The organism is Anoxybacillus sp. TBDG-1 (genome assembly GCF_054815885.1).
This window is the reverse complement of sequence record NZ_JBTZSY010000010.1, coordinates 1-56,923: the sequence shown is the minus strand read 5'-3', so window position 1 is coordinate 56,923 and position 56,923 is coordinate 1. Positions and strand designations below refer to the sequence as shown.

Here is a 56,923-nt window from a genome sequence, read left to right as displayed (position 1 = left end):
ACCCCATCTGCCCCAATGGCAAGTGCAGCTTTCGCACAAGGTAAAAGTAAATCGCGTCGTCCTGTTGAGTGTGTTACATCGACAAAAACAGGTAAATGCGTTTCCTTTTTCAAAATCGGTACGGCTGAAATATCAAGCGTGTTACGCGTCGCCTTTTCATATGTGCGAATGCCTCGTTCACATAAAATGATTTGCCCGTTGCCTTGCGACATAATGTACTCTGCCGCATGAATAAATTCTTCAATCGTTGCAGCTAATCCACGTTTTAACAATACCGGTTTATTTACTTGACCCGCCGCTTTTAACAACTCAAAGTTTTGCATATTGCGCGCTCCAATTTGAATGACGTCAATATAATCGAGCGCTGTTTCAATATCTGCTGGCGTTACAATTTCACTAATGACTGCTAAATCAAACTCATCTGCTACACGTTTTAAAATTTTCAATCCTTCTACGCCAAGTCCTTGGAAGTCATATGGTGAAGTACGTGGTTTGTAAGCTCCACCGCGTAACAATTTTAGCCCGTGTCGTTTGATCGCTTGCGCCACTTCTGCCACTTGTTCATAGCTTTCAACTGCACATGGTCCCATAACGAAATATTGATTACCGTCGCCGATTTTTTCTCCTTTTACATCGACAATCGTATTTTCTGGCTTTTTCTTTCTTGATACAAGCAATGCTTTTTTATGATCGTCTTCTTGTAAATCGAGCCCTGCTTTAAAAATTTCTTTAAAAATATGTTTTAACGTCGCCGTATCAAACGGACCATCATTATGTTCTAAAATCAAATCTAACATTTTTCTTTCACGAACAGGGTCATAGAAATACGTACCTTGGGCGTCTTTAATTTTCCCAATTTCTTGAACAACCCGACCGCGTTCATTAATTAACTTTAACAACTGTAAATTTAACTCATCAACCTTCGCTCTCAGCTCATCTAATCGTTCGTTACTCATACATCTCATCCTTTCTTTATATAAGCTAAAAAATATGGTACATTTCTATATAATTAGAGATTATTATAAACGAAGTGGATAAAGTTGTCACCCCTTTATTTATAAAACGCGTTTAAGCAATAAAGAATTTTTTAATTTTCGAAAAAGAAGGTGGGAAGCTTGATTTTTGCACTAGACATTGGTACGCGTTCAGTAGTTGGCATTATTTTAAAGGAAACAGACGGACAATATCAAGTTGAAGACATTGTCATAAAAGAGCATGAAGAACGGGCGATGCTTGATGGACAAATTCACGACGTACTTGCTGTTTCTAATGTCATTGTTGACATAAAAAAAACGTTAGAGGAGAGACACGGACCTCTGACACGTGTATGCGTCGCAGCCGCAGGACGTTCATTAAAAACAGAAAAAGGAAGAGCGAATATCTCCATTAAAGGGAAACCTTTGCTCACACATGAAGATGTGACATACCTAGAACTTGCTGCAGTTCAACAAGCCCAAATGACGTTGGCTGAACAATCATCTAACGAAAAAAGTCATCACTATTATTGCGTCGGCTATTCAGTGACGCGCTATGAAATTGATGGTGAGGAAATTGGTAACTTAATTGATCAACAAGGACACGAAGCAAGTGTTGAAGTGATCGCCACATTTTTACCGAAACTTGTCGTTGAATCACTTCTTGCGGCATTGCAACGCGCTCATTTAGAAATGGAGGCGCTAACACTTGAACCGATCGCCGCACTAAACGTTCTTATTCCTCCAACGATGCGCCGATTAAATGTTGCGCTTGTAGATATTGGTGCAGGAACGTCTGACATTGCGATTACAGATCTAGGTACAGTCATTGCCTACGGAATGGTACCGATAGCAGGGGACGAAATTACTGAAGCGCTTTCAGATGCATATTTACTTGATTTTCCTCTTGCTGAACAAGCGAAACGTGACTTGCATTCGAAAGAAACAGTAACGATTACAGATATTCTCGGTTTTGAAACAAAAGTACCTCGCCAACAAATGATTGCAACGATTTCAGACGCGATTGATCGACTCGCTGATGCGATTAGCAAAGAAATTTTAAGATTAAATAATCATCAATCTCCAAAAGCAGTTATGCTTGTGGGGGGAGGGAGTTTGACACCTGAACTGCCAAAGCGGCTTGCCCAAAAACTCCATCTCCCTGAAAATCGTGTCGCTATTCGCGGCATTGATGCCATTCAAAAATTGCATATTGATCAAGAAGAAATGAAACATCGTCCGGAACTCGTCACCCCAATTGGCATTGCTATTGCTGCAAAGCAAACACCGATTCAATACGTAACAGTTGATGTAAACGGGCAATCCATTCGTTTATTTGATATGAAACAACTGACGATCGGTGATGCCTTACTAGCTGCAGGCATTCAATTACGTAAGCTATATGGGAAACCGGGTCTAGCTTGCGTCGTCACGTTAAATGGACAGACGATTACAATTCCTGGGACACATGGAGAACCACCGACCATTTTAAAAAATGGTGAATTGGCAACATTTGATACACCAATTACAAACGGAGATCATATCGTTGTTGAAAAAGGACAAGACGGCAAACAAGCGACAATTCAACTTTGTGACTTACTAGAGTCGTTGCCGATAAAACAAGTGACGATTAACGGACAACTGTACACTATTGAGCCGCTCGTCTTCCGAAATGGCGAACATGTTTCTCTCGATGAGGTTTTATATGACCGCGACGACATTGTCGTTCGTATGCCAGAAACGATTGAACAACTTTTGCACGCAACAAAAAACGACGATCTGCTCAAACAACTCGAACCGTTTACGATCACGTTAAATGGAAAAACAATAACATTTCCTGAATGGTGCGGAACAATGTATCGAAACGGAATTGAGTGCCAGCGTTATACAACATTTGAAGACGGCGATCATATTATTGTTCATGAAAAAAAGCAGCGAACAATTGCTGAAATTGCTGAAACAAAACAGCTAACACTTCATTACTCGATCCCGATTATATTTAACGGCGAAACGTTAACATTAACAAAACAAATTGGTGCTTTTTATCGTAATGGCAAACAGCTGCGTGAGAGCGATTTCGTTCAACATGGAGATGAGCTTCAATTTAGCGAACAAAAAATTGAGCCGTTCATTTTTCAAGATATATTCCAATACGTCCAAGTTGATATTCCTCATGGGGCATCGACAACGTTTACGTTGCTCAAAAACGGTGAACCGACAACATTTTATGAACGGCTTGCACCAGGAGATCGACTAGAAATTATTTGGCATAAGAAAGAGCAACTATGAACGAGCCATAGTTGCTCTTTCTTTTATTTTAAGTTTTCTGGATTTAACGGTTCTAATTCTGGGAGGACAAAACGGCCATCTTTACGAATAAGCACACCATCAAAATAAATTTCACCGCCGCCGTATTCTGGACGCTGAATCATAACCATATCCCAATGAATGTTTGAATGGTTGCCGTTGTATGCTTCGTCATAACATTGTCCCGGTGTAAAATGGAAACTGCCATCGATTTTTTCATCAAACAAAATATCTTGCATCGGATGTTGGATATATGGGTTTACCCCGATCGCAAATTCACCAATGTAGCGCGCACCTTCATCTGTATCAAAAATTTGATTAATGCGCTCTGTATCGTTTGCTGTTGCTTCAATAATTTTTCCATCTTTAAACGTTAATTTCACGTTTTCAAACGTAAATCCTTGATAAGGTGAAGGTGTATTAAATGTAATAGTACCATTAACCGAATCGCGAACAGGAGCCGTATACACTTCCCCATCTGGAATGTTCATTTGCCCCGAACATTTTACTGCAGGAATATCTTTAATGGAGAACGTTAAATCTGTCCCTGGTCCTGTAATGCGTACTTGATCAGTTTTATTCATTAATTCAACGAGCGCGTCCATCGCTTTATCCATTTTTCCGTAGTCTAAGTTACATACGTTGAAATAAAAATCTTCAAACGCCTCTGTGCTCATTTTCGCAAGCTGCGCCATAGATGGATTCGGATAGCGAAGGACGACCCATTTTGTTTTCGGCACGCGAATGTCACGATGCACTTTTTGCATAATCGTTTTTCCGTGAATTTTCATTTTGTCCGCTGGCACATCAGCAAACTCGTTAATATTATCTCCAGCACGTAATCCGATGTAAGCATCCATTTGTTCCATGACATTTGCTTCAAATTCAGCCATCATGTTAAACTGCTCTTCTTGCGCACCAAGTAGAAGCGCACGATCAACTTGATGATCTTTTAATGAAACAAACGGATACGCTCCTACATCATACGCTTCACGTACAAGTGCAATGACGAGCTCCCGTTGCAAACCGAAGTTTTCGATTAATACTTTTTCTCCTTTTTGCAGACGAAGCGAGTAATGAATTAAGTTTTTCGCCAACTTTTCAATGCGCGGATCTTTCATTTATATTCCTCCATTCCATCGTATGTACATGTATATTGTAACCGATCTACAAAAAATTTGGAGTTTTTTGCAGGAATTTTTCTCTTTTTGTCGAATCAAACACAGGATAAATGGAAAGGAGTTTTTTACAATGAACATTGTTTTGTATGGCAGCATTGCACTCATCGCGATCGCCTTTCTTATTTTAGTCATTTATGTCGTCCAAACATTAAAAACGCTTCAAACAACGTTGCAACATGTTGCAAAAACTGTTGAAGAAGTTGAAAAACAAATGCATGAAATCGGAACAGAAACGGCACAATTACTACATAAGACGAACGCGCTCGCAGATGACGTGCATAAAAAAGCGGAAAGCTTACAAAGTGTATTTGATGCAGTCAAACAAGTAGGCGTTACCGTTCAAACATTTAGCGATTCGATTTCAAAAACGCTAGCAACAAACGAAAAAAAAATTACGCAAGCGATTCAATGGGGACAAACACTCATTGAAATATGGTCAAAATGGAAAGAGAAACGAAAATAAGGAGGTATTTATATGTCAAAAAATAGTTCTTTTCTACTTGGTGCAATCATTGGAGGAATTGCTGGGGCAGCAGCAACATTATTTTTATCGAGCGAACGCGGAAAGCAACTATTAAACGAATCAACTGAGCTATTAAATGAATCAACAATTCGTGGCAAACAAATACTAAATAACTTATCCGAAATAAAAAACACAAAAGTAACCGAAGAAAGAAATGGATCAAATGGTGTGGAGCTAAAGAATGAGCAAGAGGAGCAAAAACCACTCTCGTCCATCCCGATTCCTCTTCCTTCATCAGATGTTGAACAGTTGTTAAAAGAAACTGAACAAGCTGTTCATGATGCTGAAAAACGTTTAAATAAAGGAACTGATGCACATGGAGAAAATTGAGACAATAGATCAATTTGAGCAAATCTGTTTGTCACATCGACCATTTTTATTGATGAAACATAGTCTAACATGCCCAATTAGCCATCAGGCGTGGGTGGAGTTCGAACGTTTTACAAAAGATTTTCCGCACATTCATACGTATTATTTACATGTGCAACACGCTCGCCCGTTGTCACAACATATCGCAGCAGTGTTTCAAGTGAAGCATGAATCTCCTCAAGTATTATGGGTAACTGATAAAGAGGTGGCGTGGCATGCTTCGCATCGGAACGTCACATATGACCAAATGAAAAAAGCAACTATGAGCGAGTCATAGTTGCTTTTTATACATGAACGGATTGTTCGTATCTCTGTTGAAATTTTTGAATATCGCCTGCTCCCATAAAAATAAGCACAGCGTGTTCATGCTGTTTTAAAATATCCACTTGCTCCTCATATAAAAGCTTTGCACCATTAATTTTAGCGCGTAAATCTTCAATCGATAGTTTCCCTTGATGCTCCCGAGCAGATCCGAAAATATCGCACAAATATACCACATCAGCTAATAATAAACTTTGTGCAAATTCATGTAAAAACGTTTGTGTGCGTGTATATGTGTGCGGCTGAAAAATCGCAACTATTTGACGGTCTGGGTATTTTTGTCTTGCCGCCTCAATCGTTGCGCGTATTTCTGTAGGGTGATGCGCATAATCATCAATAAGCACTTGTGAACCAAACAGCTTTTCATGAAAGCGACGTTTTACCCCAGGAAACGTTTTTAATCGCTCTTGAATAATACTTACATCAATTCCTTCATAATGACAAAGCGCAATCACAGCGAGCGCGTTAAGCACGTTATGATCGCCATACCTCGGAATATGGAAAGATGCAAAAAATGTGTGGCGCACAAATACGTCAAACGATGTCCCTTCCGGTGTTTTCACAATATTTCGTGCTTGGAAGTCGTTGTCTTCACCAAAGCCGTAAAAGACAACAGGAACTTTAGCTTGAATTTTTTGTAAATACTCATCATCTCCACAGGCGATAATTCCTTTTTTCACTTGCCACGCCATTTGTTGAAATGCTGAAAACACATCTTCAATATTGGCAAAATAATCGGGGTGATCAAAATCAATATTTGTCATAATCGCATAATCAGGTGAATACGCTAGAAAATGCCGACGATATTCGCAAGCTTCAAATACAAAATACTTGCTCCCTTCTCGCCCCTTTCCAGAACCATCACCGATCAAATATGATGTCGGTTCTGCTCCTTGCATAACGTGAGCAAGCAACCCAGTTGTTGATGTTTTTCCATGAGCACCTGTCACAGCGATGCTCGTAAATTTTTGCAAAAACTCACCTAAAAACTGATGGTAACGAATGACAGGTACACCAAGCTCGCGAGCTACCACAATTTCTTCGTGTGTATCAGGAAAGGCGTTCCCAGCAATCACAACCATATTTTTCTGAATATTTTGAGCGCTAAATGGAAAAATACATATCCCCCGTTCTTCCAACGCTTCTTGCGTGAAAAATCGCTTATCGTAGTCTGACCCTTGCACGACACATTTCATATCATGTAATACTTGTGCAAGTGCGCTCATTCCAGTTCCTTTAATGCCGACAAAATGGTAAATAGTCATAAAAAAACCTCCACCAACTATCGTTGATCTATATCACAGTATATGATACACATTCCGTTTTGCTCTTTTCATCTTATGTAACAAACTTCATTATACCATCGTTTGCTCACGATGATAAGAAAAACTGATAGAAGGACGTTCTTCTATCAGTTTTTCCGTGTTACTGAGGTGTATACTCTACTTTTTCAAGACGTGGATTCGGACGATAACGTCGACCTGCTTTCGCTTGATGCTTTCCATTTAACAATACATTGTCTCCCGTAAAACCAATATGCACTTTTAACAAACTACTTCCTACACCATACATATCAACCGGCACACCTTGTTTTTCAAACTCGATAATACGCTGCTCATTAAATCCGCCACTTACAACGATTTTTACATGTTCAAATCCTTCACGATCAAGCGCTTCACGCAAAGCGAAAATCAGTGGCGGGGTGACGCCACGCGGATCAAATGTGCCAAGCACTTCTGGATGGCGAATAAAATATTGATCAATCATCGTCCGAGACGTATCGACCCGAACGGCTTTTAACTTGTCGCCAAATTCGTGCGCTACTTTAAGTGCATCTGTAATACAATCATTATTGTAGTCAACAAGCACAATTAAATCGTCATCTGGATATTTCGCATGATATGCTTTCGCTGCCGCAACTACATCGCCATCAAATAATTGAATGAGGGCATGAGGCATCGTCCCCATGCCTTGTTTTCCCCACCATTCGTTCATCGCATGTGTCGCTTGAGCAGTCGAGCCACCAATAAAGGCTGCGTATCCATCACCAGCTTGCATCATAAAATGGTCATCACGATCTCCCATGAAAATAATCGGCTTTTGCACACCAGATAATGCCGCTGCTTTAACGACGTTATACACGTTTGTTGCTACAGATGTCCGGCGAGCTAAAATCCCGTCAATAATGCCTTCTAAATACCCGAAATTTTGATATGGTCCTGTAATAGTGAGCACCGTCTCAAACGGGCTAATTTTATCGCCGTCTTTCAATGAATAAATTTCTAATTTTTCTGGCTCATCAGCAAACGTATGCAATAGGGCAATAACCTCGTCCGTTCCACATAAAACAGCATGTTCTTTTTGAAAAAATTGCATCGTAACGATATTATTCGGACGAAATTCCTTGACGATTTCACGCGTTTTTAAAAAATATACGGCTGAAAACCAGCCATCTCGCACACGCTCATCAAATTTAAACGTTTTATTTGTTAGTCGTTTAATTTTCCCTTGTAATTTCAACTCGATTTCCTTCATTTTGCTTTCCCCTTCAGCCAGCGTTTTCACGTATTTAGCATAGCATGTTTTCTATTTCACGACTACTCCATCTAAATTGTATCTTGTAGTTGCTCGAGATCTTGTTCATCAATTAACACATCGCGCGGCTTGCTCCCTTTCGGTGCCGATACGATACCACGTTGCTCCATCATCTCAATTAAGCGTGCCGCTCGGTTATAGCCGATACGAAAACGACGTTGTAAACTTGATGTTGAGGCACCGCCTTGTTGAACAACAAACTCACACGCCTCATAAAACAACTCATCATCTTCATCAGCCTGTACATGTTGTTGCAATAGCTCATCATGTTGAAATAAATAAGACGGTTCCATTTGGTGTCGTACATGGGCCACGACACGCTCTATTTCTTCATCCGATACAAAGTTGCCTTGTAAACGAACTGGTTTTGCTGTTCCATTTTCTAAAAATAACATATCGCCTCGTCCAAGTAATTTCTCCGCACCGTTTATATCAATAATTGTACGCGAGTCGATTTGCGACGATACAGAAAAGGCAATGCGCGTTGGGATATTCGCCTTAATTAAACCTGTAATGACATCAACAGATGGTCGTTGTGTAGCAACAAGCAAATGAATACCACATGCTCGCGCTTTTTGAGCAATACGGCAAATCGCTTCTTCCACATCAGCTGGGGCAACCATCATTAAATCTGCAAGCTCATCGATGACAATGACGATATACGGTAAATGTTGTTCCGATTTTTGAGCTTTTCGTATTAATTCGTTATAACGTACAATATCGCGCACACCGGTATGTGCAAATAACTCATATCGCCGTTCCATTTCAGACACAGCCCATTTTAATGCTGCCGTTGCCGCTTTTGCATCCGTAATAACCGGGCTAACTAAATGTGGAATATGATTGTATGGTGCAAGTTCAACCATTTTCGGATCGATCAATAATAACTTCACTTCGTGTGGTGCTGCTTTGTATAATAAGCTCACTAACATCGCATTCATACATACACTTTTTCCTGATCCAGTTGCCCCCGCAATCAACCCGTGTGGCATCTTTTTTAAATCAGTTACAATCGGTTTTCCTGAAATATCCAACCCTAAAGCAACGGTTAATGGGGAGTCCGATTGTTGAAACACCTCGCTTTGTAACACTTCACGAATAAAAACAGGGCGGCTTGATCGGTTAGGTACTTCAATTCCAATCGTGTTTTTTCCAGGAATAGGCGCTTCTATACGAATATCTACGGCCGCTAAATTTAATTTAATATCATCCGCTAAATTCGTAATTTTATTCACTTTCACTCCAAGTTCTGGTTGCACTTCAAAACGAGTAACCGTTGGACCTTGAGTCACGTGAACGACTGTTGCTCCAACATTAAAATTTTTGAACGTCTCGTTTAATCGCTCTGTTTGTTCTTTTAACCACGCTTCATCATCTTCATGACGTATACTTGGTGCATGCAACAACGATAATGATGGGAATACATATGATTGTTTCTGCTGTCGCTCTTTCCATTTTTCTCGATCTTGTTTTAACATCATGACGTTATATGGTACACCGCTTCGTTGTCGCGTTCTTTCCTCATGAACTTGTTCAATTGTTTCTTCCTCCTCATTTTGCTCGACGTGTTCTTCAGCAGCTTCCTTTTCATAAACCACTTCTTTCGCTTCATGAAGTGGCTCACTTACCGGCATATGCACATGTTCATTTGTTTCATCAACAACCTGTCCTTCTACTAACTCCTCTACTTGCGTATGCATACGTTCGTTTGTTTCGACTGTTTCAACGATCGGAAGTTCAAATTCAACAACCACATCATGTTCTTCATTTCGTTCGACACGCTCCATTCGCTTATAACCAAATACAGGCGATGGCACATCGGTCGGGCGAAACGCGCGTGATTCGTTTACTTTGCGCTCTATGCGCTCTGTTTTTCTCTCAAAGGAGACAGTTTGTGGCGATGACCGTTTTTGTTCATATGTTTCCCCTTTTCGTCTTCCCTTTGGTTCATCTGGAATTAACGGAAAGCGAAATTTTCCTCTCGGATACTCATAAACGACTTTTGCCTCAATTTCTTTATATTCGTTCGTCGGTACGGACTGTTGTTGTTTTTGAATCTTTTTTGACTCATGCTGTTCCCCGAATAAATAACGAAATAATGCCTTTAACCAACCCATTCAATCCTCACTCTTTCTTTTGTACATTCGGTCTTATTTTACCACAAAAAAAGCTGACTGCCGCATGGAAGTCAGCTGAAAAATGGTTGACCTACTTCGTACTCATCATGTAAAACAAGAATGCCTTTTTCTTGCGGAGCGTTTGGCAAGTTTAGTTCACGTGCAGAACAAATCATTCCGTAAGATTTCACGCCACGAAGCTCTGCTTCCTGAATGACAAGACCGCTTGGCATGACCGCTCCGACTTTAGCAACCACGACCTTTTGTCCCGCTTCTACGTTGGGAGCCCCACATACAATTTGTAACGTTTCCGTACCAATATCTACTTGGCAAACGCTTAATTTATGAGCATTCGGATGCTTTTCTTTTTCTTTCACGTAACCGACAACAAACTTTGGTGACAAATCAGCAGCTACTTGCTCATCTACACCATTTTTTTGCAATATGTCGTTAATTATCGCAATGACTTGTTCGGTTAGTTCAACAACCCCATTTCCTTCAAATGAGCCATATGTAGATGCATGAAAAATATTGTAGCCAACGGTTTCACCTGTCTGTTCATTAAAAATGCGCACAACGTCGCCTTTTTTCTCAAAAGCGCGCGCTTGTGGATCAACAGCTTTTAATGTAATAAGCAACGTATCGCCAATGCCTTCACGGTTGTAAAATACGTTCATTGTTTCTCATCCTTTCGACGATTTTTTCCGAGAATAAAGATTGGTTGCAGCTGCCCATCTTCGTATGAAAACGAAAGAGCAGTAATCGGCACTCTGCCGCTTGCAAAAAAACTCATTGTCAGCTGTGCAAGTACATCATAGCCGATTTCGTTCTCAATGTCAGCAATAATGAGCACATCTTGATGAGGAACAGCAAGTAACATCGTTCCTTTTATTTTTTCAGCAAACTTTTTTAAAAAAGCATCATTTAGTATGCGACTTGCATCATATCCGTCATTTGTGTTTATAAAATAAAACGTATTGCCAGCGACACGGTCTTCTTTCACCGTTGTCGGCAATGAACGAACATTAAAACGTGCAATCTCTTTTAATTTTTGCACATCCCAGCGCTCCGATTCAACTAAACGTTCATCGATGAGGCGATACGTTGTTCCTAAATCAAGCGCATAATAAATGCGCGTTTCTGCTGTATGTTCGTCATAAATAAACATCGCCCCTTCATTCGTTTTTGTCGGAAATGAAGCAGAGCGAATGACCGGATATATATGTTTTTCTTTTCCTTGTAGCCGTGAATCGTCGTGCAATGCCGTTAACGTTTGCTCGACATAATAAATCACTTCGTCAATGGCACGCTCTTTTTCAAGCCCCCATTTTGCAATAATAGGGGGCAAGGAGATGGTCACTCCTTTTTTCGTTTCGCGATGCTCAATGCGAAGCGTATCCTTTTTTCGATTCCATTGAAAATCCCATGGATAATGAGATAACCGCTGTTGGATATGCTCGCTCATTTGTTTACTATTCATCACGCTCACCTAAGCTTTGAATGAACGCGACAATTTCTTCTTTCGTTTTCCGATCTTTGCTGACAAATCGGCCTCGTTCTTGCCCGTTTTCATACGCAATAAAGCTTGGAATGCCGAATACGTTATGCGCTGTAAACAAATCAAGCAATTGATCGCGATCAACCGCATAAAACGTATAATCCGAAAACTGTTCTTCGATTTCTGGTAAAATCGGCTTGATAACTTGACAATCTGGACACCAATCAGCCGTAAACATCATAATGACTTTCCCATGTTGAATTACTTCGTTATATTGCTCCATACGTTCGATTGTTTTCATCTATCTATCCATCCTTTCTTTTGATGTTCATACTGCCCTTTTAACATATGAACGATATGTGTATACATCGTTGTTCGATCGATTGCTCCATTCGTCAAAATGCCGATCGCCCCTTCATTTGAACGAACGTCGTAGCGATTCGCGTATCCATCCATCACTTCAGCTAATTCTTTTCCCATTTTTAATTGTTCACCTATTTCATTAGGAAGTGGAATGCGCGCCCCTCCGGCAACAACAACAGCTCCACCCCGATCAACGAGCGCCCCCCAATTGCATAACCAAATCATCCCATCTTGTGCAACAAATACACCGCCTTCTAATCCAATCCCGATATCAGCTTGTTGATGAGAAACTGCTAATGTCGCTCGTTCAATAGCTCCTTGCAACGTTTCTTCATCAGAAAACGGCTGTTTTGATACACTCGGTTGTACATCGCTCGCCATGATCGTATGGTGAGCCTCATGAAATACAGCTTTCACTGCTTTTACTTTCGTATTGTTTTTCGTTCCAACAGCGATTTTCATTCACCTATCTCCTTAAGCATTATGGCGAATAGCATCTACTGTCGCAAGGTCACATTGTTTCACAAGAGCGACTAATAGCTGTTTTGCTGCTTCGTAATCGTCAATATGAATGATCGATGCATGCGTATGAATGTAACGCGCACAAATGCCAATGACAGCTGAAGGAACACCGCTATTTGCGATATGTACTCTTCCTGCATCTGTTCCGCCACCTGGAGAAATAAAATATTGGTATGGAATACGGTTCGTCTCCGCTGTATCTAAAATAAATTCGCGCATGCCGCGATGAGTAATCATTGTGGCGTCATAAATACGGACAAGCGCCCCTTTGCCAAGATGCCCAAACTCTTTTTCATCGCCTGTCATATCGTTTGCTGCACTTGCATCTAAAGCAAAGAAAATATCTGGCTTAATCATCGTTGCTGCCGTTTGTGCACCGCGCAATCCGACTTCTTCTTGAACTGTCGCTCCAGAATATAATACATTTGGCAATGTTTCATCTTTTAACTCTTTTAATAACTCAATGGCTAAACCGCAACCGTAACGATTGTCCCACGCTTTCGCCATAATTTTTTTCTCATTTGCTAACGGTGTAAATGGACAAATCGGCACAATTTGTTGCCCAGGACGAATGCCCATACGCTCAGCATCATTACGATCGTCTGCCCCAACATCAATGAGCATATTGTTTATATCCATTGGCTTTTTCCGCTGTTCTTCATCGAGCAAATGCGGTGGAATCGAACCAATCACACCGATAATTGGACCGTGATCCGTTATAATTTGCACACGTTGAGCTAACAATACTTGATTCCACCACCCGCCAAGTGGTTGAAAACGAATCATTCCTTGCTCAGTAATAGCAGTGACCATAAAACCAACTTCGTCCATATGTCCAGCAACCATTACGATCGGTCCATTTTCCGTTCCTCGCTTCACTCCAAAAATGCTTCCGAGCCGATCTTGCACAATTTCATCGGCATATTTTTGTAACTGCTCACGCATAAAAGCGCGCACCGCATGCTCATTTCCCGGCGCTCCTGGCAATTCGGTTAACGTTTGAAACAATTGCAAATCCATCGCTGTTTCCCCTTTCTTTTTTCGCTATTTGTCATTGTAGCGAATTTTACATGTAGTTTCCACTCGTACAATTCGGTATACTAAAAGAAAAAGTGGAGGAATGCATATGCGCATCAAAACATTTCTTACCGGTATCGTTGTCGGTGCAACGGCTGCGTACATATGGAATGAGTGGCAACATAAGCGTTTGATTTCATCTGAACAAGCGCTTCAAAAGGCAAAAGAAGCTTTTCAACAAACTGGTGCAATTACAGGATCATGGATTCAAACGACCGTTGAAACGATCGAAAAAAATGGACTGCGTTATAACGTCTATCGAGGGGGAATTACTCGCCCAACAGGTGCATATGAATGTTTTATTGATGCAAAAACAGGAACGATTATTGATGCACGAAAATTGTAAAACCCAAGCGTCTTTGCTTGGGTTTTTATTGACGTTTAAGCGCTTCGACAATTTGAAACTGATCATTCCAACGAACCGCACGATAATATGCATCGTGATAAAATGTAAACCATGCATTGTTTTCCATTCCATAGGCAAGCCATTTTTGTTTAGCAAAAATAGATGTCATCGGATAATCATCATACGCCATGACCCAAAGAGGATTTTGATGGGCGTGTGTCGGCATTAAATCGCCGAGATGAACGACTGTTTCCCCTTCAGATGTGATAATAATGATCGCATGTCCATCGCTATGACCGCCTGTATGAATCATCGTTACCCCTGGAACAACTTCCAATTGTTCCGCAAACGTATCAACTTGATCAACAATCGCTTCCCAGTTTTCTTTCCAATACGTGTTGCGCGAGCGGATGTTTGGTTCTTTCATCTCCGCCCACTCTACTGCCGACGTAATAACGCGCGCACGTGAAAACGTTGGAACGAGCGTATCCCCTTCCCATTTCGTCAAACCGCTCGCATGATCGAAATGCAAATGCGTCATTAATACAAAATCAATGTCTTCGGGTGTCAAAGAAAGAAGCGCCAACTGCTCTTCTAATGAGGATTCTTCTGTTACACCAAAGTTCCGTTTTTGCTTTTCATTTAGTTTTCCCCGCCCGATGCCAGATTCAATTAATATATTTTTTCCATCCATTTGCAATAAAATCGGATCGGTGCGGAGTGGGATTTGATTTTGTTCGTTGCATGGGTATTTTTTTAACCAAAGTGGCTTTGGTACGACACCGAACATTGCTCCACCGTCTAAATGTGTAATTCCTCCATTTAACCACGTCATTGTTGCTTGACCGATCGTTAATTTCTCCATTTTTTTCTCCCCCTTGTCCTCTTTCATTACTCATTTTAACATTACAAAAATATTCAGAAAAGAAAAAAACCTATGCCTAATTATGACATAGGTTTCCGATACTTTACTTCACAACGGTAAATCGGGTTACCTTTTTCTGAAAATTTTTGTTCATATTCTGTCATGACATTTCCTTCAAAATTACTTCGATGAAGATCAAGGCTGACATATTGAAGAACTAAACCATATTGCGAGAAGCTGACAAGAGAATATTCAAACAATCCACGGTTATCCGTTTTAAAATGAATTTCCCCCTCATCAACTAAAATGTTTTCGTATAACTCTAAAAACGTGCGATACGTTAGACGACGTTTTTCATGTCGCTTTTTTGGCCACGGATCAGAGAAGTTCAAATAAATACGTTCAACCTCTCCTTTTGCAAAAATATTTTCTAAATCTTTTGCATTGACATTTAATAAGCACAAATTTGGCAAATCATTTTCAATTAACTTGTCAAGCGCGCATACGATGACGCTCTCATACAATTCGATTCCAATATAGTTAATATTCGGGTTCATTTTTGCCATTTCTGTAATAAAACGACCTTTTCCTGTACCAATTTCGATATGAATCGGATGATTGTTTGAAAACAATTCACGCCAACGCCCTTTGTATTGTTCAGGTTGCTGAATAATGTATTGTGGATATGCTGCAATTTTTTCTTTCGCCCAAGGCTTATTTCTTAAACGCACATTTCATCCTCCGTTTCTTTGCATATAAAAAGATAAAAATGGCCATATTAATAAGCGAATAGGGGGATGAACATGGCCATTAATCATGAGCATCAATTAACCGTATTAAAAGATATTTTATCGGAACACCAACTTGATCGTTCAGGAACGGTAGCAGAATGTGAACAAATTGAGCGGCTCGCTAAATCGCTAATAGCGAACGATGCTGTCCATTCTGAACTGAAACAAACATTGTCCCATATTTACACGTACAGTCAAAACGGCAAAAATGCAACCGATCTTTCTTCACATATCAATCAACACGAACAGCAACTTGCTGATTGGATGGATCAATTAACGTAGCACATGTTCAAGGAAATGCAACAGTCGTTGCATTTCCTTTTCATTGTTCCGCTCTTTATGCCATGCGATCAACATAACCGTTTGGGCAACAGTATACCATTTCATACGTAACTGCAATGGTTCATCGAAATCCATACCATATTCTTCTAACCAACTCACCCACTGTTCTCGTGGAATGTAAGCATATAATAACATTCCGATATCAATCGCAGGATCTGCAATCATTGCACTATCCCAGTCAATTAAATACAGTTGATTATCTTCTGTTAACAGCCAATTATTATGATTCATATCGCAATGGCAAACGACATAATCCGTACAGTACACATCGTCTACGTGTCGCTCTAAAAATGAAAATGCGTCCCGAACAGTCGAGTGCGCTTTTAACTCAACATATTCATTCTTCTTGACTTCCTCTAGCAAACGATGAGGTGCCAAAGGCTTTTTACCGAGGCGCTCCATCATCCCCAACAATTCTTTCGAACGATGAATTTTTCGAAGCAACTGAGCAACTCGTTTGCTAGTCATATCATGCGGCTTTAATTCACGCGCTTGTAAAAATTGTTGGGCAGTTATAACATCTCCGTTTTCCATTCGTTTCGTCCATACTAATTTTGGAACGATTCCTTCTGCTGATAAAACTGCTAAAAATGGAGAAGAGTTGCGCTTCAAAAACAACTTCTTCCCATCATGCTCCGCAATATATGCATCCCCTGTCGCACCACCTGCCGGGGAAATTTCCCACTCCTTACCTAGTAACTGTTCCAAGTGAGCTCACCTTTCGACTTAGTCAAAATAAAAATTGCAATTGTCATCTTACTAGATTTTATCTTTCCCATCGTTTCCCCGTCAACATTGAATTAATACCCACGTACCAATTCCATTTATTTCAATGTTCCGTTCACTTATTTTTCCTATATCTTCTTCATTCGAGCTAAATATAACTTCCCATCTTCCTTCAAAAAGGGGTAATGTCGTCTTTTTCTCCTCGTTATGATGCACAACAACAATTTGCTCCCATGAACCGTACGCACCAACGTCAACTAGTTGATAAGCAATAACAGATGGATGTGTATCATAAAATTTTATGTGACGCCGAACTTGATCGGCAGTAAAAAAACGAAACGCGCCATGTTTTTTACGAAGCGCAATGAGAGCCATCACTTCTCGAATATCTTCTTCCCATGCACCTTTCCGCTCCCAATCGATTCGATTCACTTCATCGGGAGCGTTATAGCTATTTTCAATCCCTTGTTTCGTTCGATAAAACTCTTGACCGCTATGCAAAAACGGGATACCTTGGGATAATAAAACGATCGCTGTAGCTAGCTTTTGACGTTTTCGACGAATATATTCGCTCTCACGCACGTTAGAAATCATCATTTTATCCCATAATGTATGGTTATCGTGACATTCGACGTAATTGACACTTTGCCTCGGAGAAAAAAAGAGATGAATGCTTCCACGAATCACTTCCATTACTGCTTCTTTATATGAGCAATCCCCTAACGCAAATCCTCGATCGTGCACTTGGAATGTGCTACCTTTAACATAGTCACGAAATCGATCATTAAAATAAGCAATGCGTGGCGTATGTTTTGCGTTTGCAATCGTTGTCTTTTTTTCTTGAGGTAATGGAGTAGCTAACTCCCAACCTTCACCAAGAACAAGAACGGTCGGATCAATTGCATCGATGGCACGGCGAACGTCATTCATTGTATCGATATCTAAAATGCCCATTAAATCGAAACGAAATCCATCGACACCGTATTCACTTAGCCAATATGTCACTGAATCAATGATAAATTTTCTTACCATTCTTCTCTCAGATGCTAAATCATTTCCGACCCCTGTTCCGTTTGACGGGTAACCGTTTGATTCATATCGAAAATAATAACCCGGGACGAGATGTTCAAACGATGATGTTTCACGAATATATACGTGATTATATACAACGTCTAAAATGACGCGAATACCTTCTTGTTGAAATGCTCGAATAGCCTGTTTTAGCTCCATGATACGCAAATATGGATCAGTCGGATCAGTTGCATAGCTTCCTTCTGGTGCATTGTAATGTACCGTATTGTATCCCCAGTTGTATTCAAGTGGCTCGAGCTCATTGACTCCTTCAAAATCTTGCACTGGCATGAGTTGAACATGTGTAACACCGAGCTGTTTAATATAAGAAAGACCTGTTAGTGTTCCACTTGGACCTATTGTTCCTCGCTCCGTCAAACCTATATACTTCCCTTTTTGTTTTACTCCACTTCTTGGATGAATCGTAAAATCACGCACATGCATTTCATAAATAATCGCATCTGTCATGGAAATAAACGGAGGCATGTGTGGCTTAGGAATATTTGTCTTTGTCAGATCAACAACAACACCGTATGTGCCATTTGCTGAGACCGCTTTTGCATAAGGATCAACTGCCTCACGCCAAACAAAATTGATATATGTCTTATACGTATACAAAAAATATTCCATATTTTCATATACTGTATATGTCCATATCCCTTTTTGTTCTCGTATCATCACATGGATCGTTTCTTCTTTCGTCTTTGGATGAATAAGTTTTAATAACACCTTTGTTGCCGTCGGAGCCCACACTTTAAACGTCGTTTTTTCCGGTTTGTACGTTGCACCGAGATCGTTTCCATCATACGCATATAAATCATCGAACGCTTTTGTTCGCATCACTGCTCCTACTTGTAAAGGAGCTTGCCATCCTTCTTCCGTATAAACGACATATCGTTTTTCTAATTGGACAATAAAAGGAACGAGGCATTCATATTTTGTAAATAAGCGTTGTCTCTCAGTAGAACGAATGGTTAAGCGATATGCTGTTTGCTCTTTATCACATAAAAAAAATATCGGTGCACGTTCGTGAACAACGTTGTTCGGTACTAAAATAGTAATTAACATCAACTCATCTAAATAGGCTTCAAACGGGTGTTGTTTTGTCATCATTATCGGTCACCAACTTCCACTTTTGAAGTCAATCATTTTTATTGTAAAATGGATTAAGATAAGGGGGGGAAAAATGATGCATTCATGCATCTCATGTAGCGTTCCATTTCCACTTTTACAATCCGGTTACTTGCTTATTATGCAGGAAAAACAAGAAAAGTATTTATGTTATTCGTATGATTCATTGCAACAATTAGCGACGTATGTAGAAACAATCGTTCCAAAAGAAAAAACATTAGCAACGTTATGCAAAAACCCTAATTCACCGGGAGCGTTCGTTCCACTTCATGAGTTAAGCATGCGAATTAAACATGAAGATGTTGTCCAATGCATAACAAACGAACCGCTGGTGAGTTATTTACAACCGATTATTCATACAAAAACAGGTGACATTTTCGGCTATGAATGTTTACTACGATCACAACGCTTTTCTCCTAAACAACTTTTTTCTGTCGCACAACAAACAGGTTTGCATACATTTTTAGATCGGCGAGCACGTGAAGAAGCGATTCGAGCACGTACAAAAATAAAAAAAGGAATAAAAAGTTTCATTAACTTTTTACCATCAACGATTTACAATCCCGAATTTTGTCTTCGCCACACATTTTCCATTGTCGAACAATATGAGGTAGCACCTGAAGATCTTGTCTTTGAAGTTGTCGAGACCGAAAAAATCATTGATATTGAACATTTAAAGAACGTATTTGCCACATATAAACGATCAGGAATGAAAGTAGCCTTAGACGATGTCGGTGCCGGCTTTTCAACAATCGATATGCTTACGCTATTACAACCTGATTATGTAAAAATTGATCGCCACTATATTCAAAATTGCGACGAAGAAAAAGAGAAGCAAGCGTTTTTAAAAGAAGTAACTCGAATTGCCCAGACGCTTGGTATTCACGTACTTGCTGAAGGAGTTGAACGAAAAGAAGAATTGGACTACTGTCGGGAAATTGGCATTCCGTTTGCCCAAGGCTACTATATCGGCAAACCGAGCCCAAATCCGCTATAAAAGAGGCTGACCTCTACTCATCAGCCTCTTCAACTTCTTCAATGACGAGCGGATCGTAATAGCGTGTATCACAATACGTCAACAATGATTGAGCTGCCTTTATTTGCATATGCTTTAGCGGCATTGTCAACTGTCTGAGTGACATAAACCATGCATCATAATGACGGCGATCGATGATGTCAAGATCGCTCGGTGCGTAACGATAATCAATATATCCTTCTCGATTCATCAACACTTTTTTAATCGGCATATCGACGGAAAATTGTTTATAAATCGTTTGAACAACTTTTTCTGTTCGGTGAAGCGAAATCATTGGGTTAACGATTTTCCGCTCCACATCATCAACAATCTCCGTCCAAAACCGTTCAGCCGAACCAACGATAATGTTATTTTTTCGTTCTTCCGTAAACGCAATGCACCACGTTGTCGTTGGACTAATTAAAATCGTGTTTAGCTCGACAGGGGCTTTTTTCAATAAAAACACAGGCTTATACATACATAAGTATGTATCAGGAAAACGTTGCAAAAAATATTTTAAATATACATCATAATAATATTTCGGATCAATAATGGACTCTTCCGTTAACGTTGAACTTGCCCAACGAATTTGCAGTTGAAACAGCTTTTCTAAAAATAATATTTTTAATTCTTCAAGCGTTTTCGGTTCGGACGTAATGGAAAACATAAAGTCTCCCTCTTCTTCCGACTGTTCATTTTCGTCCGTCACATCTTTTACTTTTTTTCTTGCCCATATTTGCTTAATTTTATCAAAAAGAGACGGCTCTTCCTCAAGCCATTTCCATGATTCATATGAATGTGGTTCTACCCTTAAAGCCAGTTGCCCTGTCTCCCATGCATGCTTCATTCGTTCCCATTGCTTCTTCTTTAAGCGAATGAACTCGCTTGGATAATGATAAATATCTAGCTCGTAGCGCGAAATATAATCTTGAAGCTTGATAAGCTGTCCCACGCCTTAACCTCCAGCAATCTATTGTTACTTTCATTCTACAACAAAAGCAACAACGGGCAAAGAAGGGAAGCAAAAATCGCACTTAACGTCATCGCTACCGAGCTAATCGCTGCTTCTTTTTTACCCATCTCAAGCGCCTTTGCAGTACCAATGCCATGTGAAGCCGCCCCAAGTCCGATTCCGATCCCTAAAGCTGTATTCAGGCGTAAGCGTTGAAAAATCGTTGGTCCAAACATCGCACCAAAAATTCCTGCAATCATGACATATACAGCAGCAAGGGTTGGTATGCCACCAATGAGCGCTGCAATATCCATTGCAACAGGGGAAGTAACCGATTTCGGAATAATTGAAAGAACAACCTGTTCAGGTAAATGAAAAAGACGTGCCAATAATAAGCCGCTTCCCATTCCAATGATCGTACCGAAAAATGTGCTACATAATAACGGCCATAAAAACTGTTTGAGCGTATGACGATGTTGATAAAGCGGCAAAGCTAACGCGACAACTGCGGGACCTAGCAAATGAACGAGCCATTTTCCTCCGACCATATATTGTTCATATGATAGATGAAAAAGCGATAATGTGATGATAATAACGACTGTGCTCGTTGCAATTGGCACAAGCAACGGAAAATAAAAGCGAGCATACAATTTGCGCATCGCTATATAAACGACAATTGTCCACAAGAGCATACTAGCGCCAATCATGCCCTTTCACCTCACGCACTCGCTTTTGCTCACGTGTTTGTGCCCATTGACCGATGAAACCAGCAAACAACATGACGAACATTGTGCTCACGATAACAACGAAAATGGACCATATCCCTTTTCCTAAAAAAAGTTCGACATAATCCATGACACCAACAGTTGCCGGGATAAACAACAGTGTTAAATGAGACAAAAGCATGTTGGCACCACAAGAGATCCACTCTTCCTTCACTATTCCAGTCATTAACAATAAAAATAGCAACAACATCCCTATCATACTTCCTGGAATAGGAATGTGTAGCAGTTGCTGAATAAATGAACCGACAACATACAGTACATACAACGCTCCGACTTGAATGACCGTAACCCCCATCTTTTCTCCCCCCCTCTTGTCGATTATGAAAGAGGAAAGCGCATAAGCGGCTTATATTTCGGTGTTTCATTTACATGCGTTTCATATAACACGACGTCATGCACAAAAAAGTGAACGTCTTCCCCTTCCATTTTTCGTGGATATGTTTCAAGTGAAAATGGAAACGATCCGTTCCATTTTTTCGCAAGCGTAATATGTGGTGTAAACGGTCGTGCATCAAGAGAAAAACCAATCTTCTCGCAAACATCATACACATCTTGACGAAGAGAAAACAAACGGGGCTCTTCTTTTACGCCATACCATAAAATACGCGAGCCAAACGAATAAACTTCACTCAGTTGCAACGAAAATGCCTTATGTTTTCGAACCGCTTTTGGCATACGCTCTGCAATTTGTTTTCGCTCTTCTTCCGTTGCCCTCCCTAAAAACGCAAGTGTGATGTGATAATCTTCTTCGTGAACGAACAAACGAAATGGCATTTTCCATTCAGACATAAAATGATGTAGCCGCTTTTTCACTTCGCTTGGTAAAGGAATTGCTAAAAAATAGTGCATTTATCGTCCCACCTTTTAATTTTCTAAATTTTATCAAATTTCAAATACTTTATGCAATGTCTTTTTTGATTGCCAAGCAAAAATGACCATTCCCCCAAATGTCAATAATCCAAAAAATAAATATACATGCTCAATCGTCCAACGCTCTAAAATATACCCTCCTACAAATGTACAAAACCAACTCCCAAGCCCATTTCCAACCGTGGCATAAAGCGATACAGCCGTCGTACGCACGTGCGCGGGGGTAATGTCACGAACATATTGGAGGGCAGCTGGAATAAACAAACCGACGGACGCCCCTTGTACAATTGTCGTTGCATATACAATAGCGAGCGGTGGTTCAAAAAAGTAAAATGTCCACCGTGCACAAGACAAAGCTGTCGCAACTAATAACACACTCATCATCCCGAACTTTCGGACGACACCGTCAGCAAATTTCATAAACGGCGCTTCACTTCCTGCGGCTAATAAAAAGGCGAGTCCTACGCCTGCAAGCGTTCCACCTAAATCAGTAATCAAAATACCGAAATAAAAATTATTGGCATAAATCGGACCGAAAACGAGAAACGTCGTCAATAAAAATAAAAGAAACCTAGGAATGCGAATCAATTCTTTCATTCCTTCTCGAACGTTCACTTTTGCACTTGACTGCTCTCTTGGCAATTTCCATGCAAGTACACTCGAAATAATGAGCAAAGCAACGAAAATGTAAAAAATAAAATGAAGATGGAATAACTGAGCGACTTGCCCTGCAATTGGAACAGCAGCTGCAAATCCAAGTGCTCCCCACAAACGAATCGAACCATACCGCTCATTCGCTTTTTGCACATAATGAAGCGTAATACTGTCAGACAGTGGAACAATACCACTTTGCATGACTGCAAGTAATGCGGCAATGACAAGCAACGACATATAAGAATGAACGAGCGAATACATAAAACCAAAAAAAGCTGTTCCTAATAAAGATACGATTAACACTTGAACCGGTTTACGCGTATAATCGCTTACCATTCCCCAAATTGGTTGAATAAAAATCATAACGATCGGGCTAATCGACATAATCATCCCTATTTCTGTTCCTGACAATCCAACTTCATCTTTTAAATACACAGATAACAAAGGAAAAAGCGATCCAAAACTAAAAAACTGTAAAAAGTAAAATATACGAAAAATACGTGTATACACAAAAAATCCCCCATATCGATATAAAATGACGAAAAGTACCGTCATGATCGACGGCACTTTTCATTATAACATATTTTTGGAAATTGTCATTTTGCTAACTCATAAATGGCTTGGGCGTAAATGGCTGTTGCTTTAACCAAATCATCAATAAACATATACTCATCTTTTTGGTGTGCCACATCTGGGCGATTAGGAAATAGCGGGCCAAACGCTACCCCCGCTTGTAAAGAACGCGCATATGTCCCACCGCCAATCGCAAGCAACGATGCTCGTTCGCCCGTCTGTTCTTCATAAACACGTTGCAATGTTTTCACGAGCGGATGATCTTTTGCGACATAATGTGGTGAGGAGTTCGAAAAGTTATTTAATACGAACTGATGACGTTTAGCTACTTGCTCAATGATTTCTTTTGTGCGCGTAATATCGTTCGTGACAGGGTAACGTAAATTGATGCCCATCTTTCCGCCACGTTCGTTCGTATACGAAAGAACACCGACGTTGATCGTCAAATCACCTAGTTCCTCATTTGTATGCGCAACCCCTAAGTGCTGTCCGCGCGTATCTCCATAAAAGTATTGAGAAACAAAACGGATAAATTCGTTTGCTTGTGAATCAAGTGCTTCATTCGCCAAAAATTTTGCAAGCCATAGCCCTGCATTCACTCCGTTGTTCGGTTCCATGCCGTGAGCAGAAACACCTTGAAGATATAACTTCACCGTGTCGCCATCTACATGTACCTCACCTTCAAGGGTATGCGAACGTAAAAATGTGAGAAAACGATCCTTTATGTCGTTTCCGTTTTGCAAAACAGCTTCCGCAAAATCTGGAACCATATTGTATCGACGACCAGCTTGAAACGACAGAAGAACACAATCATGTGCTTGTTTATGGATTGGCTGTTGAATAAGATCAAAGTCGGCAATCCCTTTTTCAGCGTAAATAATCGGAAAGTCGGCATCTGGCGCAAAGCCAAGCGTCGGCATGGGTTCCGTTTGAAAATACTGTTCAACACATTGCCAATCGCTTTCCTCATCTGTTCCAATAATCATGCGTACGCGCTTAGATAGTGGCAGTCCAAGCTCTTTCACAATTTTCATCGCATAAAATGCGGCAATCGTCGGACCTTTATCATCTAAAGCACCACGTGCATAAATTTTCCCATCGACGATCGTTGCCCCAAACGGATCAAACGTCCAACCGTCACCTGCGGGAACAACATCGACATGACATAGTATTCCAACAATTTCTTCTCCATCACCCATTTCAATGTGTCCGGCTAATCCGTCAACATTTTTTACAACAAACCCTTCTTCTTTCCCACGTTTCAGCATGTAACAAAGTGCTTCATACACTTCTTTTCCTAGCGGTGCTTCTTTCGTCGCTGTCTGTTCATTACGTACGCTTGGAATGCGCAAAAATGTTTGTAAATCTTGCAAAAGCGCTCTTTCGCGCTTTTTTACTTCTTCCATCCAATTCATATTCATCGTCACTTTCACCTTTCCTTAAGAAAAATATGGTATTAATTGTGTAAATATTGTGTAAAATTCAGCAAATTTATAGCATTTTTCTTATGTTTTCGTGTAAAATAAATAGTAAGACATCTAGTTTTTCATCTTTGTTGTACCATGCGAATGATGTAATGATAGGGAGTGATCATTTGAAACCATCTACCGATCGCATGCTAACCCGTATTAAGTCCGTCTACATGTTCATTAATGAAAGGGGAACAGTAACAACGCAAGAGCTCGTGGACGAGTTTGGTATTACTCCACGAACGATTCAGCGGGATTTAAACGTGTTAGCATACAACGACTTAATTCACAGCCCTAGCAAAGGTAAATGGACAACAACTAAAAAAAGAGTGAAGATGTCGTCATAATGAAAATGTATATAAACGGAACCTGAGCGATGCAGGTTCCTATTTTTTGTCTGCTCCTTTTAATAAAATGATTTCTTCATCTGTCAATTCACGATATTCCCCCGGTTCTAACGTTTCATCAAGCGAAATCATTCCCATTTGTATGCGTTTTAAATAAACAACACGTTTGCCAACCGCTTGGAACATTCGTTTAATTTGATGAAACTTTCCTTCTGTAATTGTAATACGTACATCTGAACGTAAACCAGAACGGATAATCACAAGCTCTGCCGGTTTTGTTTCATATCCATCATCAAGTACAACACCGCGTTGAAACGCAGCAACATCCGCTTCAGTGACTTCACCATCAATAATCGCTTCATATGTTTTCGGGACATGTTTTTTTGGTGACAACAACTGATGAGCAAGTTGTCCATCGTTTGTTAACAACAATAACCCTTCCGTATCTTTATCAAGTCGTCCGACAGGAAATGGATCAAAAATCCGATCTTCCTCTTGTAACAAATCAACAACCGTTTCTTCCACTGGGTCTTCCGTTGCTGAAATAACCCCTTTCGGTTTGTTCATCATGAGATAAATAAACGGCTTATACTCGACTTCTTCCCCCCATACGGTAACAACTTGTTCCTTAGGATCAACGTGCGTTTTCGCATCTTTTACCGTCATCCCGTCGACTTTAACGACGCCTGCTTTTAATAGCTTTTTCACTTCCTTTCTCGTTCCGTATCCCATATTTGCCAACAGTTTATCGATTCGTAACACTAAAATCCCTCCAAATGTTTTTCGTTTTTAGGCATCCGTCCATACACGTATGGCAATTGTCACATATACTGCCTACGTAACGATCAAAGCGAAAGGAGTTTTCCGAATGGATGAACGCCAACAACAACAGCAAATGCCTGGTATGCCTTATTACGGAGGCACTCCGTTTATGCCGGGATTCCCTGGTGGGTTTCCAGGTACACCGGGGTTTCCTGGAACACCTGGATTTCCAAGCGGTTCCCTCGAACGCCGCGTCGATCGCCTTGAGCGCATAACAGAGCGCCAACAACAACAAATTAACAATTTAAATCGACGTCTCCAACGCGTTGAGCGCCAACTCGGATTTCCATTTAGCAGCGACTTCTAGTATAGAAAGAAGAAGGCTATGACACAGCCTTCTTTTCTTTTTTTCGTAAAAATGAAAATCGTTTTCCAAATAAAGCATATAACAAGTTCGACCGTTCACTTAAATAAAAATAAACAGTTGCCCCAATGAGTCCACCAAATGCAACAATGATCACCGATTGAATCATGCTGCCATTGTAATGAAGGACACGATCCATAATCTTTACAGTCGGCCAAACAACAGCGCACATGATCGCCGTCAAAATCCCCATAAACAATATGCGCTTGGCGACAAAATGATAACGATAATTTGTATAGCGTTGGATGATCCACAAGTTTAACCCAACTGACAATGCATATCCGATTGTCGTCGCCAAAATAGCTCCTGTCGTTTCAAACGAGACAATAAGTATATAGTTAAAAAATAATTTGAACAACAGTCCGATCGTTAAACTAATCACAGTAAATTTTTGTTTATTAATTCCTTGCAAAATAGCTGCTGTCACAGAAAATAAAGCAAAGAAAATCGCCGTTGGCGCATATGCTCGTAACACTTCTGTTCCGAGTGGATCATAGCTGTAAAAAGCTGCGTATACGTATTCAGATAAAAGCGCCATACCAATGACTGCAGGCAACGTAATAAACATAACAACTTGAAACGTATCGTTTAAATACTTTCGTAACTGCTTGCTTTCCCCTTGTACATATGCTTTCGTAATCGTCGGAATAAGCGTTAAACTAAACGATGTAGCAAGTGTCACAGGAATGATAACTAACTTTTGTGCCCATACATTAAAAATGCCGTATGCGTCCTCAGAAATTGCACCGAGCCCGATGCTTGCCATTGCTTTGTTAAATGTAAATTGATCAATAAGCTGATATAACGGCATCGCCAAACCAACAAAAGCAAACGGAGCTGCATAGGTGATCAGTTCTTTATACATATGTGTTAGCGGCATATGGATCGTGCCGCGATCTTGCTTTAATAGTTCATCTAACAACGATTTTCGCTTAAACCAATACATGAACAATACTGCTAGTCCACCAACAGCACCGATAAATGCCGCAAACGTTGCAACTTGAATGGCAGTCACAAGCGAACCATCAAAAATACGTAAAACGATATAGCTACCTGCAAGCAAAAAGATGATGCGGACAAGTTGTTCGATAACTTGGGACAACGCTGTCGGTCCCATCGATTCATGCCCTTGAAAAAACCCGCGAATTAAACTCATCATCGGCACAAGCAATAAGGCGAAACTAACCGCGCGAATAACAGAAGTAACATCGGCAATCGAGTTGCCATGGCCATCATCATTCACGACAAACGGAGCTAACAGTGGCGCACCCATATATAAAATAAGCCAAGCAAAAAAACCGGTGGCCGCCATTAACATTATCCCTGAGCGAAACAACTTTCGTCCAATCGCATATTCCCCAAGTGCATTGTATTTCGACACAAACTTGGATACCGCAAGCGGCACACCCATCGTTGCGATGCTAATAAACAACGTATACGGAACGTAACCGTATGAATAAAGCGCCCCTCCTTGTTTGCCAACAAGTTGGTAAAACGGGAAAACGTATATAAGCCCTAATATGCGCGACAAAAACACGCCCCCTGTTAAAATAAATGTTCCTCGCAATAACTTTGATGATGACATGTTATCCCTTCCCTAACGGATTCGTTGCTTCACTTATTTTAGCACACTTTTTTCTTTTACATAAAATCATTATAATCATAACAGAAAGGACGTGAAAGTGATGGCATATGATGTCGTAGTCATCGGTGGAGGACCGTCAGGATTAATGGCAACCATCGCTGCTGGCGAACAAGGTGGACGTGTTCTCCTTCTTGATAAAGGGGATAAACTCGGGCGAAAATTAGCCATTTCAGGCGGTGGTCGTTGTAATGTAACGAACCGAAAGCCGATCGATGAACTCATTCAACATATTCCAGGGAACGGTCGTTTTTTATATGGCGCATTGTCAATGTTTAATAATGAAGATATTATTCGTTTTTTTGAACGGCTTGGCGTTCCGTTAAAAGAAGAGGATCACGGTCGCATGTTTCCGGTCAGCGATAGTGCGCAATCTGTCGTACAAGCCCTTCTTCGCGAGTTAAAACGATTGCGCGTCGACATTCGCGTTCATACGCCTGTCAAAGACATTGAATATAAAGATGGATGCGTATATGGAGTGACGCTGCAAACAGGGGAAATGATTCAAGCAAAAGCGGTTGTCGTTGCCGTTGGTGGCAAATCTGTGCCACATACCGGTTCGACAGGTGACGGTTATGCGTGGGCAGAAAAAGCGGGACATACAATTACAGAGCTATTTCCAACGGAAGTGCCGATGATTTCACATGAGCCATTTATTCAAAAGCGAACGTTACAAGGACTATCATTGCGTGATGTGGCATTAAGCGTATTAAACGAAAAAGGAAAACCAATCGTCACACATCGTATGGATATGATTTTTACACATTTCGGTATTTCAGGACCTGCTGCATTACGATGTAGCCAATTTGTTGTGAAACAGTTAAAAAAACAATCTTCTGTGACCATGGTGATTGATGCGTTGCCAGATGAAAAAGAAGAGGCATTATTTCAACGTATTGTACACGCCACGAAAGAAGAACCGAAAAAAGCAATAAAAAATATTGTCAAAGCAATCATACCGCTCCCAGAACGATATGTGCTATTTTTGCTTGAGCAAACAAAGATCGATCCACAAACGGTCGCGAGCACGTTAAGCCACGACAAAGTGAGGACGTTCGTTTCTTTATTAAAAAAATTTTCTTTTTCCGTACATGGCACGTTGCCGCTTGAAAAAGCGTTCGTCACAGGTGGAGGAGTATCCGTCAAAGAAGTCCACCCGAAAGAAATGGCGTCTAAGCTGATGAAAGGTCTTTATTTTTGCGGAGAAATTTTAGATATTCACGGCTATACAGGCGGCTATAATATTACCGCTGCCCTTGTGACCGGTCGCCTCGCAGGGATGAATGCTGCTCTATACGCGAAACAAAGCCTCTCACCGCATATGTGAGAGGCTTTTTTCACGGATTAATTTGCAACGATGTTGACTAGTTTACCTGGTACTGCAATGACTTTACGCACTGTTTTTCCTTCAATTTGTTCTTTAATTTTTTCGTCTTCCATTGCTAATTGCTCCAGTTGTTCTTTCGTTGCATCAGCTGGCACATGTAGTTTTGTACGTACTTTTCCATTCACTTGAATGACGATTTCGACTTCATCTTCGACTAATTTCGCTTCATCGTATGCTGGCCAAGCTTCATATGCGATCGTATTGCTATGTCCAAGCTTTTCCCATAGCTCTTCAGCAATATGTGGGCAAACTGGCGACAACAACTTTACAAATCCTTCCATATACACTTTTGGCAATACAGGCGCTTTATATGCTTCATTAATAAATACCATTAATTGTGAAATCGCGGTATTAAAACGAAGCGCTTCGTAATCTTCTGTTACTTTTTTCACCGTTTGATGGTATACACGTTCAAGCGTATCTGTTTCCGGATTGTCAACGATTTTCGGATTTAGTTGACCGTTCTCTTCAACGAATAGACGCCATACACGATCAAGGAAACGGCGTGCACCGTCAAGCCCTTTTGTCGACCATGCGATCGATGCTTCTAGTGGTCCCATAAACATTTCGTATAAACGTAACGTATCGGCGCCATGGCTTTCAACGATATCATCTGGATTGACGACATTTCCTTTTGATTTACTCATTTTCTCATTATTTTCTCCAAGAATCATCCCTTGGTTAAATAGTTTTTGGAACGGTTCTTTTGTTGGTACAACGCCAATATCGTATAAAAACTTATGCCAAAAACGCGCATATAACAAATGTAATACCGCATGTTCAGCGCCGCCAATGTAAATGTCGACAGGCAACCATTTTTCTAATTTTTTAGGGTCAGCCAATTGTTTATCGTTATGCGGATCAATATAGCGTAAATAATACCAGCAGCTTCCTGCCCACTGTGGCATCGTATTCGTTTCACGGCGACCTTTTTTGCCTGTTTTAGGGTCAACAACGTTCACCCACTCTTCGATGTTCGCAAGCGGTGATTCACCTGTTCCTGATGGTTTAATTTCATCTGTTTTCGGCAACACAAGCGGCAATTGCTCTTCTGGCACCGGCGTCATCGTACCGTCTTCCCAATGAATAATTGGAATCGGTTCACCCCAATAACGTTGGCGGCTAAATAGCCAATCACGAAGGCGATACGAAACTTTTTTCTCACCTTTTCCGTTCGTCTCCAGCCATTCGATCATTTTTTTCATCGCTTCTTCTTTATTTAAACCGTTTAAGAAATCGGAGTTCACATGTTCTCCGTCGCCTGTGTACGCTTCTTTTGAAATATCACCACCGACAACGACTTCTTTAATCGGCAAATTGAATTTTTTCGCAAATTCATAATCGCGTTCATCATGCGCTGGCACTGCCATAATGGCGCCTGTACCGTAGCTCATTAACACGTAATCTGCGATCCAAATCGGCAATTTTTCCCCATTGGCTGGGTTGATCGCATATGCTCCCGTAAATACACCTGTTTTTTCTTTCGCTAAATCTGTGCGCTCAAGATCGCTTTTGCTTTGAATTTGTTTTAAATAAGCTTCAACCGCTTCTTTGTGCTCAGGTGTTGTAATTTTTTCAACGAGCGGATGTTCAGGGGCAAGCACCGCATAAGTTGCACCAAATAACGTATCTGGACGGGTTGTAAACACCGTAAACGTTTCATCGTGTCCATCGACTTGAAAATGAATATTTGCCCCTTCCGAGCGACCGATCCAGTTGCGTTGCATTTCTTTTATGCTTTCAGGCCAATCAAGTTCCTCTAAATCTTCAAGCAAACGATCGGCATATGCCGTAATGCGAAGCATCCATTGTTTCATCGGTTTACGAATAACCGGGTGACCGCCGCGCTCGCTTTTTCCATCGATAACTTCTTCATTCGCTAATACCGTTCCTAGCGCTGGGCACCAGTTGACCGGCACTTCATCCATATACGCTAATCCTTTTTCATATAACTTTAAAAAAATCCATTGTGTCCATTTGTAATAGTTCGGATCAGTTGTATTCACTTCCCGATCCCAATCATATGAAAAACCGAGCGATTTAATTTGACGGCGGAAGTTGTTAATATTTTTTTCTGTAAATTCAGCTGGGTCATTCCCTGTATCAAGCGCATATTGTTCGGCTGGCAATCCGAACGCGTCCCATCCCATTGGATGCAACACGTTATATCCTTGCATGCGCTTCATGCGCGCTAAAATGTCTGTTGCTGTATATCCTTCTGGGTGACCAACGTGCAGTCCTGCCCCTGATGGATATGGGAACATGTCAAGCGCATAAAACTTTCGCTTTCCGTCATCTTCTGTCGTTTGAAACGTTTTATTTTCTTCCCAATACTTTTGCCATTTTTTCTCGATTTCACGATGATTAAAACTCACGTGACAAACCTCCTTTTGATCCATTTTTAACAAAAACGAAAAACAAAAAACCTCCCATCCCAAAAAGGGACGAGAGGATTCTCCCGCGGTACCACCCTTGTTAGCGCACGAATCGCGCACTCACTTTCATCATTAACGCAGATTCACGGCGCACGCTACTTCATTCGCACACGCGACTCCAAGGCGAGTTCGTAAACAAACTTCGGTTGACTCGCACCACCCGTCAACTCTCTGCGCGCCATTTGTTTACTACTACTCCTTTTCACCGTCATTTTCCATTATTTCATTATACACATTATTTTAAAAAATTTACGTCCATGTTGCAAGTGTATTCAAGTGTTGTTTCATAACTAAACAATATAAGAAATTTTTATATAAATAAAAAATTCGAAATTTTATTTACTTTTTATCACTTTTTTTTTATAATTAAGATGTTTTATAATAAATTTTAGAAAGGAAGGATAAATAATGAAAAATTTGCACCTATTCTTCTTATTTTTCATTCTTGTTTTTATATCGCCAATCTCTTCATTGGCTCAGAAGCCCCAAGGAGATGACTCAGATTGTATCGTTTGTGGTGAAGCAACATATAAAGTTACAAAAATTAGTGGGCCTTCTCTTGTTACTGAGAAGTTTCAAACTTATTTAACCTCAGCATGGGCCTATTCTGAACGCTATGTATGGTCAGAAACTACTACAACTACGTTACAAATTACAGGTGGAGCAACCTTTGATATCACTGAAGCTATTAAAAACCAACTTAACCTAAGTTGGTCGAAAAGCAAATCTTATTCTGTAGCTATTCAAATTCCTGCAGATAAAAATAAATACTCAAAGCTTGGATTATTTGGTGATTTTAATAAATACTACGTAAAAGTAGTAAAAGATAAATTTGGTCAAGAAACAACCTCCCACCATGACGCATACGAGCCAACTTCAACTCATTATTTAAAGGTAGTTTACAAAAACTAAGTTAAAGGGTAGTAGTGCTTATGATTAAAAAATCTTTTCTCATTTTCTGCACACTCGTCAGTTTTCTTTTTTTCGGATGCCAGTCGGAACAAATGAAAGAATTTATTGTTTTCGGGAAATGGGACGGTGTATATGTAGCAAAAAAAGATGATCCTTTTGTTCTTAACTTCATTTTACTTAGTGACAGTCCTCTAACAAATGTGACATCTATCGATTTTCCCGAAATCTCACACGCAATCGATGACATGCAATATGATCTTATCAAAGGTGATAAATACAAAGACTTTCAATTATTTAATATCGCTGTAAATTTACGTTTAAAAGAAGTAAGTAGCGCGACACTATCTAAAATAACCCTCATATTTGATCAAAAATACAAAGAGACATTCCCGATCGGTCAGATCAAGTTAGCTGTAGGCGAGAAAGGGATATTTACTCCACAAAATGAGTATGTGACAGCTTATCCAAATACGCAATTTTTTCAAGCGAAGCTGAAAAACATTTCGGAACATACGATTCAAATAAAGGGTGTAACTGTAGAAAACACTTATTTACAGACAAAAGATGTAAAAATAAACGATAAATCAGCAAAACAGAGTGTAAGGCAGAACGAAACAATAAATATTTATTTTACTCTTGCTGAAAAGTCAGAAAAAAAAGCTCACTTTTATATTGTTACACCAAAAATTGAATATGAATTTGCAGGAAAAACATCAAGCACATATATCGATCCCGTTTTTTACGGTGTGACAACTCTTACTCCCGAAAAACTAGACAATATTTTGAAGAAAAACTGAGTTATTCCCCACTCGGAGCATCTCCGAGTGGGAAAATTACGTTTCATTATGATATTCTGCTTTTGCTTCTTGCCCTTTTTTTGCATTCCTTTGTTTCACTTCTTTTACCGGATCACCAAAATCTTTCGCATGCAATGTTTTTTGTTCTGGATTGTTTTGTTTCGAACGTTTTTTCATCGTTTTCCTCCTAGTGACGAAGTAAAATCATATCGTTTTGTAATTGTTCAAGCTGCAGGCGCATGCGATGTAATTGTTCGCGCTGTTGGGCGTTACAACTTAACGAAAAATGCGCCAAATCGGTCACCGCATGTTCAAGCATTTGCTGGGCTTTTACATATTCTTTATCGTTATAATGTTCAAGCTTGCTCGCTTCTGTATATTGTTCTTTTGCATAGCGAAGCACATCCTCACAATGCTGCAAAAACTCGTCCATCGACTGTCTTGTCGCCATACGCATCCCTTCCTTTCTTCTCTATCGCTTTATAGTTTGTACATTTTCTTGTCATTTATCACACCACCATTGAGTTTCCCGCTTGAAACGTGCTACAATGCTAAAATGATGCGAGGTGATAAATATGAATCCTTTTCCATATACAAACGACAATAAACGGTACCACACATGGAATTATCATTTACGCCAAACGTTCGGTGAAAAAGTGTTTAAAGTGTCGCTTGATGCAGGATTTGACTGTCCAAATCGCGACGGCACGGTCGCATACGGTGGCTGCACATTTTGTAGCGCTGCCGGTTCCGGTGATTTCGCTGGTAGACGAACGGACGATTTAGTGACACAATTCCATACGATTAAAGAAAAAATGCATACGAAATGGAGAGATGGCAAATATATTGCCTATTTTCAAGCGTTCACAAATACGCACGCTCCCGTTGATATGTTACGTGAAAAATACGAAACGGTATTGCATTTAGACGGTGTCGTCGGCTTATCGATCGCTACACGCCCTGACTGTTTGCCAGATGATGTCGTTGACTATTTAGCTGAATTGAATGAACGAACGTATTTATGGGTCGAGCTTGGCTTGCAAACCGTTCATGAACAAACCGCTGCTTTAATTAACCGCGCACACGACTTTTCGTGTTATGTCGAAGGGGTGCAAAAGCTACGTAAACACGGCATTCGTGTTTGTGCCCATATTATTAACGGATTGCCGCTTGAAACGTACGACATGATGATGGAAACAGCAAAAACAGTCGCTCATTTAGATGTGCAAGGCATTAAAATTCATTTGCTTCATTTGCTAAAAGGAACGCCAATGGTGAAACAATACGAAAAAGGGATGCTTCGATTTTTAACATTCGATGAATATGTTCAACTCGTTTGTGATCAATTAGAAGTATTGCCGCCAGAAATGATCGTTCATCGCATTACAGGAGACGGTCCAATCGATTTAATGATCGGTCCGATGTGGAGCGTCAACAAATGGGAAGTATTAAACGCCATCGATGCCGAATTAGAGCGTCGCAATAGTTATCAAGGAAAAAAATATGTGCGAAAGGAAGAAAGATGATGAAACTGATACGCATTTTGCCGTTTGCGCGCTCGCTCATCGATTTAGCGGTCAAAGAGGGCGATATTGTCGTCGATGCAACGGTTGGTAACGGTCATGATACGCTTTATTTAGCTGAACGTGTCGGACCGTCTGGACATGTGTTCGGCTTCGACATTCAAGCACAAGCGATCGAAAACACAACAAAACGATTGCGTGAACACCGTATGGAACAACGCGTCACGCTCGTGCAAGCAAGCCACGAGGAACTTTATACCCATATTCCTTTCGAATATAAAGGACGCATTACCGGAGCGATGTTTAATCTCGGTTATTTGCCCGGGGGAGATAAACAAATTGTCACAAAGCCAAACTCAACGATTGCTGCCATTGAACAGTTGCTCGACATCATGGCTCCTGAAGGAATCATTGTACTCGTGATTTACCACGGTCATCCTGAAGGAGCGATCGAACGGGATGCCCTTTTGCAATACGTCTCAGCAATCGATCAACAGCGCGCGCACGTCATTCGATACGAATTTATGAATCAAGTCAACTATCCGCCGTTTATCGTCGCGATTGAGAAGAGATAAAAAAGTAGCGATCGGTTCTCCCTATCGCTACTTTTGTTTTGTTAGTGAAATATTTCTTCTAAATTAACAAACAAATTCGAAAAGTAAACAGATTGAACAATCCCTATGCTCACCTTAATATCTGCCTGCTCGTACAACCCGTCTTCATTCAATGCATAAACGGTAACTGCTTGTTTCATCGGATTAACGATCCAATATTCTTTGACACCGTATTCCATATATAAATTAAATTTCGTTACTAAATCATGCGCTTGATTGGAAGGGCTCAATATTTCAACAATTAACGTTGGAACGCCAACATATTTTGTGTCTGTAAATCCTGATGGATCACAAATAATGCTTAAATCAGGAATGACAAGTTTTCGCTCAGAACATTTCTCACTTACTAATTCAATATCTGTTGGAGCAGCAAATACTTTACATGTCTTTCCTTTCAAATAATTCCCGAATATTGTATGAAGATTACTTGATACGAGTTGATGCTGGATGCTAGGCGAAGGCGTCATATAAACAACACCATTAATGTATTCTAACCTTTCATCACTATTTTGGCGCATCATTAAATATTGTTCATACGTCACATGCGAAAAGCGAGGCAACGACATGATCATCCCTCTTTTCTTTTCTTTCATTATACAGCGATTTTCTCATACATACATCCATCTTTGCCATTTTCGATACATTCGACCGTTCCAATAAAAGAAGTGAGATGTCATGCCACCAGCGCGCAACAATCGTTTCGCTAGCTTACGAATGGTTTCTTGCCCATGCACTTTTTCATCTGATAAATATAATCCGAGCAAACCACGATGAATAAAGCGATGAAATTCACGATGCGACAACTGTGCAATATGGCGTTCTGCTTCTTCAACGAAATGGCATAAACGAGCGAATAACGTTTCCTCATTCGGATAATAAAAACAAAAGTTTAAATCTCCACCTTGCCGATCTTCTTCTTGATCAATGAAATAATCAAGCAAAATATGCAATCCTTGTACATATGGAAAATAGCTATTTCGTACCCGTTCAGCAAGGCGAATATCAAACGAGTCGGTATAAGCGTAAGCAACTAAACAAAAAATACCGAGCGTTGAACCAGAACAAGCGGAAAATTCGTACCACTCCATTTTCGGCAACAATGCTTTATGTTGGGCAAACCATTGCTTCAAACGCAGAATGCGCTCCTCTTCTTTTACATGTTTATGTACTTGTAAGTCACAATAATATGATGCAAGTTCGTGTAGAAATGGAGCGATGACGTCATAATGTTTCACTTCTTGCAACATTTGTTGGCACGTATCGACAAGAGCATGCAAATAGCCACCGTCATCTTGTTCCGCACGATAGCGATAATATGCCTCTTTTTTTGCCCCGATAGTTAACGCATGCATCATCGAATCGTGCAACGCGCGAAAGTCGTTCGGATCAAGCGACGTGCTGCGATCGCATAAATTATCGAGGTAATCGCTAATCGTTTGATAAGCAACGATAAAACGAATGCATCGCTCCATCTCTTTCCCCGCAAGCAACGATAAAATCGCGCCTCCCTCGCAATGAAACGTTTTTGTCGCAATGCTCGCTAACGCTTGTTTGCGTAGTTCCTCGTCCGGAATAGCTTCTGCTCTTTTTTTCCAAATAGCTAATTCGCGATGAACGATCGGAAAAACGCGACGATATACAGATCGCATGAGACTAAACGGATTTGTTGGAACGTTCAATGAGTTCACCCCTTTGCAGTTGCAAAGTTAAAAACGTATGGGCATATAAAAATACTTGTTCACGTTCAAGTTCGTTAAAAATTTCGTGGTATAGCTTTGGCCATTCTTTATATACTTTTTCACTTACCTTCAACTGATCAAACCATGATTTCACCGCATGTTTATCGACAATTTTATCGTCTCCCGCTTGCATGACAAGCATCGGAACGTCTGGTAAATCCGCGATTTTCTCGTGGGCAATACGAATGGCTTTCACTAGCTCACGATACCAACGAACAGACACTTTCGTCACATATAATGAGTCGTTTTTATCCATCTCGCGCACTTCTTCATTTCGGGTCGCCATCTCTACCGTTAACCCTGATGGAAAACGCTTTTTCGGATGAATAATATTTAAAATGCCCGAGGCAATTTCAAGCGCTTTGGACGGATAATGAACGAGCCCTAAACATGGAGAAGATAAAATGACACCGCGGACAGGCAGTCGCTTTTCTTGCAATGTGCGAATGACGACAAGCCCACCCATGCTGTGACCGAGTAAAAAAATAGGCTGTTCATACACGCTTGCTTCATGAACCCAGCTTGCAACTGCTTCAATATATTCGTCAAATGAATCAATATGTCCTCTTCGACTGCGCGATGTCGTTCCTTGCCCCGGCAAATCTCCTGCAACAACATGAAAACCGCGCATGCGAAACATTTCAATCAGCCATTTATACCGACCGTGATGTTCAGCTGCACCGTGAACGATCACGATCGTTCCTTTTGCGTTTTCTCCTTCCCATTTCCACATATACTGCCCCCCTTTATATTTACGAATAGCCGAAAAATTTGTACACTAAATATAACAAATCGAAACGAAAGGGACGAGTCAAATGATTTATCCTTATAAAGAACATACACCAAACATCGCACCTTCCGCCTTCATTGCAGATTATGTCACAATTACAGGCGATGTAACGATTGGAGAGGAAACGAGCGTTTGGTTTAACACGGTCATTCGTGGAGATGTTGCACCAACGATCATCGGCAACCGTGTAAATATTCAAGACAACTCTGTCCTTCATCAAAGTCCAAAAAATCCACTTATCATTGAAGATGATGCCACCATTGGTCATCAAGTCATTTTGCATAGTGCCATCATTAGAAAAGGAGCGCTCATCGGCATGGGTTCCATCGTTTTGGACGGCGCTGAAATTGGTGAAGGTGCATTTATCGGTGCTGGGAGTCTTGTGCCACAAGGGAAAAAAATCCCTCCTCGCACACTTGCATTCGGTCGTCCTGCGAAAGTGATTCGTGAATTAACTGAAGAAGATGAGCGTGAAATGGCACGCATTCGCCGTGAGTATGTCGAAAAAGGACAATATTATAAATCACTTCAAGTAAACAAACCACGCGACAAATAAGCGTGGTATTTTTACATTGTTTTATTATTTACTTAACATATGTATTCTATCATAAAGTCAGGGGGATTTGCTTATGTTACGAAAATGGTACGATTGGGAATGCAAGTTGTTTTACAGCATTAATCGTTATTTTGATCGTAAGTGGCTTAACGCATATTTTCGTTCGATTACACACGTTGGAGGGGCTACATTTTCCATTACAGCCGTTATGCTAGCCATTTGGTTATTGCGTGATGAATGGCGCGATACTGCTATCGCAAGTGCGATCGCCTTAGCACTTAGCCATATTCCTGTGGCAATGATGAAAAAAATGTACCCACGCAAACGACCGTATATTTCACTTCATAATACGAAAGTAACAAAAAACCCATTAACTGACCATTCATTTCCATCAGGACATACAACAGCAACGTTCTCTGTCGTTATTCCATTTTTATTGTACGCTCCAGCATTAATGATTTGGCTGTTGCCGATCGCATGTAGCGTCGCTGTTTCGCGCATTTATTTAGGGCTTCATTATCCGTCTGATGTGCTTGCTGGTTGTATGCTCGGTACGTTATTTGGTATTGCTTCATTTTCTGTTATTTTATAAGGGAGGAATGGGCATGAAAGTTGCTTTATTCACCGACACGTTTGCTCCTGAAGTGAATGGCGTCGCCCGAACATTAAAAAGATGGGTCGATTTTTTAGAGAGTCACCAAGTTGAGTACCGCGTTTTCGCCCCGAAAACACGGACAGAAGATTTTTCAACCAATCTTATTTATCACTTCAAAAGCTTTCGTTTTTTTCTTTATCCTGAATGTCGCTTAGCCATCCCAAACATGATGACTATACGAGAACAACTAGAGCAATTTCAACCGACGCTTATCCATATTGCTACTCCATTTAATATCGGCTTATGTGGCTTGCATTATGCTAAAAAAATGAATATCCCCTTCGTCGCTTCTTATCATACCCATTTTGATCAATACTTACACTACTACAACCTCGATTTTTTATCACCGTGGCTTGGGCGTTATATGCATTGGTTTCATCGTTCTGCCGAAAAAATTTTCGTCCCTTCTGAAGAAACGCTCAACCACTTGCAACAGCGCGGCTTTACAAACTTACACATTTGGTCGCGCGGCGTTGATTGTACAACATTTTATCCGAGAGAAGACAATCGATCATTCCGACAAGCATATGGCATTACTGAACCGTATATCGTTTTATATGTCGGTCGGTTAGCGCGTGAAAAAAATGTCGCTTTACTCATCGAACTCGCCAAACAAATGCCGTCTTCTATTCGTTGGATGATCGTTGGAGACGGTCCGTTAAAAGCGCAATTACAACAATTAGCTCCAAGTAATGTAACGTTTACAGGGTTTTTAAGGGGCGAAGCACTCGCTGAAGCATATGCAGTAGCGGACGTATTTGCATTTCCATCGCCAACAGAAACGTTTGGCAATGTCGTATTAGAATCATTCGCATCAGGAACTCCTGCTGTTTGCGCAAATCGTGGTGGCGTAACAACGATTGTGAAAGAGCAACAAACAGGTTTGTTATGCCCTCCGAATGATTTAAACGCTTGGCGAGCAGCAATTGAATATATGTTAAAAAGTGAAGAAAAACGAAAACAAATGGGGAAAGCCGCCCGGGAATACGCAAAAACGAAAGACTGGAACAGCATATTCACCGAACTTCTTTCCCACTATGAACAAGTGATGCATAAACGCGAGTCTCGTTACGCGTAAGAGCGAAGGCGTGGAGATAGCTTTGCAAAATCGTACTTTTCTTCTACGTACACGGCATGCCAAACGATAAACATTAGTACCGTCCATAATTTTCGACTATAATCGGCTTTTCCCGTCGCATGATCATTAAGCAACTGCAAAAGAACATGCTTATGAAATAAATGATTCGTTTCACTTTGTTGAATCGTCTTTTTTGCCCAATCGTACAACTCATCTTTTAACCAATGACGAATCGGAACAGGAAAACCAAGTTTTTTACGATGCAACACGTGATCTGGAACGATGCCTTCTGCCACTTTCCGCAATATATACTTTGTTGTACTGTTAGCCGTTTTCAAGTGAGCAGGTATATGCTTCGCCACAACGAACACTTCTTTATCTAAAAACGGGACGCGCAACTCAAGCGAATGGGCCATCGTCATTTTGTCAGCCTTTAACAAAATATCTCCACATAACCACGTATGCAAATCGACATATTGCATTTGTTCAACAGGATCATATAGCGCTGTTTCATCATATAAATGTTCCGTTACGTTCGTATATTTCCAATCGCTCTTATATTCTTTTAATATGAGAGCTTTTTCTTTTTCCTCAAACATTTTCGCATTACCAATATATCGATCACGCAACGGTGTCGTACCGCGTTCGATAAAACTTTTTCCTTTCACTCCTTCAGGGAGAAGACGAGCAAGCATGCGCAATACGTGCTTCATTGGCTGAGGGAGATGGTTAAATAGTCGTAACGAATGTGGTTCACGGTAAATATTGTAACCCCCAAATAATTCATCTGCCCCTTCACCCGATAAAACGACCGTCACACGCTTTCTCGCTTCACGGGCGACAAAATAAAGCGGAACAGCGGCAGGATCAGCAAGCGGATCGTCCATATGCCACATGATACGCGGAAGTTCTTGTACGTATTCTTCTGGAGAAATAATATAGCTGTAATGTCGAACGTGTAATTGATCAGCAGTTTCTTTCGCCACATCTATTTCACTAAACCCTTCTCGAGCAAATCCAACCGAAAACGTCTCGAGCTTGGGATGGAATTGTTTAGCTATCGCAACAACAAGGGATGAATCAATTCCACCGGATAAAAAAGAACCAACAGGCACATCGCTACGCATATGCACTTCAACCGATTTAAATAGCACATCTCGAATATCACTAATCCACTTTTCTTCTGATTGATTGATCGGCGTAAATGTTGGGGTAAAATAACGAACAAACGTCGGTTGTTCACCAATTTTTTTCACGATATAATGCCCCGGCTGTAATTTACAAATATTTGTTGTCATCGTGAACGGCTCTGGTACATATTGAAACGTCAAATAATGATGGAGCGCTTCTTTGTTAATGTCTCCATCGATTGCTAATAAGAGGCTTTTCTTTTCCGAAGCAACGAGAAAACGACCATCTTCAATCGCATAAAAAAACGGCTTAATACCAAACGGATCGCGTGCAGCAAATACTATTTTTTCTTCTTTATCCCAAATGACGAAAGCAAACATGCCGCGCAATTGTTGAACACAAAGCTCTTTTGTTTCAGCATATAAAGCTAAAATAACTTCTGTGTCTGAATGTGTCGCAAATTGGTATCCTTTTTGCTCAAGCTGCTCGCGCAATTCAATATAGTTGTAAATTTCTCCATTAAAAATAATCCAATATCGATCATTTTCATAGGAAAGGGGCTGATGACCTGCCTCTAAATCAATAATGCTCAAACGGCGAAAAGCAAAATGCACATGCTCATCGAAAAAATATCCTTCGTCATCTGGTCCACGATGAATAATCGCGTCATTCATTTGACGAAACGTCTGTTTCCATTCATCACATATTTGATTTGGTTGATCATGTATTACCCCAACAAAGCCACACATGTTTTCACCCCGTTTCACTAACAAATAGAGAGAGCTACATGGCGTAACTCTCTCCCCTTTCTTTACTTCGCTAGCTGTAACGCTTGTTGTTTTAACACTTCTGCCTTATCAGTACGCTCCCAAGGAAGATCAATATCTGTACGACCAAAGTGACCGTAAGCAGCTGTTTGTTTGTAAATTGGACGGCGAAGATCAAGCATTTTAATGATTCCTGCTGGGCGAAGGTCAAAGTTGTTGCGCACCACTTCAATTAAAATATCTTCAGATACTTTCCCTGTGCCGAACGTATCAATTGAAATGGATACAGGTTGCGCCACACCGATCGCATACGCTAACTGCACTTCACATTTATCTGCAAGACCTGCTGCGACAATGTTTTTCGCTACGTAACGCGCCGCATATGCTGCCGAACGGTCTACTTTCGTTGGGTCTTTTCCTGAGAACGCCCCGCCGCCGTGACGTGCATAACCACCATACGTGTCAACGATAATTTTCCGTCCTGTTAACCCTGCGTCACCTTGTGGACCACCGATGACGAAACGCCCTGTTGGGTTGATGAAATATTTTGTATTTTCATCGATCAATTCTGCTGGAACAACAGGTTGAATGACATGCTCCTTAATGTTGCGTACAATTTGATCCTGTGTAATTTCTGGATGATGTTGTGTTGAAACAACGATCGTGTCGATACGTACAGGTTTGCCGTTTTCATCGTACTCAACTGTCACTTGCGTTTTTCCGTCTGGACGTAAGTACGGTAAAATGTCTTCTTTACGCACTTCCGCTAAACGACGTGCAAGTTTATGTGCAAGAGAAATTGGTAGCGGCATAAGCTCTTTCGTTTCGTTGCACGCGAAGCCAAACATTAATCCTTGGTCACCTGCACCGATCGCCTCGATTTCTTCATCTGTCATTTGCCCTTCGCGAGCTTCTAACGCTTTGTCAACACCCATGGCGATATCTGGCGACTGTTCATCAATTGATGTCAATACTGCGCACGTATCTGCATCAAAGCCGTATTTTGCACGCGTATAGCCAATTTCACGAATGGTCTCACGAACAATTTTCGGAATATCTACATATGTAGATGTTGTAATTTCTCCACTCACTAAAACAAGCCCTGTTGTTACGCTCGTTTCACACGCAACACGCGCATTTGGATCATTCGCTAAAATCGCATCTAAAATCGCATCGGAAATTTGGTCACAAATTTTATCCGGATGCCCTTCCGTTACAGATTCAGATGTAAACAGACGACGTTTAGGCATTCAAACATTCCTCCTCAGTATAATGAAAAATGATACGGTACTCATCCCTCTTATTATGGTCTATCGTGAAAAAAACCTTTCCCTTAGAGGAAAGGTTTTTGCATTTGTCTGCGCCTTTCACTCTTATCGTTCAAGGGCGTCCCCTTGCCACAGGTTAGCACCTTTTCACGTATGTGACGGTTGCTGGGCTTCATCGGGCCTGTCTCCCTCCACCAACTCGGGATAAGAGTATCCGTTCATCTCAGCATCATATCACATCCATATTAAGCGAGTCAATGTTTTTTCCACTGTAACAGTCTTAAAAATAAATTCAATAAAATACGTTAATTAGTATGGACTATTTATTAAAATGTGTTATACTTTTTACATAAAGATAAATCAAACAAAGGTAGGTTTTGTCCAATGAATTCCATTGAACTGACAAGCAAATTATCGACACTCTTACAAAGGGATGGGGTTTTTCATAACTTATCTGTACCACGACTAGTAGAGAAAGTATTAACTCGGAAAGAAGGCATTCTTACTTTATCAGGAGCGATTTGTGCAACAACAGGAAAATATACAGGTCGCTCCCCGAAGGATAAATATATTGTCGAAGAGCCATCCGTGAAACATAAAATTGATTGGGGAACTGTCAATCAACCAATTTCTGAAGAAGTATTTGATCGTCTTTACAATAAAGTCGTTGATTATTTAATGACAAAAGAAGAAGTGTTTGTATTTAATGGTTTTGCGGGTGCCGATCCAGCTTATCGCTTGCCGATTCAAGTTGTCAACGAATTTGCTTGGCATAATTTATTTGCTCATCAATTGTTCATTCGTCCAACAACGGAAGAATTACAAGCGCATAAGCCACAATTTACAGTCATTTCTGCTCCAACATTTAAAGCGGATCCAGCGGTTGACGGCACGCGTTCAGAAACGTTTATTATCATCTCGTTTGAACGTCGCACTGTGCTCATTGGTGGAACAGAATATGCAGGCGAAATGAAAAAATCGATTTTCTCCGTCATGAACTTCTTATTGCCAGAGCAAGGAATCTTCCCGATGCACTGCTCAGCAAACGTTGGTCAAGAAGGAGATGTCGCGCTCTTTTTCGGCTTATCAGGCACAGGAAAGACGACGCTCTCTGCCGACCCAAACCGTCGCTTAATTGGCGATGATGAGCACGGTTGGTCAAACAACGGTGTCTTTAATATTGAAGGCGGATGTTATGCCAAGTGCATTAACTTATCACGTGAAAAAGAGCCACAAATTTTTGACGCGATTCGCTTCGGCTCTGTATTAGAAAACGTCATGATTGATCCAGACACACGCATACCAAACTATGACGATGCGACGTTAACTGAAAATACGCGCGCAGCATACCCGCTTGAAGCGATGGATAATATCGTTCAGCCAAGCGTTGCTGGTCACCCGCATACGATCGTCTTTTTAACAGCAGATGCGTTCGGTGTATTGCCACCAATTAGCAAACTAACAAAAGAGCAAGCAATGTATCATTTCTTAAGCGGGTATACAAGCAAGTTAGCGGGTACGGAGCGTGGAATTACAGCACCGGAAGCAACGTTCTCTACATGCTTCGGCTCACCGTTTTTACCACTTCCAGCAACACGATATGCAGACATGCTCGGACAAAAAATCGATGCTCACGACGTTCAAGTCTTTTTAGTGAACACCGGTTGGACTGGTGGTGGATACGGCGTTGGTGAACGAATGAAGCTGTCGTATACGCGCGCGATGGTGAAAGCAGCATTAGAAGGAGAGTTAAATAACGTAGAAACCGTTCAAGATCCTATTTTTGGATTACACATTCCGCTTCACGTCCCAGGTGTCCCTGATGAAGTGCTACAACCAAAAAGCACATGGGCGGATCAAGAAGCTTACGAACAAAAAGCAAAAGAACTTGCGGCGAAGTTCCGCGAAAACTTTAAAAAATTTAAAAACGTTGATCCACGCATTGAACAGTTCGGTGGACCAATTGGATAAACGAGAAAAGAAGCTGCCTGCTTATTCGGCAGCTTTTTTCATTTTTAATGACTTCGTACAAACCATTTTTACTATGAAACATATAGTAGTATATAGAAATGAACAAAAGGAGGCTACAAAATGAGGGAACTATTTGCTCTCCCACAATTAAAAGATATACGTCATCTTCTCCCTACTCGTTCTGGACAGTCGTACAAAAAAACAACACTGCAGCAAAAAACACATATTATTATTCATCATAGTTTAACGAAAACAGGCTCGGCATTTGCATTTGCTAATTATCATGTTAGCAAAGGGTGGCCAGGAATCGGATACCATTTCGTCATTGAACAAGACGGAACGATTCATTTTTGCAACGACTTAGAAACAATTAGCTACCATGTCGGCAATCATAACTTATACTGCATTGGCATTTGTTTAACAGGGGATTTTCGCACACAACAACCGACGAATGAGCAAAAACAATCATTGAAAGCATTATATAAAACACTTGTCAACATCTTGCCGAACTATAAAGACGTCAAAGGACATAACGAGCTGAAAGGATATGAATGGAAACAATGCCCGTGCTTTAACTACTTAGAAGTGTTAAATGAAAAAGAAAACGTCACTGTTCAGATCAAAGAAGAGGTAAAACAATATACCATTCAACAAGGAGATACGTTATGGGCAATTAGCCAAAAAACAGGAGTAAGTGTAAAAACGTTACTTCGTCTAAATCCAGACATCGATCCACGAACATTACAGCCTAACCAACAAATAATTATCGAAAAGCACGTAAACAAAGCAGAAGTCAAGCCCCCATCCCAATCGGTCAATCAATCACTAAAACAACAAAATCCAATCGAACAACTAATAAGCAAACTTCCGAATAAAGTATTACGATACGGTGATCGTGGTGAAGACGTGCGCATCTTACAACAAGCGCTAAATACGATCGATTTTAAATGCGGGGCAGAAGATGGGATATTTGGTCAAAAAACGTTAGATGCTGTGAAACGGGTCAACCGAATGTTTTCTGGTGGAAATAAAAAAGGTGTTTATGACGAAAAGACGAAAAATTATATAATAAGTAAGCTAAAAGAAAAAATAAAATAGCTTTCAATCATACATCTCCCCTATAATAAAACATGAGGGGGGATTTGGCTATGCATATGGCAGATGCGCTCATTTCACCTGCGGTAGGAATGGCGATGTGGGGGGCTACGGCGGGTGTAGCAAGCTACTCATTAAAAAAAATAAATATGGAAGCAGATGAAAAAAAACTGCCGCTGATGGGGGTGCTTGGAGCATTTGTATTTGCCGCACAAATGATTAACTTTTCTATTCCAGGTACAGGATCCAGCGGACATTTAGGAGGCGGGCTGTTGCTTGCCGCTTTGCTCGGTCCGTATGCAGCATTTTTAACGTTATCCGTTGTTTTATTTATTCAAGCGCTCTTTTTTGCAGATGGTGGACTGTTAGCATTCGGCTGCAATGTGTTTAATCTCGGTTTTTACACATGTTTTATCGCGTATCCGTTGTATAAGCGGCTCATTCGTCGAACGAACATATGGTTCACCTCTATCATCGCTGCTATCATTGGATTACAACTCGGTGCGTTTAGCGTTGTCGTTCAAACGTTGTTATCCGGAAAAGTCGAATTACCATTTACTACGTTCGCTTTGTTCATGCAACCGATTCATTTGGCGATTGGTATTGTAGAAGGAATGGCTACAGCGGCTGTCATCTCATTTGTGATGAAAGCAAAGCCAGAACTTTCAACAACAAATACACCGACAAATCGTCTCATCGGGACACTCGGTTTGCTTGCGCTTCTCATCGGTGGCATTTTTTCATCCATCGCTTCGTCCAAACCAGATGGATTAGAATGGTCTATTTTTCGCACTGCAGGTACGGAGGAACTACATGCAACAACAGCACTCCACACCGCACTAGAACGTCTCCAACAATCGCTTGCTTTGTTGCCTGATTACAATTTGAAAAATGGAGGCGCTTCGATCGGGTGGTTAGACATCGGGACAAGCGTTTCTGGCATCGTCGGTGTATTTATCGTTACAATAGCAATGCTCGTACCATACATCATTAAAAAATGGAGAAAAGAAACGTGATTGATGCACATACGTCAAGACGACATGATGTTCATCCGCTAAGTATGCTCATTATAACGTTTACGTACATCTTAGTCGTCGCCTCGTTTCACTCGTATGCGTTCGTTGAGCTCATTCCATTATCGCTTTATCCGATCACAATGATCGTTTTTTATCGTCTTTCCATCCGTCATATAAAAAATGTACTGCTCACCTCGTTGCCATTTATCATAGCCATAGGCGTTTCGCAGTTGTTTTTTATCAATGAACGCATATCTTTTTTTCATTGGCACATCGAAGCTGGTTGGCTCGCATTCGCCACTTTGTTTGTTAAAAATACACTTGCTATTCTCGCAGCAACGGTATTGTTTTTGACAATACCGATCGAGCAGCTCGCAGGAACACTCCTTTCATTGCGCATTCCACGACTGCTCGTTATTCAATTACTTTTAACATATCGATATATTTTTTTATTCCTAGAAGAGGCAAACCGACTTCGTCATGCATACATGTTGCGAGCTCCAAGCCATCGCGCGATCAAATTATCTGTTTGGGGATCGCTCGTTGGACATTTGTTGTTGCGAACATTTGAACGTGCTGAGCGCGTGTATGAAGCGATGACATTGCGCGGGTTTTCTATCCAACGTATGCATATAAAAATAAAACGATGGACAACAAAAGAGAGAATTTACACGTACGTCACAGTTATATTGTTCATCGTTTATCGTTTGGTGGTCATATGATGATAAACGTATCGAATATTTGTTACATATACCCAGATGGTCATGAAGCCATTCGCAATATTTCTTTTTCTGTTCAACAAGGAGAATGCATCGGCATCATTGGAGCAAACGGTGCAGGAAAATCAACGTTATTAAAACTGCTCGTCGGTTTATATATGCCACAAAGCGGACATATCGCCATCGATAATATGCACATGTCGAAACAAACATTACGACACATTCGTCGCATCGTTGGCTTTACATTTCAACAAGCAGATGATCAATTATTTATGCCAACCGTTTACGATGATGTCGCATTTGCGCTTCGCAATGACGGCATAAATGAAAATGAAGTAAAACAACGGGTAACAAACGCTTTGACGATCGTTAGCGCTATGCATGTAAAAGATCGTCCACCTTATCGTTTGTCTGAAGGGGAAAAACGACTCGTCACTATAGCAACTGTGCTCGCAATGGAACCGAAAATTTTGCTGATGGATGAGCCGACCGCGGCGTTAGATCCGAAAGCACGGCGAACGCTCATTCACCTCGTTCAACAGTTGCCACACACAAAAATTGTAACGACACATGACCTCGACTTCGTACTTGAATGTTGTGAGCGAACGATTGTACTTGCAAACGGAACGATCGTATACGACGGTCCGACAGAAAACGTATTAACGAACGAATCGTTTTTACATGAACACCATTTAGAACTTCCCCTTATGTTGCAAGGGAAAAAATAAAGCGTGGCTCATTGACCACGCTTTATTTTTGCTTCACCATTTTTTGTTTGACTACAACATTTTCTTTCGTTTTGTACGAAAGATCATCTATATTTAATCCATTTCCGAGCGTTCCATACACATATCCTTCGCGCGGTTCGATGAGTTCTGTTTGCTCATGATAAAGCCGTGGCGTTTTCCATAGGGCAATTAATGCTTTTGTCATCGGCATTTCATGATAACGATCCGGCCATAGTTGCTTAATATATTGTTTAACTAGCGGGTAATATTTTGAGCTCATTGCTGGGAATAAATGATGTTCTGTATGGTGTGAAAAGTTAAAGTGCAATACATCGACCCACTTCGGAACAATGACCGTTAAGCTATTAGCTAGTGGATCGTTAACTGGAACGAGTGGATTTAAGCGATGATTCGTTGAAATGTATCCCATGACAATCGCATTTCCAATGAGTAATGGAAGAACGAACGCAAAGAGCCATTTTTCCACTCCGATCATCAACAATAACCCAATCCATACCGACCAAGGCAATACAAACTGCCAAAATACAGCGCGACGACTGCCCCGTTCAAACTCCTTCCAAAAATGAAGAAGCATATGAAGCGAATGAACTGTAAACATCCCTGCTAAAGACAAAAACGAAAAAGCCGCACGAATCGGAAACGGAATGCGATAAATCCAACGGAGGAAACGACTTTGAGCTAAACGTTTTATCGTTGGCCACGCGTCAGGATCGAGCTCCTCATGTTGCGTATGCACATGATGTGTCGCGTTATGCCACTTTCGCCATAGCTTCGGACCTGTACAAAGCGGTAAAAACGCAATGCCACCTAACAAATCACGAAGCCATGCCCGCTTGACTACCGTCCCATGCAAAATTTCATGCCCTAAAAACCCTAAACCAGCAAAACAAAATCCAATAACAACTGAAAGCAATCCGTTCCATAACCAATGGAGATCAAATAAAGAAATCGCTACAATGCTACTAACTAAAACGAGCATGTAAGCAAGACCGCCGAACAGACGAGATGGAACAGGACGGAACGCTTCCTCAGGCAAATACGGGGCAATACGGGCCGCGTACCACCCGAATGAATGAAATTGTTTCATCAATTAAAAAACTCCCCTCATACGTAAACACTTCGCCTTAAAAAGAAATGAATATTCAAACATCTCCCTCTAAAGCTTACTGTTATCGTATCACTTATATTCTTGTCCTGTCAACAACATTTATTACCTGATCATATTATTTGTTTATATTATTTAGTATAAATCCCTTGAATACAGTTGTATAACAACGATAAATGTGTTTCAATGAAAGTGAACATACCGAGAAAGTTTGGGGTGAAACAGATGGGCATGCCGTTAGAAATACAAACGATGATCGTCACAAACGGAAAAGAAAAACGAATTGAACACAACTTATTTTTGTTGCAAAAAGAAGGCTATCGCTTATATCCACTTGACGTGCCGTTAGAAGTAAGACGAACAAAACACGGAGAAGCAACAGGGCAAGCTGTCGTTAAAAAACTTGTCCTTGAGAACGGAACAACGATCGTTACATACGAATTAATTGCTTTACATTCGATTAATTAAACCGTCGAGCGATGTGCTCGGCGGTTCAAGATGTTGAAAAAGTATGTTGTCAAGAAAAAGTTCACTTCTCTCGTGAACTTTTTTCTTGTGTGATGAAAAATTCGGCGTTTGCTGGTAAATACGAAGATGGAACAATAATCAACGGAATCTTATCCATTTGAACCACTCGCCCTTTCATCAAGGCATCTTGTGCGATATCAGACACTTTGATGAAAAGAATGATCAACGCCCAACTAACGGAACTTTCAAATCTGTAATCCTAGGGTGCTTCATAGGAGTTATTCTTTGTAATTGGTGCTGTCGCTGTTGTGCCTACGTTTGTGCAAATGACCGCAAAACGATAAATATCCACCTCGGGAACAATGACTTCATCAATCTGACGTGCAAGTGCCTTCCTAGCTTCCATGACACTCATCGTATCTTACTTCGAAGTCACCCACTTTCGCTTTTTGTGTCTCCACCCAATTTCCATTTCAACCCATAATTTTGTCAATAACGTCTTTTTCAAGACCTAAGCTTTTGAGAAATCATCGACTGACGTGTTTGACTAGATACTCAAAAAGGAACACTTCTATATATTAGTGGCATTTACACAGCAAAAAATAAAGCAAAAATCACTTAACACGTATTATATATACGTGTTACAATAAAAATGTGGGAAGGGGGAATAAACATTTCATCGAAAGAACTGATTAAATTACTGAAAAAAGATGGATGGTACTTACATAGAATAGTCGGTAGCCATCACCATTTCAAACATCCAACGAAAAAAGGAACGGTAACCGTTCCCCATCGGCGCAAAGATTTAAAACCCGGGACATTACACTCAATACTAAAGCAGGCAGGGCTGAAATAGCCCTCCTGTGAAAGGAGGTTTTTTGTATTGGCTAAATATTATTTTCCAGCGATTTTCGACCCTGGTACTGACGGAAGTGAAGGGTATACCGTTACTTTTCCTGACCTTCCGGGATGCATCACAGAAGGTGAAACGCTTGAAGAAGCTTTTCGCATGGCAAAGGACGCTTTGGAAGGTTATCTATATGGAATGGAAGAAGACAATGAACCCATCCCGTCTCCATCCAATCCGAAAGATATTGAATTGCCAAAAGGGGCATTCGTTTCTGTCATCGAGGCAAGAACCGACTATATACGCGAAGAGATGGCAAATAAAGCCGTTAAGAAAACATTAACGATTCCAAAATGGTTAAACGATGCCGCAGAAGCCGAAGGAATCAATTTTTCACAGTTGTTACAATTTGCGATTAAGGAGCGTCTAGGAATCAACGTTCGAAACGATTTTGATTTCAAACGATGAAAGCAAAAGCCTCTTCAGCTACGCCATGCAGAAGAGGCTTTCCGCTTGTCGACTTTGTTGATATGAACCGTCGAGCGATGTGCTCGGCGGTTTTCTTTTTAGGTCATTCACACATTTTTATTAGGCGCATACGATAAAGCAAACGAAACGAAAGAGGGGAAAACAATGCGAAAATGGGGATTTTTGCTCGTTGCTTTTATATTTTTACTCGCAGCATGCTCATCCCATGATGTAAAAACGTTGCGCGTTGCGGAAGTGACTCGTTCTATTTTTTACGCGCCGCAATACGTCGCAATTGAAAAAGGCTTTTTTGCTGAAGAAGGGCTTCATATTGAACTAAATACGACGTGGGGTGGCGATAAAACAATGACGACGCTTTTATCGAACGGAGCAGATATTGCACTCGTCGGCTCGGAAACGTCTATTTATGTGTATAGTCAAGGAGCCATTGATCCTGTCATCAACTTTGCGCAATTGACACAAACGGACGGAACATTTTTAGTTTCGCGCGAACCGATCGCTAACTTCACGTGGGATCAACTGAAAGGAAGTACATTTTTAGGTCAAAGAAAAGGCGGCATGCCGCAAATGGTCGGAGAGTACGTTTTAAAACAACATGGAATTGATCCACATAAAGACTTAAACCTCATTCAAAACATTGAATTTGCTAATATCGCCAATGCATTTGCGAGCGGAACAGGGGATTTCGTCCAACTATTTGAACCGACGGCTAGCATTTTTGAACAAGAAGGAAAAGGATATATTGTCGCTTCCTTTGGAACAGAATCCGGCCATCTCCCATACACAACGTTTATGGCAAAACAAAGTTTTATTGAGAAAAATAAAGATATCATTGAAAAATTTACACGCGCTCTTTATAAAGCACAACAATGGGTACAAACACACGAGGCCAAAGAAATCGCAACAGTCATTCAACCGTACTTTGAAAATACAGATATCGCTCTTATCGAAAAAGTCGTCGATCGCTATAAAAAACAAGGCTCCTATGCAACAGACCCCATTTTAGATGAAGAAGAATGGAACCATCTCCAAAACATCATGAAAGAAGCAAATGAGTTGCCATCGTACATTGATCACTCGATTTTAGTGAATACATCGTTTGCCGAAAACGCACAAAAGAGGTGAACACCATGCCCATTTTAACGATTGATCAAGTGATGCATGCCTACGTGACAAACCAATCAGCTGTCTTGGCGCTTGATCATCTGTCGCTAACTGTCGAGAGGGGAGAATTTCTCTCCTTTCTCGGCCCAAGCGGTTGTGGAAAAACGACGCTTCTTTCCATTATCGCTGGACTAATCGAGCCGACGAAAGGACGTGTGCTTATCGAAGGAAAAGAAGCAAAAACGATGCGTCAAACGATTGGGTATATGCTACAACACGATTATTTGTTTCCGTGGAAAACAATTGAACAAAACGTCACAATCGGATTAAAACTGACAGGCAAATATAGCGAGAAAACGAGAAAACAAACGCTCGCCCTTTTACATCAAATTGGTCTACGCGACGTCGATGACCGCTATCCTTATGAATTGTCAGGAGGGATGCGTCAGCGCGCTGCACTCGTTCGCACCTTGGCAACCGACCCGAAAATTTTATTGTTGGATGAACCGTTTTCAGCACTTGATTACCAAACAAAACTTAAACTAGAGGATCTCGTATGGGAGACGTTAAAGCAATATCGGAAAACAGCGCTTCTCGTCACGCACGACATCGGTGAAGCAATTGCAATGAGCGATCGCATCGTTTTATTTACCGCAAAACCAGGAAAAATTAAGCGAATTGTTTCCGTTCCCGATTCATTAAAAGCGTGTACACCGTTTCAAGCTCGCCAACACCCAGATTTTTCACCGATTTTTCAAATGATTTGGAAGGAGTTAGAGAGCATTGAACAAACATGAATGGTTGCAACATATATACGATCAACATATAGCATATGAAAAACGCGAAAAACGAATTGTCCTCTTTTTTCAAGCGATCATTGTCATTGCCTTCTTTAGCCTATGGGAAATCGCAAGCCGTTTTCATTGGATTGATCCTCTTTTATTTAGCTCACCGTCTTCCATTGGACGTTTGTTTATCGACAAAATACGCGATCACACACTGCTTTCACATACAACTATCACATTAACAGAAACCGTACTCGGTTTTATTGTTGGTACGATCGCGGGCATTTGTTTCGCTGCGCTACTTTGGTGGTTTCCACGCGTATCCAAAATTGTTGATCCATATTTAGTGATTTTAAATGCGATGCCAAAAGTGGCGCTTGGACCGATTCTCATTGTGGCACTCGGACCAAATATGACATCGATCATCGCGATGGGAGCAATCATTTCGATCATTATTACAACGATTGTTGTTTACACATCGTTTAAAGAAGTAGATGCAAACTATATGAAAGTGCTTCAAACATTCGGTACAACGAAACGACAATGGTTCACTGAAGCCATTTTACCTGCTTCCTTTCCGACAATGATTTCAACGTTAAAAGTGAACGTCGGTCTATCTTGGGTCGGTGTCATTGTCGGGGAATTTCTTGTTTCGAAACAAGGGCTCGGTTATATGATTATTTACGGATTCCAAGTGTTTAACTTTACGCTCGTTTTGTTAAGTTTGCTTATGATTGCGTTACTTTCAAGCATCATGTATCAACTTGTCAGTTGGTTTGAAAAAAAGCTAATCAAACGTGCATAGCCCCACATGCAAAGAAAAGGCGGTGGGGCTTTAAACCATTCCCCGCCGCTCTAACTGTTGTTTCGTATATGCCCATACGCCATCTTTCATAATAAAACTAAACCGTCCATCTTTCGCTATGTCATCTGGCATACGCTCAATGAGCACCGGACCATTTGTTTCAAAATACGACCGCCTTTGTTCCAAAGATTTAACATGAGCAAAATAAATATTTTTTACAATCGTTTCATTTGGGCGTTTCACTTCATACTGCCCGATGTACATGATCTTTTGAACAATTCCTCCTGTTTCTTCCCTTACTTCACGAACCGCTGCCTGTTCCGCCGTCTCTCCCTCTTCTACTTTACCCCCCGGGAATTCCCAGCCTCGTACAGCGTGATTGGTCAATAACCAACGACCGTTGTACCGACAAATAACAAGGACATGTTTCGGATGTCGTGAAAAAGGATGGTCAGAAAAAGAAAGTCGAACGTCGTATCCATAGTCATCTTGAAATACAATCATCGCCGTCTACCCTCAACTGCATGTTTTCTTCATTGTACCACACAATCAAATGGTGGACAGCTTTTATGACTGTATGACTCCCATCGTTTCAATTTGTTGTCTCGCTTCTTCATCTCCAAGCTCATAAATGAGCTCGTACACTTTTTTTATCGCATGATCATACCCATCATTCGGACGGTCATAATGATATTGCACATATGGCACATGTGCGCGCCAAAACGATTGCCAATCGGATGAATACATTTCATCAAAATACTCTCGTAATTGAATAATTTCTTCATCTGTCGCTTCAACTCGAAATTCCCACGGCGAAGCAGTTTTTACCTGCGAAATTTCACCGCGTGCCACCGACACATAATACGTTTTTTTCATCGCCCCACCTCTTTTCCATTTATTACGGTTAGTGTGAGTCGATCCACTTGTTTTCATGCAAAAAAGCATAGGACAATCCCCTATTGCCTTTAAAGTGATGGAACAAGAAAAAGGCGGGGAATCCCACCTTATCCAAGAAACGATTTTAACATCCACACATGTTTTTCTAAACTTTGATGAATGCCTAAAAGCATATCCCCAGTCGTTTCATCATTAATTTCCCCTGCGTAGTTCATACCTTCTTTCAACTCTTCAATCATCGTTTCAAAATCGCGCACGATTTCTGCCACCATTTCTTCAGCTGTTTCATTTCCTTTCGCTTCATGTACAGAAGCTGCCGCCAAATACTCTTTCATCGTCGCTAACGGCTTTCCACCTAGCGCCAATAAACGCTCTGCTAATTCATCAATATGTAGCGCGGCTTCATTGTATAGTTCTTCAAATTTTGTATGCAACGTAAAAAACTGCGATCCTTTCACATACCAATGGTAATTGTGCAGTTTTACATATAATACGTTCCAATTCGCAATTTGTTTGTTGACAATGTCAATTAATTTTTCTTGCATTCTTTATTCCCGTTACAGAAAACTTACAAAACTTTATAAATAATCTATTCATTATTTATAAAGT

At 40.7% G+C, this 56,923-nt stretch carries 63 protein-coding genes, 1 riboswitch and 1 other annotated feature (1 of these 65 cut by a window edge); of the genes, 28 read left to right on the top strand and 35 right to left on the bottom strand.

The features are described 5' to 3' along the window. Positions 1–956, bottom strand: the 5' portion of a protein-coding gene (locus tag ACYQY7_RS04895; protein WP_035047540.1) for a bifunctional 3-deoxy-7-phosphoheptulonate synthase/chorismate mutase. It extends 127 nt beyond the left edge of the window; 956 of the gene's 1,083 nt are visible here — the first part of the coding sequence; its start codon is at positions 954–956; the stop codon falls past the left edge of the window. Between the two features lie 150 nt (positions 957–1,106). On the opposite strand from ACYQY7_RS04895, the gene ACYQY7_RS04890 reads away from it, so the two are divergent. Then, positions 1,107–3,263, top strand: coding sequence for a cell division protein FtsA (locus ACYQY7_RS04890; protein ID WP_461200994.1), 2,157 nt, complete (start codon positions 1,107–1,109; stop codon positions 3,261–3,263). A gap of 23 nt (positions 3,264–3,286) precedes the next feature. On the opposite strand, the gene ACYQY7_RS04885 is transcribed toward ACYQY7_RS04890, so the two are convergent. Next, on the bottom strand, positions 3,287–4,402 hold the full coding sequence (locus ACYQY7_RS04885) for an aminopeptidase (protein WP_461200993.1): 1,116 nt from the start codon (positions 4,400–4,402) through the stop codon (positions 3,287–3,289). A 130-nt stretch (positions 4,403–4,532) separates the two neighbouring features. Between ACYQY7_RS04885 and ACYQY7_RS04880 the strand changes: the two genes are divergently transcribed. From ACYQY7_RS04880 to ytxJ, 3 genes are read left to right on the top strand one after another with little or no spacing between them, the layout of a single operon-like run. Next, the gene (locus ACYQY7_RS04880; protein WP_461200992.1) at positions 4,533–4,925 is read left to right on the top strand and encodes a DUF948 domain-containing protein; all 393 of its coding nucleotides are present in this window, start codon (positions 4,533–4,535) and stop codon (positions 4,923–4,925) included. A gap of 12 nt (positions 4,926–4,937) precedes the next feature. Next, positions 4,938–5,315 (top strand): YtxH domain-containing protein, encoded by a 378-nt coding sequence (locus ACYQY7_RS04875; RefSeq protein WP_461200991.1) that lies wholly within the window; start codon positions 4,938–4,940, stop codon positions 5,313–5,315. Beyond that, the gene (gene ytxJ, locus ACYQY7_RS04870; RefSeq protein WP_461200990.1) at positions 5,302–5,631 is read left to right on the top strand and encodes a bacillithiol system redox-active protein YtxJ; all 330 of its coding nucleotides are present in this window, start codon (positions 5,302–5,304) and stop codon (positions 5,629–5,631) included. Before ACYQY7_RS04875 ends, ytxJ begins: the two co-directional genes overlap by 14 nt. Positions 5,632–5,638: 7 nt before the next feature. Here ytxJ and murC read toward each other — a convergent pair whose 3' ends face one another. The 8 genes from murC to ACYQY7_RS04830 all read right to left on the bottom strand — a co-directional run bounded on the left by murC (position 5,639) and on the right by ACYQY7_RS04830 (position 13,790). Next, on the bottom strand, positions 5,639–6,940 hold the full coding sequence (gene murC / locus ACYQY7_RS04865) for a UDP-N-acetylmuramate--L-alanine ligase (protein WP_461200989.1): 1,302 nt from the start codon (positions 6,938–6,940) through the stop codon (positions 5,639–5,641). Positions 6,941–7,100: 160 nt separating this feature from the next. After that, a complete protein-coding gene (locus ACYQY7_RS04860; RefSeq protein ID WP_461200988.1) occupies positions 7,101–8,210 on the bottom strand; it encodes a nicotinate phosphoribosyltransferase in 1,110 nt (369 codons plus the stop codon). Positions 8,211–8,281: 71 nt separating this feature from the next. After that, positions 8,282–10,387: a DNA translocase FtsK gene (locus tag ACYQY7_RS04855; protein ID WP_461200987.1), complete on the bottom strand. Its 2,106-nt coding sequence runs from the start codon at positions 10,385–10,387 to the stop codon at positions 8,282–8,284. Between the two features lie 71 nt (positions 10,388–10,458). Continuing rightward, on the bottom strand, positions 10,459–11,064 hold the full coding sequence (gene ytpR, locus ACYQY7_RS04850; RefSeq protein ID WP_461200986.1) for a YtpR family tRNA-binding protein: 606 nt from the start codon (positions 11,062–11,064) through the stop codon (positions 10,459–10,461). Further along, positions 11,061–11,867 (bottom strand): DUF1444 domain-containing protein, encoded by an 807-nt coding sequence (locus ACYQY7_RS04845; protein WP_461200985.1) that lies wholly within the window; start codon positions 11,865–11,867, stop codon positions 11,061–11,063. Before ACYQY7_RS04845 ends, ytpR begins: the two co-directional genes overlap by 4 nt. Then, positions 11,860–12,186, bottom strand: a complete 327-nt coding sequence (locus tag ACYQY7_RS04840) for a thioredoxin family protein (protein ID WP_461200984.1) — start codon at positions 12,184–12,186, stop codon at positions 11,860–11,862. The genes ACYQY7_RS04845 and ACYQY7_RS04840 overlap by 8 nt, the downstream gene beginning before the upstream one ends. Further along, positions 12,183–12,710, bottom strand: a complete 528-nt coding sequence (locus tag ACYQY7_RS04835) for a DUF84 family protein (RefSeq protein ID WP_461200983.1) — start codon at positions 12,708–12,710, stop codon at positions 12,183–12,185. The genes ACYQY7_RS04840 and ACYQY7_RS04835 overlap by 4 nt, the downstream gene beginning before the upstream one ends. A gap of 12 nt (positions 12,711–12,722) precedes the next feature. Then, positions 12,723–13,790: a M42 family metallopeptidase gene (locus ACYQY7_RS04830; protein ID WP_461200982.1), complete on the bottom strand. Its 1,068-nt coding sequence runs from the start codon at positions 13,788–13,790 to the stop codon at positions 12,723–12,725. 106 nt (positions 13,791–13,896) lie between these two features. Between ACYQY7_RS04830 and ACYQY7_RS04825 the strand changes: the two genes are divergently transcribed. Next, the gene (locus ACYQY7_RS04825; protein WP_461200981.1) at positions 13,897–14,193 is read left to right on the top strand and encodes a PepSY domain-containing protein; all 297 of its coding nucleotides are present in this window, start codon (positions 13,897–13,899) and stop codon (positions 14,191–14,193) included. A gap of 25 nt (positions 14,194–14,218) precedes the next feature. On the opposite strand, the gene ACYQY7_RS04820 is transcribed toward ACYQY7_RS04825, so the two are convergent. Both ACYQY7_RS04820 and trmB read right to left on the bottom strand, forming a co-directional pair. After that, positions 14,219–15,058, bottom strand: a complete 840-nt coding sequence (locus ACYQY7_RS04820; protein WP_461200980.1) for a YtnP family quorum-quenching lactonase — start codon at positions 15,056–15,058, stop codon at positions 14,219–14,221. An 80-nt stretch (positions 15,059–15,138) separates the two neighbouring features. Then, positions 15,139–15,789, bottom strand: coding sequence for a tRNA (guanosine(46)-N7)-methyltransferase TrmB (trmB, locus tag ACYQY7_RS04815; RefSeq protein WP_461200979.1), 651 nt, complete (start codon positions 15,787–15,789; stop codon positions 15,139–15,141). Between the two features lie 72 nt (positions 15,790–15,861). Between trmB and ACYQY7_RS04810 the strand changes: the two genes are divergently transcribed. Next, complete coding sequence (locus ACYQY7_RS04810) at positions 15,862–16,131, top strand: YtzH-like family protein (RefSeq protein WP_461200978.1); 270 nt, start codon at positions 15,862–15,864, stop codon at positions 16,129–16,131. Here ACYQY7_RS04810 and ACYQY7_RS04805 read toward each other — a convergent pair. Both ACYQY7_RS04805 and pulA read right to left on the bottom strand, forming a co-directional pair. Then, positions 16,123–16,899, bottom strand: coding sequence for a phosphotransferase (locus ACYQY7_RS04805; RefSeq protein WP_461200977.1), 777 nt, complete (start codon positions 16,897–16,899; stop codon positions 16,123–16,125). The genes ACYQY7_RS04810 and ACYQY7_RS04805 overlap by 9 nt on opposite strands. Before the next feature lie 81 nt (positions 16,900–16,980). Next, complete coding sequence (gene pulA / locus ACYQY7_RS04800) at positions 16,981–19,101, bottom strand: type I pullulanase (protein ID WP_461200976.1); 2,121 nt, start codon at positions 19,099–19,101, stop codon at positions 16,981–16,983. A 76-nt stretch (positions 19,102–19,177) separates the two neighbouring features. On the opposite strand from pulA, the gene ACYQY7_RS04795 reads away from it, so the two are divergent. After that, positions 19,178–20,116 carry an EAL domain-containing protein gene (locus ACYQY7_RS04795; RefSeq protein ID WP_461200975.1) on the top strand — a complete coding sequence of 313 codons (939 nt, stop codon included), beginning with the start codon at positions 19,178–19,180 and terminating at the stop codon, positions 20,114–20,116. A gap of 13 nt (positions 20,117–20,129) precedes the next feature. Here ACYQY7_RS04795 and ACYQY7_RS04790 read toward each other — a convergent pair whose 3' ends face one another. From ACYQY7_RS04790 to pepV, 6 genes are all read right to left on the bottom strand, one after another. After that, positions 20,130–21,086, bottom strand: coding sequence for an NERD domain-containing protein (locus tag ACYQY7_RS04790; RefSeq protein WP_461200974.1), 957 nt, complete (start codon positions 21,084–21,086; stop codon positions 20,130–20,132). A 35-nt stretch (positions 21,087–21,121) separates the two neighbouring features. Next, positions 21,122–21,793: an LrgB family protein gene (locus ACYQY7_RS04785; protein WP_461200973.1), complete on the bottom strand. Its 672-nt coding sequence runs from the start codon at positions 21,791–21,793 to the stop codon at positions 21,122–21,124. After that, positions 21,780–22,166: a CidA/LrgA family protein gene (locus ACYQY7_RS04780; protein ID WP_461200972.1), complete on the bottom strand. Its 387-nt coding sequence runs from the start codon at positions 22,164–22,166 to the stop codon at positions 21,780–21,782. Before ACYQY7_RS04780 ends, ACYQY7_RS04785 begins: the two co-directional genes overlap by 14 nt. 23 nt (positions 22,167–22,189) lie before the next feature. Beyond that, entirely contained in the window at positions 22,190–22,720 is a 531-nt protein-coding gene (thpR, locus tag ACYQY7_RS04775) for an RNA 2',3'-cyclic phosphodiesterase (protein WP_461200971.1), read from the bottom strand. Between the two features lie 33 nt (positions 22,721–22,753). Continuing rightward, entirely contained in the window at positions 22,754–23,905 is a 1,152-nt protein-coding gene (locus ACYQY7_RS04770; RefSeq protein WP_461200970.1) for an MFS transporter, read from the bottom strand. 86 nt (positions 23,906–23,991) lie between these two features. Beyond that, the gene (gene pepV / locus ACYQY7_RS04765) at positions 23,992–25,389 is read right to left on the bottom strand and encodes a dipeptidase PepV (protein ID WP_461200969.1); all 1,398 of its coding nucleotides are present in this window, start codon (positions 25,387–25,389) and stop codon (positions 23,992–23,994) included. 173 nt (positions 25,390–25,562) lie between these two features. Between pepV and ACYQY7_RS04760 the strand changes: the two genes are divergently transcribed. Next, entirely contained in the window at positions 25,563–25,784 is a 222-nt protein-coding gene (locus tag ACYQY7_RS04760; protein WP_012574138.1) for a DeoR family transcriptional regulator, read from the top strand. 39 nt (positions 25,785–25,823) lie between these two features. Here ACYQY7_RS04760 and ACYQY7_RS04755 read toward each other — a convergent pair whose 3' ends face one another. Beyond that, positions 25,824–26,546, bottom strand: a complete 723-nt coding sequence (locus tag ACYQY7_RS04755) for a pseudouridine synthase (RefSeq protein WP_461200968.1) — start codon at positions 26,544–26,546, stop codon at positions 25,824–25,826. 106 nt (positions 26,547–26,652) lie between these two features. On the opposite strand from ACYQY7_RS04755, the gene ACYQY7_RS04750 reads away from it, so the two are divergent. Next, entirely contained in the window at positions 26,653–26,913 is a 261-nt protein-coding gene (locus ACYQY7_RS04750) for a hypothetical protein (RefSeq protein WP_430746156.1), read from the top strand. Positions 26,914–26,929: 16 nt separating this feature from the next. On the opposite strand, the gene ACYQY7_RS04745 is transcribed toward ACYQY7_RS04750, so the two are convergent. Then, entirely contained in the window at positions 26,930–28,555 is a 1,626-nt protein-coding gene (locus ACYQY7_RS04745; RefSeq protein WP_461200967.1) for a putative polysaccharide biosynthesis protein, read from the bottom strand. Positions 28,556–28,655: 100 nt separating this feature from the next. Here ACYQY7_RS04745 and ACYQY7_RS04740 point away from each other — a divergent pair, with 100 nt between their 5' ends. Beyond that, positions 28,656–29,939 carry a BaiN/RdsA family NAD(P)/FAD-dependent oxidoreductase gene (locus ACYQY7_RS04740; protein ID WP_461200966.1) on the top strand — a complete coding sequence of 428 codons (1,284 nt, stop codon included), beginning with the start codon at positions 28,656–28,658 and terminating at the stop codon, positions 29,937–29,939. Between the two features lie 17 nt (positions 29,940–29,956). Here ACYQY7_RS04740 and leuS read toward each other — a convergent pair whose 3' ends face one another. Beyond that, positions 29,957–32,374, bottom strand: a complete 2,418-nt coding sequence (leuS, locus tag ACYQY7_RS04735; RefSeq protein WP_461200965.1) for a leucine--tRNA ligase — start codon at positions 32,372–32,374, stop codon at positions 29,957–29,959. Positions 32,375–32,436: 62 nt separating this feature from the next. After that, positions 32,437–32,649 (bottom strand) — a binding site (T-box leader). Between the two features lie 193 nt (positions 32,650–32,842). Here leuS and ACYQY7_RS04730 point away from each other — a divergent pair. Both ACYQY7_RS04730 and ACYQY7_RS04725 read left to right on the top strand, forming a co-directional pair. Continuing rightward, on the top strand, positions 32,843–33,346 hold the full coding sequence (locus ACYQY7_RS04730) for a hypothetical protein (protein WP_461200964.1): 504 nt from the start codon (positions 32,843–32,845) through the stop codon (positions 33,344–33,346). Positions 33,347–33,366: 20 nt separating this feature from the next. Further along, positions 33,367–34,143, top strand: a complete 777-nt coding sequence (locus ACYQY7_RS04725) for a hypothetical protein (protein WP_461200963.1) — start codon at positions 33,367–33,369, stop codon at positions 34,141–34,143. A gap of 36 nt (positions 34,144–34,179) precedes the next feature. On the opposite strand, the gene ACYQY7_RS04720 is transcribed toward ACYQY7_RS04725, so the two are convergent. Together ACYQY7_RS04720 and ACYQY7_RS04715 are read right to left on the bottom strand one after the other, a co-directional pair. Continuing rightward, on the bottom strand, positions 34,180–34,320 hold the full coding sequence (locus ACYQY7_RS04720) for a hypothetical protein (protein WP_006320695.1): 141 nt from the start codon (positions 34,318–34,320) through the stop codon (positions 34,180–34,182). A 10-nt stretch (positions 34,321–34,330) separates the two neighbouring features. Beyond that, positions 34,331–34,594 (bottom strand): YtzC family protein, encoded by a 264-nt coding sequence (locus ACYQY7_RS04715; RefSeq protein WP_461200962.1) that lies wholly within the window; start codon positions 34,592–34,594, stop codon positions 34,331–34,333. A 124-nt stretch (positions 34,595–34,718) separates the two neighbouring features. On the opposite strand from ACYQY7_RS04715, the gene mnmL reads away from it, so the two are divergent. Further along, positions 34,719–35,669, top strand: coding sequence for a tRNA modification radical SAM protein MnmL/YtqA (mnmL, locus tag ACYQY7_RS04710; RefSeq protein ID WP_461200961.1), 951 nt, complete (start codon positions 34,719–34,721; stop codon positions 35,667–35,669). Next, complete coding sequence (mnmM, locus tag ACYQY7_RS04705) at positions 35,669–36,241, top strand: tRNA 5-(aminomethyl)-2-thiouridylate-methyltransferase MnmM (protein ID WP_461200960.1); 573 nt, start codon at positions 35,669–35,671, stop codon at positions 36,239–36,241. The genes mnmL and mnmM overlap by 1 nt, the downstream gene beginning before the upstream one ends. A gap of 41 nt (positions 36,242–36,282) precedes the next feature. Here the strand turns inward: mnmM and ACYQY7_RS04700 are convergent, their stop codons facing one another. The 3 genes from ACYQY7_RS04700 to ACYQY7_RS04690 are packed head-to-tail and all read right to left on the bottom strand — an operon-like array spanning position 36,283 to position 38,752. Next, positions 36,283–36,846, bottom strand: coding sequence for a Uma2 family endonuclease (locus tag ACYQY7_RS04700; protein ID WP_461200959.1), 564 nt, complete (start codon positions 36,844–36,846; stop codon positions 36,283–36,285). A 42-nt stretch (positions 36,847–36,888) separates the two neighbouring features. After that, positions 36,889–37,959, bottom strand: coding sequence for a tetraprenyl-beta-curcumene synthase family protein (locus ACYQY7_RS04695; RefSeq protein WP_461200958.1), 1,071 nt, complete (start codon positions 37,957–37,959; stop codon positions 36,889–36,891). Further along, a complete protein-coding gene (locus ACYQY7_RS04690) occupies positions 37,934–38,752 on the bottom strand; it encodes a lysophospholipase (RefSeq protein WP_461200957.1) in 819 nt (272 codons plus the stop codon). The genes ACYQY7_RS04695 and ACYQY7_RS04690 overlap by 26 nt, the downstream gene beginning before the upstream one ends. Positions 38,753–38,834: 82 nt before the next feature. Here ACYQY7_RS04690 and ACYQY7_RS04685 point away from each other — a divergent pair, with 82 nt between their 5' ends. The 3 genes from ACYQY7_RS04685 (at position 38,835) to ACYQY7_RS04675 (ending at position 41,098) form a co-directional block, all read left to right on the top strand. After that, positions 38,835–39,365, top strand: coding sequence for a gamma carbonic anhydrase (locus tag ACYQY7_RS04685; protein WP_461200956.1), 531 nt, complete (start codon positions 38,835–38,837; stop codon positions 39,363–39,365). Positions 39,366–39,438: 73 nt separating this feature from the next. Continuing rightward, positions 39,439–39,957 carry a phosphatase PAP2 family protein gene (locus ACYQY7_RS04680; protein WP_461200954.1) on the top strand — a complete coding sequence of 173 codons (519 nt, stop codon included), beginning with the start codon at positions 39,439–39,441 and terminating at the stop codon, positions 39,955–39,957. A 13-nt stretch (positions 39,958–39,970) separates the two neighbouring features. Further along, on the top strand, positions 39,971–41,098 hold the full coding sequence (locus ACYQY7_RS04675) for a glycosyltransferase family 4 protein (RefSeq protein ID WP_461200953.1): 1,128 nt from the start codon (positions 39,971–39,973) through the stop codon (positions 41,096–41,098). On the opposite strand, the gene asnB is transcribed toward ACYQY7_RS04675, so the two are convergent. After that, positions 41,089–42,978, bottom strand: coding sequence for an asparagine synthase (glutamine-hydrolyzing) (gene asnB / locus ACYQY7_RS04670; RefSeq protein ID WP_461200952.1), 1,890 nt, complete (start codon positions 42,976–42,978; stop codon positions 41,089–41,091). The genes ACYQY7_RS04675 and asnB overlap by 10 nt on opposite strands. Positions 42,979–43,040: 62 nt before the next feature. Beyond that, positions 43,041–44,246 carry a methionine adenosyltransferase gene (gene metK / locus ACYQY7_RS04665; RefSeq protein WP_461200951.1) on the bottom strand — a complete coding sequence of 402 codons (1,206 nt, stop codon included), beginning with the start codon at positions 44,244–44,246 and terminating at the stop codon, positions 43,041–43,043. 120 nt (positions 44,247–44,366) lie between these two features. Next, positions 44,367–44,475: riboswitch (SAM riboswitch) on the bottom strand. Positions 44,476–44,648: 173 nt separating this feature from the next. Here metK and pckA point away from each other — a divergent pair. The 5 genes from pckA (at position 44,649) to ACYQY7_RS04640 (ending at position 49,793) form a co-directional block, all read left to right on the top strand. After that, complete coding sequence (gene pckA / locus ACYQY7_RS04660) at positions 44,649–46,235, top strand: phosphoenolpyruvate carboxykinase (ATP) (protein ID WP_461200950.1); 1,587 nt, start codon at positions 44,649–44,651, stop codon at positions 46,233–46,235. A gap of 120 nt (positions 46,236–46,355) precedes the next feature. Then, the gene (locus tag ACYQY7_RS04655) at positions 46,356–47,333 is read left to right on the top strand and encodes an N-acetylmuramoyl-L-alanine amidase (RefSeq protein ID WP_461200949.1); all 978 of its coding nucleotides are present in this window, start codon (positions 46,356–46,358) and stop codon (positions 47,331–47,333) included. 50 nt (positions 47,334–47,383) lie between these two features. Then, positions 47,384–48,346 (top strand): energy-coupling factor ABC transporter permease, encoded by a 963-nt coding sequence (locus ACYQY7_RS04650; protein ID WP_461200948.1) that lies wholly within the window; start codon positions 47,384–47,386, stop codon positions 48,344–48,346. Beyond that, positions 48,343–49,068 (top strand): energy-coupling factor transporter transmembrane component T family protein, encoded by a 726-nt coding sequence (locus ACYQY7_RS04645; RefSeq protein WP_461200947.1) that lies wholly within the window; start codon positions 48,343–48,345, stop codon positions 49,066–49,068. The genes ACYQY7_RS04650 and ACYQY7_RS04645 overlap by 4 nt, the downstream gene beginning before the upstream one ends. Further along, the gene (locus ACYQY7_RS04640; RefSeq protein WP_461200946.1) at positions 49,068–49,793 is read left to right on the top strand and encodes an energy-coupling factor ABC transporter ATP-binding protein; all 726 of its coding nucleotides are present in this window, start codon (positions 49,068–49,070) and stop codon (positions 49,791–49,793) included. The genes ACYQY7_RS04645 and ACYQY7_RS04640 overlap by 1 nt, the downstream gene beginning before the upstream one ends. 22 nt (positions 49,794–49,815) lie before the next feature. Here the strand turns inward: ACYQY7_RS04640 and desB are convergent, their stop codons facing one another. Continuing rightward, complete coding sequence (desB, locus tag ACYQY7_RS04635; protein ID WP_461201004.1) at positions 49,816–50,901, bottom strand: Delta(10) desaturase DesB; 1,086 nt, start codon at positions 50,899–50,901, stop codon at positions 49,816–49,818. A gap of 243 nt (positions 50,902–51,144) precedes the next feature. Here desB and ACYQY7_RS04630 point away from each other — a divergent pair, with 243 nt between their 5' ends. Then, positions 51,145–51,387, top strand: a complete 243-nt coding sequence (locus ACYQY7_RS04630; RefSeq protein WP_035063434.1) for a DUF2584 domain-containing protein — start codon at positions 51,145–51,147, stop codon at positions 51,385–51,387. A 259-nt stretch (positions 51,388–51,646) separates the two neighbouring features. Here ACYQY7_RS04630 and ACYQY7_RS04625 read toward each other — a convergent pair whose 3' ends face one another. Continuing rightward, positions 51,647–51,793 (bottom strand): hypothetical protein, encoded by a 147-nt coding sequence (locus ACYQY7_RS04625; protein ID WP_461200945.1) that lies wholly within the window; start codon positions 51,791–51,793, stop codon positions 51,647–51,649. A gap of 246 nt (positions 51,794–52,039) precedes the next feature. On the opposite strand from ACYQY7_RS04625, the gene ACYQY7_RS04620 reads away from it, so the two are divergent. The 5 genes from ACYQY7_RS04620 to ACYQY7_RS04600 all read left to right on the top strand — a co-directional run bounded on the left by ACYQY7_RS04620 (position 52,040) and on the right by ACYQY7_RS04600 (position 55,417). Continuing rightward, the gene (locus tag ACYQY7_RS04620) at positions 52,040–52,243 is read left to right on the top strand and encodes a type II toxin-antitoxin system HicA family toxin (protein WP_461200944.1); all 204 of its coding nucleotides are present in this window, start codon (positions 52,040–52,042) and stop codon (positions 52,241–52,243) included. A gap of 27 nt (positions 52,244–52,270) precedes the next feature. Then, a complete protein-coding gene (locus tag ACYQY7_RS04615) occupies positions 52,271–52,702 on the top strand; it encodes a type II toxin-antitoxin system HicB family antitoxin (protein ID WP_461200943.1) in 432 nt (143 codons plus the stop codon). A gap of 165 nt (positions 52,703–52,867) precedes the next feature. Then, a complete protein-coding gene (locus tag ACYQY7_RS04610) occupies positions 52,868–53,848 on the top strand; it encodes an ABC transporter substrate-binding protein (RefSeq protein ID WP_461200942.1) in 981 nt (326 codons plus the stop codon). 5 nt (positions 53,849–53,853) lie between these two features. Next, positions 53,854–54,624, top strand: a complete 771-nt coding sequence (locus ACYQY7_RS04605; protein ID WP_461200941.1) for an ABC transporter ATP-binding protein — start codon at positions 53,854–53,856, stop codon at positions 54,622–54,624. After that, positions 54,611–55,417, top strand: coding sequence for an ABC transporter permease (locus ACYQY7_RS04600; protein WP_461200940.1), 807 nt, complete (start codon positions 54,611–54,613; stop codon positions 55,415–55,417). The genes ACYQY7_RS04605 and ACYQY7_RS04600 overlap by 14 nt, the downstream gene beginning before the upstream one ends. A 30-nt stretch (positions 55,418–55,447) precedes the next feature. Here ACYQY7_RS04600 and ytkD read toward each other — a convergent pair whose 3' ends face one another. The 3 genes from ytkD to ACYQY7_RS04585 all read right to left on the bottom strand — a co-directional run bounded on the left by ytkD (position 55,448) and on the right by ACYQY7_RS04585 (position 56,859). Beyond that, positions 55,448–55,921 (bottom strand): RNA deprotection pyrophosphohydrolase, encoded by a 474-nt coding sequence (gene ytkD, locus ACYQY7_RS04595; protein ID WP_461200939.1) that lies wholly within the window; start codon positions 55,919–55,921, stop codon positions 55,448–55,450. A 63-nt stretch (positions 55,922–55,984) separates the two neighbouring features. After that, the gene (locus ACYQY7_RS04590) at positions 55,985–56,293 is read right to left on the bottom strand and encodes a hydrolase (RefSeq protein ID WP_461200938.1); all 309 of its coding nucleotides are present in this window, start codon (positions 56,291–56,293) and stop codon (positions 55,985–55,987) included. Positions 56,294–56,421: 128 nt separating this feature from the next. Next, positions 56,422–56,859, bottom strand: a complete 438-nt coding sequence (locus tag ACYQY7_RS04585; RefSeq protein WP_461200937.1) for a Dps family protein — start codon at positions 56,857–56,859, stop codon at positions 56,422–56,424. Positions 56,860–56,923 lie beyond the last annotated feature (64 nt).

Excerpts from the sequence above, each read along its gene's own strand:
- ACYQY7_RS04810 (WP_461200978.1), top strand. The coding sequence starts at position 15,862 with ATGGCCATTAATCATGAGCATCAATTAACCGTATTAAAAGATATTTTA.
- ACYQY7_RS04715 (WP_461200962.1), bottom strand. The coding sequence starts at position 34,594 with ATGGCGACAAGACAGTCGATGGACGAGTTTTTGCAGCATTGTGAGGAT.
- ACYQY7_RS04745 (WP_461200967.1), bottom strand. The coding sequence starts at position 28,555 with ATGTCATCATCAAAGTTATTGCGAGGAACATTTATTTTAACAGGGGGC.
- ACYQY7_RS04825 (WP_461200981.1), top strand. The coding sequence starts at position 13,897 with ATGCGCATCAAAACATTTCTTACCGGTATCGTTGTCGGTGCAACGGCT.
- ACYQY7_RS04830 (WP_461200982.1), bottom strand. The coding sequence starts at position 13,790 with ATGGATTTGCAATTGTTTCAAACGTTAACCGAATTGCCAGGAGCGCCG.
- ACYQY7_RS04720 (WP_006320695.1), bottom strand. The coding sequence starts at position 34,320 with ATGAAAAAACGTTCGAAACAAAACAATCCAGAACAAAAAACATTGCAT.
- thpR (WP_461200971.1), bottom strand. The coding sequence starts at position 22,720 with ATGCACTATTTTTTAGCAATTCCTTTACCAAGCGAAGTGAAAAAGCGG.
- ACYQY7_RS04750 (WP_430746156.1), top strand. The coding sequence starts at position 26,653 with ATGGATGAACGCCAACAACAACAGCAAATGCCTGGTATGCCTTATTAC.
- ACYQY7_RS04730 (WP_461200964.1), top strand. The coding sequence starts at position 32,843 with ATGAAAAATTTGCACCTATTCTTCTTATTTTTCATTCTTGTTTTTATA.
- mnmL (WP_461200961.1), top strand. The coding sequence starts at position 34,719 with ATGAATCCTTTTCCATATACAAACGACAATAAACGGTACCACACATGG.
- ACYQY7_RS04610 (WP_461200942.1), top strand. The coding sequence starts at position 52,868 with ATGCGAAAATGGGGATTTTTGCTCGTTGCTTTTATATTTTTACTCGCA.
- ACYQY7_RS04690 (WP_461200957.1), bottom strand. The coding sequence starts at position 38,752 with ATGTGGAAATGGGAAGGAGAAAACGCAAAAGGAACGATCGTGATCGTT.
- ACYQY7_RS04740 (WP_461200966.1), top strand. The coding sequence starts at position 28,656 with ATGGCATATGATGTCGTAGTCATCGGTGGAGGACCGTCAGGATTAATG.
- ACYQY7_RS04700 (WP_461200959.1), bottom strand. The coding sequence starts at position 36,846 with ATGTCGTTGCCTCGCTTTTCGCATGTGACGTATGAACAATATTTAATG.
- ACYQY7_RS04650 (WP_461200948.1), top strand. The coding sequence starts at position 47,384 with ATGCATATGGCAGATGCGCTCATTTCACCTGCGGTAGGAATGGCGATG.
- ytkD (WP_461200939.1), bottom strand. The coding sequence starts at position 55,921 with ATGATTGTATTTCAAGATGACTATGGATACGACGTTCGACTTTCTTTT.
- ACYQY7_RS04855 (WP_461200987.1), bottom strand. The coding sequence starts at position 10,387 with ATGGGTTGGTTAAAGGCATTATTTCGTTATTTATTCGGGGAACAGCAT.
- ACYQY7_RS04835 (WP_461200983.1), bottom strand. The coding sequence starts at position 12,710 with ATGAAAATCGCTGTTGGAACGAAAAACAATACGAAAGTAAAAGCAGTG.
- ACYQY7_RS04605 (WP_461200941.1), top strand. The coding sequence starts at position 53,854 with ATGCCCATTTTAACGATTGATCAAGTGATGCATGCCTACGTGACAAAC.
- ACYQY7_RS04685 (WP_461200956.1), top strand. The coding sequence starts at position 38,835 with ATGATTTATCCTTATAAAGAACATACACCAAACATCGCACCTTCCGCC.
- ACYQY7_RS04655 (WP_461200949.1), top strand. The coding sequence starts at position 46,356 with ATGAGGGAACTATTTGCTCTCCCACAATTAAAAGATATACGTCATCTT.
- ACYQY7_RS04590 (WP_461200938.1), bottom strand. The coding sequence starts at position 56,293 with ATGAAAAAAACGTATTATGTGTCGGTGGCACGCGGTGAAATTTCGCAG.
- ACYQY7_RS04585 (WP_461200937.1), bottom strand. The coding sequence starts at position 56,859 with ATGCAAGAAAAATTAATTGACATTGTCAACAAACAAATTGCGAATTGG.
- asnB (WP_461200952.1), bottom strand. The coding sequence starts at position 42,978 with ATGTGTGGCTTTGTTGGGGTAATACATGATCAACCAAATCAAATATGT.
- ACYQY7_RS04780 (WP_461200972.1), bottom strand. The coding sequence starts at position 22,166 with ATGGGGGTTACGGTCATTCAAGTCGGAGCGTTGTATGTACTGTATGTT.
- ACYQY7_RS04675 (WP_461200953.1), top strand. The coding sequence starts at position 39,971 with ATGAAAGTTGCTTTATTCACCGACACGTTTGCTCCTGAAGTGAATGGC.
- ACYQY7_RS04795 (WP_461200975.1), top strand. The coding sequence starts at position 19,178 with ATGCATTCATGCATCTCATGTAGCGTTCCATTTCCACTTTTACAATCC.
- ACYQY7_RS04840 (WP_461200984.1), bottom strand. The coding sequence starts at position 12,186 with ATGAAAACAATCGAACGTATGGAGCAATATAACGAAGTAATTCAACAT.
- ACYQY7_RS04620 (WP_461200944.1), top strand. The coding sequence starts at position 52,040 with ATGTGGGAAGGGGGAATAAACATTTCATCGAAAGAACTGATTAAATTA.
- ytpR (WP_461200986.1), bottom strand. The coding sequence starts at position 11,064 with ATGAACGTATTTTACAACCGTGAAGGCATTGGCGATACGTTGCTTATT.
- murC (WP_461200989.1), bottom strand. The coding sequence starts at position 6,940 with ATGACTATTTACCATTTTGTCGGCATTAAAGGAACTGGAATGAGCGCA.
- ACYQY7_RS04820 (WP_461200980.1), bottom strand. The coding sequence starts at position 15,058 with ATGGAGAAATTAACGATCGGTCAAGCAACAATGACGTGGTTAAATGGA.
- ACYQY7_RS04625 (WP_461200945.1), bottom strand. The coding sequence starts at position 51,793 with ATGGAAGCTAGGAAGGCACTTGCACGTCAGATTGATGAAGTCATTGTT.
- ytxJ (WP_461200990.1), top strand. The coding sequence starts at position 5,302 with ATGGAGAAAATTGAGACAATAGATCAATTTGAGCAAATCTGTTTGTCA.
- ACYQY7_RS04640 (WP_461200946.1), top strand. The coding sequence starts at position 49,068 with ATGATAAACGTATCGAATATTTGTTACATATACCCAGATGGTCATGAA.
- ACYQY7_RS04880 (WP_461200992.1), top strand. The coding sequence starts at position 4,533 with ATGAACATTGTTTTGTATGGCAGCATTGCACTCATCGCGATCGCCTTT.
- metK (WP_461200951.1), bottom strand. The coding sequence starts at position 44,246 with ATGCCTAAACGTCGTCTGTTTACATCTGAATCTGTAACGGAAGGGCAT.
- desB (WP_461201004.1), bottom strand. The coding sequence starts at position 50,901 with ATGAAACAATTTCATTCATTCGGGTGGTACGCGGCCCGTATTGCCCCG.
- ACYQY7_RS04725 (WP_461200963.1), top strand. The coding sequence starts at position 33,367 with ATGATTAAAAAATCTTTTCTCATTTTCTGCACACTCGTCAGTTTTCTT.
- pckA (WP_461200950.1), top strand. The coding sequence starts at position 44,649 with ATGAATTCCATTGAACTGACAAGCAAATTATCGACACTCTTACAAAGG.
- pulA (WP_461200976.1), bottom strand. The coding sequence starts at position 19,101 with ATGATGACAAAACAACACCCGTTTGAAGCCTATTTAGATGAGTTGATG.
- pepV (WP_461200969.1), bottom strand. The coding sequence starts at position 25,389 with ATGAATATGAATTGGATGGAAGAAGTAAAAAAGCGCGAAAGAGCGCTT.
- ACYQY7_RS04785 (WP_461200973.1), bottom strand. The coding sequence starts at position 21,793 with ATGATTGGCGCTAGTATGCTCTTGTGGACAATTGTCGTTTATATAGCG.
- ACYQY7_RS04845 (WP_461200985.1), bottom strand. The coding sequence starts at position 11,867 with ATGAATAGTAAACAAATGAGCGAGCATATCCAACAGCGGTTATCTCAT.
- ACYQY7_RS04860 (WP_461200988.1), bottom strand. The coding sequence starts at position 8,210 with ATGAAGGAAATCGAGTTGAAATTACAAGGGAAAATTAAACGACTAACA.
- mnmM (WP_461200960.1), top strand. The coding sequence starts at position 35,669 with ATGAAACTGATACGCATTTTGCCGTTTGCGCGCTCGCTCATCGATTTA.
- ACYQY7_RS04630 (WP_035063434.1), top strand. The coding sequence starts at position 51,145 with ATGGGCATGCCGTTAGAAATACAAACGATGATCGTCACAAACGGAAAA.
- ACYQY7_RS04680 (WP_461200954.1), top strand. The coding sequence starts at position 39,439 with ATGTTACGAAAATGGTACGATTGGGAATGCAAGTTGTTTTACAGCATT.
- ACYQY7_RS04875 (WP_461200991.1), top strand. The coding sequence starts at position 4,938 with ATGTCAAAAAATAGTTCTTTTCTACTTGGTGCAATCATTGGAGGAATT.
- ACYQY7_RS04885 (WP_461200993.1), bottom strand. The coding sequence starts at position 4,402 with ATGAAAGATCCGCGCATTGAAAAGTTGGCGAAAAACTTAATTCATTAC.